This is a genomic window from Kocuria rosea subsp. polaris (genome assembly GCF_001483755.1).
GTDB classification, from domain to species: Bacteria; Actinomycetota; Actinomycetes; order Actinomycetales; family Micrococcaceae; genus Kocuria; species Kocuria cellulosilytica.
This window is the reverse complement of sequence record NZ_LQBK01000033.1, coordinates 228,647-286,317: the sequence shown is the minus strand read 5'-3', so window position 1 is coordinate 286,317 and position 57,671 is coordinate 228,647. Positions and strand designations below refer to the sequence as shown.

Sequence of the window (57,671 nt, the reverse complement as noted above, 5' to 3'; positions counted from 1 at the left end):
CGCCGGGAGCGCCCGCCGTAGTCGTAGGCCCAGATGATCTCGTTCAGGAAGGACTCGCGCCCGAAGATCGCGTCCAGCATGACCTTGGCGTAGTGCACCTCCCGGTAGTCCAGGTGCAGGTACAGCGTCCCGTCGTCCGCGAGCACCCGCCAGGCCTCCCGCAGGCGGGGCTCCAGGAACCCCCAGTAGTCGGCGAACGCGTCGTCGTAGCTGCGCAGGGCCCCCAGCACGGTCGTGTAGGAGCGGCCGGCGAAGCCGGTGCGGTCTCCCGCGCCGGCGGAGGCCGGGGTCACGGTGGACTCCCGCCGGCGCTGGGTGCGGCCCGTGTTGAAGGGCGGGTCCACGTAGATCATGCGGAAGGCCCCGCCGGGCAGCCGCCGCAGGAGATCCAGGTTCTCCGCGGCGACCACCGCATCGGGGCCCTCTGCGTCGAAGGCGAAGGAGCTCACTCGGCGGCGGTGCCGCTCTGCTCCTGCCGGGCCCCGCCGCCACCGCGGCGGCGCCGGCGGCGGCGGGTGGTGCCGTCCGGGGTGCGCTCCACCGAGGTCTCCCGGGGCACCTCGCGGGTCCTTTCCCGGGTCGTCTCCCGGGTCGTCTCCCGCGGGGCGGCGGGCGAGGCGGCGTCGTCCCGGCGGCCACGGCCCTCGCCGCGGCCGGCACCGCGGTTCTCGCCGCGGCCCTCACCGCGCCGGGCGCCGCCGCGCTCGCGCGAGCGGCCGTCCCGGCCGTCGCCGCGCGGGCCGCTCTTGCGCCCGCCGGGCTCGCCGAGGTCCTCGAGCACCTCGGCGCCGAGCCCCTCGTGGGTGCGCTTGGACCGGGGGAGCCGGCCCTTGGTGCCCTTCGGGATGCTCAGCTCCTCGTACAGGTGCTCGGACGAGGAGTAGGTCTCGCGGGGCTCGGGGATGCCGAGCTCCAGGGCCTTGTCGATCAGCCGCCAGCGCGGGACGTCGTCCCAGTCCACGAACGTCACGGCCGTGCCCTTGTTGCCGGCGCGGCCGGTGCGCCCGGTCCGGTGCAGGTACGTCTTCTCGTCCTCGGGGCACTGGAAGTTGATGACGTGGGTGACGTCCTCGACGTCGATGCCGCGCGCGGCGACGTCCGTGGCCACGAGCACGTCGACCTTGTTGTTGCGGAACGCGCGCAGCGCCTGCTCGCGCGCGCCCTGGCCCAGGTCCCCGTGCAGCGGGGCGGCGGCGAAGCCGCGGCCGATCAGCTCGTCCGCGAGCTTGGCCGCGGCCCGCTTGGTCTTGGTGAACACGATGGTGCGGCCCCGGCCCTCGGCCTGCAGGATCCGCGCCACGACCTCGTCCTTGTCGAGGTGGTGCGCCCGGTAGACCACCTGGCGGATGTCCTTCTTGGTGGCGCCCTCGTCGGGCGCGGCGGCCCGGATGTGCATGGGCTTGGTCATGTAGCGACGGGCCATGGCCACCACGGGCCCGGGCATCGTCGCGGAGAAGAGCATGGTCTGGCGGACCTCGGGCACGGCCGAGAGCAGCTTCTCGACGTCGGGCAGGAAGCCGAGGTCGAGCATCTCGTCGGCCTCGTCCAGCACCACGGCCCGCACGGCGGAGAGGTCGAGGTGGCGCTGCCGGTTGAGGTCGATGAGCCGCCCGGGGGTGCCGACCACGACCTCGACGCCCGCCTGGAGCTCCTCGATCTGGGGCTCGTAGGCGCGGCCGCCGTAGATGGTCGCCACCCGGGCGTTGCGGGTCCGCGCGGCGGTCGCCAGGTCGTGGCCGACCTGGACGGCGAGCTCGCGCGTGGGCACCACGATGAGCGCCTGCGGGGCGCCGGGCTTCTTCAGCTGGTCCCACCCCGCGTCGCCGCGGCCCACGACGCGCTGGACCACGGGGATGCCGAAGCCGAGGGTCTTGCCCGTGCCGGTCTTGGCCTGGCCGATGATGTCCTGGCCGGACAGCGCCACCGGCAGGGTCATGGCTTGGATGGGGAAGGGGTGGACGATGCCCTCGGCGGCGAGGGAGTCCACGATGTCCTGGCGCACGCCGAACTCGGCGAAGTCCTGGGGCAGCGGCTCGGGGTGCTCGGTGGTCTCGACGACCACCTCGGGGGTGCCCTCGAGGGCGGCGTCGTCGTCGGGCGCGGCGGCCGGTGCGGTGTCGGTGATGTGGTCGGTCACGGTCGGGTTCCTTCGTTCGGGCACGCCCGGCCGGGGGAGGGGACCGGGGTCCGGGCCTCCGGGCCGCCGTGCTGGCGGCCGCCGGGGGCGTGCGTTGGGTGGAAGCCGATCGTGAGCGTGCGCCGCCTCGACCGGGCAAGCCACGGGTTCGTGGCGCCCGGATCCGGTCCTGCGCGGGGCCGCCGTCGGGGGCCTGTCCGCGGGGAGCGGGGGCGATGAGGTGTCTGTCGTTCGTGGGATCGCGGGTACGACCGGTCATCCAGTGCGCTTAACAGTGTAGCCCGACGACCGCGCACCCTCCGTGCGGTCGTCGGGCCGGGCCGCCGTGGCCGGCGGACGGGGTCTCAGTCGTCCTTCGTGAAGGGCATGAAGCCCACGGGCCGCTTCTGCTCGGCACCGACGGCGGCGTAGCCGATGGCGCCGCCGGGGACGACCGTCACGTTGCCCTTCGTGTCGGTCAGGGTCAGCGGGGACCCGGCGGAGACGGCGGCGGTGATCAGCTCCACGGCCTCCGGCGCCTCGAGGGCGGACTCGACGACGATCTCCCGGGCGACGTGCTGAACACCGATCTTGATTTCCATGGTTCCTCCTGGGCGGGGCTGCGGGATGCGTCCCGGTCAGTCTAGGAGGGCGCTACTGCCAGTCCTCGTCGATGATCGAGATTCCGCCCCAAGCTAAACGGAAGATCTGGCGCTGGGCCTCCGCCCGCCCGCCGGTGCCGGGGTTGCGGATCCAGTGCACCGCAGCGGTCTGCGCCATGCCGGTGAGGGAGCGCGAGACGAGCACCGCGTGCGGGTGGCTCAGCCCCGCGTTGGGCCCGAGGACCCCGGCGATCGAGTCGGCCACGGCCAGGTGGAAGTTCTCGAAGCGCTCCGCGACCTCGGGGTCCGCCAGCAGGTCCGACTCGAAGATCAGCCGGTGGGCCTCCGGGTTGGCCTCCACGAAGCCGAAGTAGACGTCCAGCATGGACTCCACCCGCTCGCGGTTCACGTCGCTGGCCTGCAGCGCCGAGACGAGGCCGAGGGAGAGCTCCTGGAGGTAGTGGTCCACGAGGGCGAGGTAGAGCTCGCGCTTGCCGGGGAAGTGCTGGTAGAGCACGGGCTTGCTCACCCGGGCGGCGTCGGCGATGTCGTCCATGGACGAGCCGTGGTAGCCGTTCGAGGAGAACACGGTCAGCGCCGTCTCGAGCAGCTGCCGCCGGCGGGCCTCGCGCGGAAGGCGCGCGGGGCGGCCTCTCCTGGTCTCAGTCATGAACCGTTCCTCCTCAACCAGCCGGCGGCGCCGGCCGAACGACTGCCGGCCTACCCCGCGGCGCGGGGACGGCGGGTGGCCTCCGGCGGCGCCGCGGCGGCCGGGGCCTCGGCCCGCTCCGCGGCGGGCGCGGGGACCTCGATCCCGTAGAGCGCCTCGAGGCCGGTGATGTACTCGTCCTGCCGGCCCTGCGCGGCGAGCTCGCGCGCGCGGACGGTGGGGGTGTGCAGGAGGGAGCGCACCATGCGGCGCATCGCGAGCTCGATCTGCTCCTGCGCGGCCGTGCACCCGTGGTGGGCGGTGACCTTCTCCAGCTCGGCGTCCAGGACGGCCATGGTGTGCTTGCGCAGGGCGACGATCGCGGCGTCCATGTCGCGGGCGTCCTGGCTCGCGGCGAACTCCTGGGCGGCGCGCTCGACGATCCCGCTCGCGGCCTCGACGGACTCCCGGGTCTCCTCCGGGGCGGCCACGCGCACCGACTCCAGGGTGATGAGCTCGACGCCGGGCAGGTCCGCCACGGCGGGGTCGAAGTCCCGGGTGAGGGCGAGGTCGACCACGGTGCGGGACCCGGCCGGGAACGCGGCGGCGCCCATGGGGGCGGAGCCGCCGCTGCAGCCGATGACGACGTCGGCGCGCTCCAGGGCGGCGTCCAGCTCCTCGGTCCCCACCGGCGTGCCGCCGCGGTTCTCCGTGAACTGCCCGGCCCGTCCGGACGCCGAGTACACCTCGATGTCGGCGCAGCCACGGTCGCGGAGGGCGGCCATGGTCGCCCCCGCGTAGGCGCCCGTGCCGAAGACGAGGGCCCGCCGCGACGTCCAGGTGCCGGCCGTGACGTCGTCGGCGAGGTCCAGGGCCACGGAGACGATGGAGCGGCCGCGCTCGCCGAGGGCGGTCTGCGTACCCACCTTGCGGGCGGTGCGGGCGGCCGCCTCGAACAGCCGCAGGAGCTTGCCGGAGACCGTCCCGGCCTGCTGGGCGTCGTTGAGGGCGCGGCGGACCTGCCCGGTGATCTCGCGCTCGCCCACCACGGCGGACTCCAGGCCGGAGACCACCGTGAAGAGGTGGCGCGCGGCGCCGGAGTCGGTGAAGGCCCGCAGGGAGCCGGCCACGAACTCGGGGTCGAGCCCGGCGCGGGAGCCGATCTGCTCGGCGAGATCGGCCAGCACCCGGTCCAGCGCCGCCCCGGAGGAGGTGCCCGGCACGTCCTCGAGCTCGCCGTAGATCTCGAGCCGGTTGCACGTCGAGAGGGTCACGGAGCCCCGGAGGGCCCCGCCGCTGACCATCTCCTCGGACAGCCCGAGCGCACCGGTGCTGAGACGCGCAACGGTGTTCAGATCGACGTTCTGGTGGGAGGCGACGAGTGCGAAGAGGACCACAGTGCATTCATACTAGACGGTCACCGCGGATTCGCGCCTCGGTGACGTCCGAGAGAACGCTCACGTCCGCCCCGCCCGCCCGTCCCGGCCCCCCGGTGACGCTGCGTCGGTAAACGACGTCGGTGTTCCTTGGCACAATGGGAGCACTATGCCTACCACCCCTGAGACGGCGAGCACGCCGGACACGTCGACCGCAGCCGATCCCGGGCACCCCACGGGCGGCATCCACCCCTCGACGGCGTTCCGGCGCCTCACCGGATCCCTCGGGGCGCTGCCGCAGGGCCATCCGCTGCGCTCCGCCGGCACGCTGGACGCCCCGTTGCTGCAGGCCCTCACGGGGCGCGCGCCCGACCGCCGCCCGGTGTGGTTCATGCGGCAGGCGGGCCGGTCGCTGCCGGAGTACCGGTCCCTGCGCCAGGGCACCGCGATGCTCGACGCCTGCCTGGACCCCGCGATGGCCGCGGAGATCACGCTCCAGCCGGTGCGCCGGCACGACGTCGACGCCGCCATCTTCTTCTCCGACATCGTCGTGCCCATGCGCGTGGCCGGCGTGGACGTCGAGATCGTCCCGGGCCGCGGGCCCGTGCTGGAGCGCCCCGTGCGCACGGCCGCCGACGTCGCGGCCCTGCCCGAGCTCGCCGAGGGGGCCCTCGACCCGATCCGCGAGGCCGTCGCCCGCACCGTCGCGGAGCTCGGCACGACCCCGCTCATCGGCTTCGCCGGGGCGCCGTTCACCGTGGCCGCCTACATGGTCGAGGGCGGGCCCTCCCGCGACCACCTGCTGCCGCGCACCATGATGCACGCCGACCCTGCGGCCTGGCGGGCGCTCGCGGAGTGGGCGGCCCGGACCTCCGGGGCGTTCCTGCGCGCCCAGGTCGAGGCCGGCGCCTCGGCCGTGCAGCTCTTCGACTCGTGGGCGGGGTCCCTGTCCCTGGCCGACTACACCGCGCACGTCCTGGAGCACTCGGCGGCCGCGCTGCGCGCCGTCGAGGACCTCGCCGTGCCCCGCGTCCACTTCGGCACGGGCACGGGCGAGCTCCTCGTCGCGATGCGGGACGCCGGCGCGGACGCGGTGGGCGTGGACTACCGGATCCCCCTGGCGGAGGCCAACCGGCGGCTCGGCGGGACCACGGTGCTGCAGGGCAACATCGACCCGGCCCTGCTCGCCGCGCCCTGGCCCGTGCTGGCCGAGCACGTGCGCGAGGTGCTGCGCGGCGGGGCCTCCGCGCCGGGGCACGTCGTCAACCTGGGCCACGGCGTCCCGCCGGGGACCGACCCGCAGGTGCTGACCGACCTCGTCTCCTTCGTCCACGACCAGCCGCTGGAGCAGTCCCCGGGCGGTGGCCGGCCGTGAGCGCGGAGCCGGACGGCACGCCCGCCCGACGGACCCCGCCCCGCTCCGCCCTCGTGGTCGGCGGCGGCGTCTCCGGGCTCGTGGCCGCACGCGACCTCGCCGCCCGCGGGCTGCGCGTCACGCTGGTGGAGGCCGAGGACCACCTCGGCGGGGCCGTGGGCGCCCACCAGGTCGCGGGCCTCGTGCTGGACTCCGGCGCCGAGTCCTTCGCGACCCGCTCCCGGGCGGTGCCCGACCTGCTGGAGGAGCTGGGGCTCGGCGAGCGCGTGGTGCACCCCAACCGCTCCGGCTCGTGGCTGTTCCTGCCGGAGGGCGCCGTGCCCGCGCCCGACTCCGGGATCCTGGGCATCCCGGCCGACCCCACGGCCCCCCGGCTGCGGGCGGCGCTCGGCCGGGCCGGCATGCTGCGCGCCGGCCTCGACCGCAGGCTGCCCGCGTTCGTCGGCATGACCGAGCGCTCCCTCGGCGGTCTCGTCCGGGCCCGGATGGGGGAGCGGGTGGTCGACCGGCTCGTCGCGCCCTTCGCCACGGGCGTGCACTCCGCCCATCCCGACGACCTCGACGTCGACGCCGTGGCCCCCGGCCTGCGCCGGGCCCTGCGCGAGCACGGCTCCCTCGGCGCCGCGGCCGGGGCCCTGCGCCGCGCCGCGCCCGCGGGGGCCAACGTGGCCGGGCTGCGCGGCGGCATGAACGCCCTCTCCGAGACGCTCGTGCACGACCTCGAGCGGGCGGGCGTGAAGCTCGTCACCGGCTACGACGTCATCGCCCTGGACCGCGACCCCCGGCGCGAGGGCTGGATGGTCATCCAGCGCCAGCCGCGCCACGGGCACAAGACCGCCGTGGCACGCGGCGAGCTGCTCGTGCTGGCCACCGACGGCACGACCGCCGTCCGGCTCCTCGCCGGCCACGAGGAGGACCTCCAGCGCTTCGCCCCCGAGCCGGGACCCCAGGTGGCCCTGGCCACGCTCGTGGTCGACGAGCCGCGCCTCGACGGCGCCCCCCGGGGCACCGGCCTGCTCGTGAGCGAGGACGCCCGCGGCGTGCGCGCCAAGGCCCTCACCCACGCGAGCGCCAAGTGGGACTGGGTCCGGGAGGCCGCCGGTACCGGCCGGCACGTGCTGCGGCTCTCCTACGGCCGCGCCCAGACCGACGCCACCGCCGTGCCCCCGGAGGTGGCCCTGCCCGACGACCAGCTCATCCGGCTGGCCCTCTCCGACGCCTCGACCCTCCTGGGAATGCCCCTGCGGCCGGGCCAGCTCGCCGGCGCGGACATCGTGCGCTGGCGCTCCGCGCTGCCCCGCGCCGGCGTCGGGCACGCCCGGCGCGTCGCCGAGTTCCGGCGGGCGCTCGAGGTGCTGCCCGACGCCGTCGCGGTCGGCGGATGGCTCGCGGGCACGGGCCTCGCCTCCGTCGTCGCCGACACCCGATCCCAGGTCCGCGCCCTGCTCGCCGAGGCGGGCGTCCCGGACACCGCCGCGCCGGCCGCCTCCGAGCCGGCCCGGACCCCACCGACCAGCACCCGACGAAAGGACTGAGCCTTGTCCCACGACACCAGCTCCCACGAGAACGGCGACCGTCCGGCCGCCCGGCCCGAGCCGACGCAGGACGGGGGCGCGGAGCAGCTGCACTGGGCCGTCTGGTCCGTGTTCGCCCGTCCCGCCGGCGGCGCCGGGGCCCGGACGGCCGGCGACGACGCCTCGGCGGCCGCCGAGTTCGACGGCGTGGTCGAGCAGCTGGCGGACGAGGGCGTGACGCTGCGCGGCGCCTACGACGTCTCGGGGATGCGCGAGGACGCCGACGTCCTGACGTGGCTGCACGGCGACGACCCCCAGGTGCTCCAGTCCGCGGTCCGCCGGCTCCGCCGCACGGAGCTGCTGGCCGGCACCGCGCAGGCCTGGAACGCGATGGGCGTCCACCGGGACGCCGAGTTCACCCGGAACCACTCGCCGTCCTTCGCCCGCGGCCTCGCCCCCGAGGACTGGGTCTGCGTCTACCCGTTCGTGCGCTCCTACGAGTGGTACTACATGAACGCCCAGCGCCGCGCCGAGATGCTGCGCAACCACGGCATGGCGGCGCGCGACTACCCGCAGGTGCTCGCGAACACCATCGCGTGCTTCGGGCTCAACGACTACGAGTGGCTGCTCGCGCTCGAGGCCCCCGAGCTGGTGGACCTCGTCGACGTCATGCGGGCCTTCCGCAACACGGAGGCACGGCTGCACGTGCGCGAGGAGACGCCGTTCTACACGGGGCGCCGGGTCCGCTCCGAGGAGCTCGCGGAGGTGCTCCGTTGAGCGCCGAGAACGCCCTGTCACGGGCCCGGGCGCACGCGCCCGAGCAGTACGACGCCGTGGTCCTGTCGTCCTTCGGCGGCCCGGAGGGGCAGGACGACGTCCTGCCGTTCCTGCGCAACGTCACGCGGGGCCGCGGCATCCCCGACGAACGGCTCGAGGAGGTCGCCACCCACTACCGGGCCAACGGCGGCGTGAGCCCCATCAACGCCCAGAACCGCGCGCTGCGCGCCGCCCTCGAGGCCGAGCTGCTCGGCCGGGGCCTGAGCGTGCCCGTGCTGTGGGCCAACCGCAACTGGGCGCCCTACGTGGCGGACGTCGTGCGGGAGTGCCACGCCCGCGGGATGCGCCGGCTCCTGGTGCTCGCCACCAGCGCCTACTCCAGCTACTCCGGCTGCCGCCAGTACCGCGAGGACTACGGGGTGGCGCTCGAGGAGCTCGGCCTCACGGAGGAGATGCAGGTGGACAAGGTCCACCAGTACTACGACTCGGAGGGCTTCGTGCAGCCCTTCGTCGAGGGCCTCCGGGAGGGCCTCGCGCAGGTCCGCGGGCAGCTGGGCGCCGAGGGCGGCAGGATCGCGGTCCTGTTCTGCACGCACTCCATCCCGACCACCGACGCCGAGGCGTCCGGGCCGGCGCGGATGGACTTCGAGGAGAACTCCGCCTACGTGGCCCAGCACCTGGCCGTCGCCCGGACCGTGCTCGAGCGCGTGGGACCGGAGGAGCTGGGGGACCACACCTGGGACCTCGTCTACCAGTCCCGCTCCGGGCCCCCGCAGGTGCCGTGGCTCGAGCCGGACGTCAACGACGCGCTCGAGGAGGTCGCCGGGCGCGGGGTCGCCGGCGTGGTGCTCGTGCCGCTGGGCTTCGTCTCCGACCACATGGAGGTCAAGTGGGACCTCGACACCGAGGCCCTGGAGACCTGCGAGCGGCTCGGCCTGCCGGCGGTGCGCACCCCCACCGCGGGCACCCACCCGGCGTTCGTGGCCGGGCTCGCGGACCTCGTGGAGCAGCGCGTCGCCGGACGCGCCTCCCCGCCGCGGGTCTCCGCCTGCGCCTCGGGCACGTGGTTCGACGACTGCGCCCCGGACTGCTGCGTCAAGGTGCTGCGCGGCGCCGCCGGACCTCGCCCGACCATCGCCCAGCGCCCCCACGGAGAGCCCCTCCCGGTCGACCTCGACGAGGCCGGGGAGGTGAGGTGGGCATGACGGCCGCGGCACAGGAGCTTCCGTCGTTCCGGGTCGGGACCCGCGGCTCCCGGCTCGCGCTCACGCAGACCGGCACGGCGGCCCGCGCCGTCGCGGCGGCCGGCGGGCTGGAGCCGGAGCTCGTCACCATCCGCACCGAGGGCGACGTCCTCACCGGACCCCTGTCCCAGATGGGCGGCACCGGGGTCTTCGCCACGGCCCTGCGGGCCGCGCTGCTCGCCGGCTCCGTGGACCTGGCCGTGCACTCCCTCAAGGACCTGCCCACCGCGCCCGTGCCCGGCCTCGAGGTCGCCGCGGTGCCGGAGCGGGAGGACCCCCGGGACGCCCTGTGCGCCCGCGACGGGCTGACCCTTACCGGCCTGCCCGCCGGGGCCGCGGTCGGCACCGGCTCCCCGCGCCGCGCGGCGCAGCTGCGCGCGGCGCGCCCGGACCTCGAGATCGTCGACATCCGCGGCAACGTGGGCACCCGGCTGGGGCGGGTGGCCCCCGGCGACCTCGACGCCGTGGTGCTCGCCGCCTCCGGGCTGCGGCGGCTCGGGCTGGAGGACGCGATCACCGAGCTGATCGACCCGTCCGTCATGCTCCCCGCTCCCGGGCAGGGGGCCCTCGCCCTGGAGTGCCGCACCGAGGACGCCTCGGGGGACGCTCCGCTCGCCGCCGCCCTCGCCGCGGTGGACCACCTGGAGACCCGCCTCGCCGTGACCGCGGAACGGGCGCTGCTGACCCGGCTCGAGGCCGGCTGCGCGGCCCCCGTGGGCACCCTCGCGCGGATCGAGGACGGCGTGCTCGTGCTCGACGTCGTCGTGGCCGACCCGGACGGCAGCCGGGTCATGCGCCGCAGCGGCCGCACCGCGGAGCGCGGCGTGGACGCCGCCCGGGCGCTCGGCTTCCGGCTGGGCGACGAGCTGCTCGCCGACGGCGCCGGCCGGCTGGCCCGGTTGACGCTCTGAGCCCCGTGCCGCGCCCCGGCCCCGCCGACCGCTCCGCCGACCCCGCCGCCCTGCGCGGGGCCAGGGTCGTCGTGACCCGCTCCGCGGACCGGGCCCGGGAGCTCGTGGACCTGCTGCACGGGCACGGGGCCCGGGTCCGGCTCGCCCCGCTGCTCGAGGCCACCCTGCCCCGGGACACCCGCCCCGTGACCGCCCTCCTCGACCGGGCGGCGGACCCGGGGCCCGCCGCCCGGACCTGGCTGGCGGTGACCTCCGTGACCACGGTCCGGGCGCTGCGCGCGGTCGCCGGCGACCCGGCCGGTGCGGGGCTCGGCGACCGGATCGCGGCGGCACGGCGGGCCGGTCTGCGCGTGGCCGCGGTGGGGGACGCCACGGCCGCGGCCCTCACCACGGCCGGGCTGCCGCCGGACCTCGTGCCCGGCACCGCCCACTCGGCCGCCGGGCTGCTCGCCGACTGGCCGCCGGAGCCCGACCCCGGCACGGTCCTGCTGCCGCTCTCCGCCCGGGCGCGGCCCGCGCTCGAGACCGGCCTGACCGGGCGGGGGTACCGGGTCCTGACGGCCACGGCGTACGAGACCGTGCCCTGGCCGGCCGCCGCGCCCCTCGTGCGGCCGGCCCCGGACGAGGACGTCGAGGAGCTGCACCGGTCGGACCTGCTGGCGGCCCTGGCCGCGGGCGAGGCCGACGCCGTGGTGCTCACGGCGCCGTCCCACCTGGCCGAGCTCGTCGGCGACGACCCCGGCGTCCTGGCGGGCCCCGTCCTCGTGGCCATCGGCGAGCCCACGCGCCGCGCCGCCGCCGACCTCGGCCTGCCCTCCGTGGCCGCCGCCCTGCCCACCCCCGAGGGGATCCGCGACGCCCTCGCCCGGGCCCTCGCGGACCGGGCACCTGCCGCCCGCCCCGCCCCGCGGACCGCCCGCACCGCTCCACCGGCCCCGCACCCGGCCGCGCCGGCACCCGCCGCGCCGGACTCCGCGGCGCCGCCGACACCGACACCGATCCCGACGACCGAGGAGACGAACTCCGTGACCCACCGAACCCCGCGCTACGACCTGGTCTCCCGCCCCCGCCGCCTGCGCACCACCCCCGCCGTCCGGCGGCTCGCCGCGCAGACCAGGGTCCACCCGTCCGACCTGATCCTGCCCGTGTTCGTCCGGGAGGGCCTCTCCGAGCCCGCCCCGCTCGGCTCCATGCCGGGGGTCGTCCAGCACTCCCTGGACTCGCTCCGGCGCGCCGCCGCGGAGGCGGCGGCCAAGGGTCTCGGCGGGTTCATGGTCTTCGGCGTGCCCGCCGAGCGGGACCCCGAGGGCAGCGCCGGGTGCGACCCCGAGGGGATCCTGAACCGGGCGCTGCGGGCCGTCCGCGCCGAGGTCGGCGACGACCTCGTGGTCATGGCCGACCTGTGCCTGGACGAGTTCACCGACCACGGCCACTGCGGCGTCCTCGCCGAGGACGGGACCGTGGACAACGACGCGACCCTGGAGATCTACGGCCGGATGGCCGTGGCCCAGGCCGAAGCGGGTGCCCACGTGCTCGGCCCCTCCGGCATGATGGACGGCCAGGTCGGCGTGATCCGCTCGGCCCTCGACGAGGCCGGGCACCCCGACGTCGCCGTCCTGGCCTACTCCGCGAAGTACTCCTCCGCGTTCTACGGCCCGTTCCGCGAGGCCGTCGACTCCCAGCTCCAGGGCGACCGCCGCACCTACCAGATGGATCCCGCGAACCGCCGGGAGGCGCTGCACGAGCTGCAGCTGGACCTGGACGAGGGCGCCGACATGGTCATGGTCAAACCGGCCATGAGCTACCTCGACATCCTCCGCGACGTGGCCGAGGTCTCCCCGGTGCCCGTGGCCGCGTACCAGATCTCCGGCGAGTACGCCATGATCGAGGCCGCCGCCGCCAACGGCTGGATCGACCGGAGGGCGGCGATCCAGGAGTCCGTGCTGTCCATCCGCCGTGCGGGCGCCGACTCCGTGCTCACCTACTTCGCCGTCGAGCTCGCGGACTGGTTCCGCGACGAGAACGGCCTCTCCTGACCCCCACCGTCCCCCGAGCCGGCAGCCCCGGCGAAAGGAAGCAGACAGAACCCATGAGCGTTTCCCAGGAACTCTTCGACCGCGCGCGCAAGGTCATGCCCGGCGGGGTCAACTCCCCGGTGCGGGCCTTCGCGTCCGTGGGCGGGACCCCGCCCTTCATCACCGCGGCCAAGGGCCCGTACCTCACCGACGCCGACGGCCGCGAGTACGTCGACCTCGTCAGCTCGTGGGGGCCCGCCCTCGTCGGGCACTCCCACCCGGCCGTCATCGAGGCCGTGCACGAGGCCGTGGAGCGCGGCCTGTCCTTCGGGGCGACCACGCGCGGCGAGACCGAGCTGGCCGAGCTCGTGGTCGAGCGGGTCGGCGCGATCGACGAGCTGCGCATGGTCTCGACCGGCACCGAGGCGGCCATGACCGCGATCCGCCTGGCGCGCGGCGTGACCGGCCGGGACCTCGTCGTGAAGTTCGCCGGGTGCTACCACGGGCACGTGGACTCCCTGCTGTCCGAGGCGGGATCCGGCGTCGCGACCCTCGCCCTGCCGGGCTCCGCCGGGGTCACCGCGGCCACCGCGGCCGAGACCCTGGTGCTGCCCTACAACGACCTCGCCGCCGTGGAGGAGGCCTTCGCCGCGCACCCGGGCCGGATCGCCGCCGTCATCACCGAGGGCGCGCCCGCCAACATGGGCGTGGTCACCCCCGGCGAGGGCTTCAACGCGGGGCTGCGCCGGATCACCCGCGAGCACGGGGCCCTGATGATCTTCGACGAGGTCCTGACCGGCTTCCGCGTGCACGAGGCCGGCTACTGGGGCCTCACCGCCGCCGGCGAGGACGGCTGGGAGCCCGACCTGTTCATGTTCGGCAAGGTCATCGGCGGCGGCCTGCCGGTCGCCGGGGTGGGCGGACGGGCCGCGGTCATGAACCACCTGGCGCCCCTGGGCCCCGTCTACCAGGCCGGCACCCTGTCCGGGAACCCGGTGGCGATGGCGGCGGGGGCGGCGACCCTGCGCACCGCGGACCGGATCGCCTACCAGACCGTCGACCGGCGCTCGGCGCAACTCCAGGACGCGGTGCGCGCCGCGCTGACGGAGGCCGGGGTGGACCACTCGATCCAGTCGGCCGGCAGCCTGTTCTCGGTCGCCTTCGGCACTTCCGCCACCGGCGTGCACGACTACGCGCAGGCCAAAGCGCAGGAGACGTTCCGCTACCCGGCGTTCTTCCACGCGATGCTCGACCAGGGGGTCTACCTGCCGCCGTCGGTGTTCGAGGCGTGGTTCCTCTCCGCCGCGCACGACGACGCCGCGATGGACCGGATCGTCTCCGCCCTGCCCGCCGCGGCCCGCGCGGCCGCCGAGGCCCGGCCCGCCGCCTGACCCGGGGCCGCGCCGCCGTCCCGGGCGCGCTCAGGCGTCCTCGGGAGCGCTCAGGCGTCCTCGGGGCGGCGGAACGGCCAGGCGCCGTCCACCACGGCGTCCGGCCGGGTCCTGCGGAAGTACTCCTGCAGGCTCGCGGCCTGCTCGGCGGCCCACCCGACCTGGTCGGCGTGCAGCGCGGCCGCGGGGCGCACCAGCTCGGGGAAGCGGCGGGCCATCAGCACCGCGAGCCGCTCCGTGGCGAGCGAGTCCGCCGCGGAGGTGTGCGCCGCGGTGAGCTCGACGCCGTACTCCTCGCACAGCGCCCCGAGGGTGCGCTTGCCGCGCCGGTACCGGTGCACCTGCTTGTTGAGCACGTAGGGGTCCAGCACCGGGAAGGGCCGCGGCACCTCGATCCCGTGGCGCCGGCCCTCGTGGGCGAGGACCGTGAAGTCGTACGAGGCGTTGAACACCAGCACGGGCGTGCCCGCGGCGAAGAGGGCGTCCAGGACGCCGGCGATCTCCGCGACCACCTCCGCGGCGGGCCGCCCCTCGGCGCGGGCCCGCTCGGTGCTCACCCCGTGCACGGCCGCGGCCTCCTCGGGAATCTCCACCCCCGGGTCCGCCAGCCACTCCCACTCGTCCGTCACGGCGCCCTCGGCGTCGGTGCGCACCACGGACGCCGTGACGATGCGGGCCGTGTGCGGGTCGCGGCCGGTCGTCTCGAGGTCGAACGAGGCGCGGGGGCCCTCCGTCCACGCGGCGGGCTCCTCCCCGGCGCCCGGGGGCGCCCCGAGGTCGAAGAGCACGTCCTGCTCCGCGGCGTCGTCCGCCGCGGGAGGATCGGCCCGCGGCGCGCGCAGCGGGGCGGCGTCGAACAGGGGGAGCTGGTCGGTGGGGCCGGCGGGGCCTGAGGGCGAGGACATGGCTCCCACCGTACCGGCCCCCTCCGACCCGGGACGCGCCACCGCTGCCGGGCGCCGCGCCGCCGGGGACCGGGGCGGGCCCTCCGGCACGCCCGGGAGCGGCGGGCTTAGACCGTCGGAGTCCCGTGATGGGATGGGATTCATGCGGCACACCGAGGACAGCACCCCCGCCACGAGCTCCGCCGTGCCCGGAGCCGTGCGCTGGAACCTGGTGCCCCCGAACGGCTCCGCGCCGGAGCGCACCGCGTGGCGGCCCGGCCCCGAGCAGGAGGAGATCGCCGCGCTGCCGGCCGGGTGCGGCCCCCGGCTCGTGCTGGGCGGTCCCGGGACCGGGCGGACCCGGGTGCTCGTGGAACTGGCGGCGCGCCGGATCGGCCACGGTCTCGACCCGGACCGGCTGCTCGTGCTCACGCCGTCCCGGCTCGCCGCCGCCCGGCTGCGGGACGACCTCACGGCCGCGGTCGCCGCGACCATGAGCTCCCCGCCCGTGCGGGCCTGGCAGTCCTACGCCTTCGACCTCCTCCGGCGGGCGCAGAACGAGGGGCTGCTCCCGGGCGTCGCCCACGGCCCCAAGCTGCTGTCCGGCCCGGAGCAGGACGTGCTCATCGGCGAGCTCATGGCCGGGCACGCCGCCGGCCTCGGGGCCGCCGTCGTGTGGCCCCCCGACCTCCGGGAGGCCCTGGGCACCCGCGGCTTCCGCCAGGAGGTGCGCGAGCTCTTCGACCGGATGTCCGAGTACGACCTCGCCCCCGACGACCTCCGCGCCCTCGCCCGGCGCCTGGAGCGCCCGGACTGGGCGGCGGCCGCCACGGTGCGCGCCGAGTACCTGGCCGTGCGCCGGCTGCGGATGCCGGAGTCCTACGACCCCGCCGTCCTCGTGACCGAGGCCGCACGGGTCCTCGAGGAGCAGCCGGAGTTCCTGCGGGCCGAGCAGGAGCGGCTCGAGCTCGTGCTCGTGGACGACCTGCACGAGGCGACGCCCTCGATCCACCGGCTGCTCGCCGTGCTGTGCCGGGGGCGGGACACCGTCATGACCGTCTGCACGGACACCGTGGTCCAGGGCTTCCGCGGGGCCCGGCCCGACCTCCTGCGCACCCTCGACGACCGCCTCGCCGATCCCGCACGGCCCCTCCGGCGGCACACCCTGGGCACGAGCCGGCGGATGCCCGGGGCCGTCGCGGAGGTCTGGCAGCGCGTGGCCGAGCGGATCCCCGCCGTCGCCGGGGCCCGGCACCCCCGCACCCTCCTGCCCCTCGAGGGCACCGCGGACGCCGACAACACCCCGGACGCCGAGAACGCCGACAACACACTGGACGCCGAGGACGCCCCTGCCCTCACGGACGCCGCGGGCGCCGCGGCGGAGCACGCCCCGGCCGGCGGCCCGGGGACCGGCGCGGGAGCCGGTGCGCCGCAGGGCGAGGTCACCACGGTGGTGCTCCCGTCGCCGCTGCACGAGGCCCGCTGGATCGCGCACCAGGTCCTCGAGCGCCACCTCGTGCACGGGGTCCCGCTGGCCGACATGGCCGTGGTCGTGCGCAACGGCCGCTACCTGGAGGGCCTCGAGCGCCAGCTCTCCGCCCTCGGCGCGCCCGTCAGCACCTCCGCGGCGGAGACGCCGGTCCGGGACGAGCCGGCGGTGCGCCCCCTGCTGGGCGCCCTGCGCATCGTGACCGAGGCGGCCGGGGCGGCGGGGGACCGCGGGGCGGACGGGCACTTCGGCGCCCTCACCGTCCAGGCGGCCGTCGACCTCCTGACCTCGCGGATCGGCGGCGCCTCCCCGATGGACGTCCGCCGGCTGCGCCAGCGGCTCCGGGCGGAGGAGCTCGCCGGGGGCGGGGTCCGCACCAGCGACGACCTGCTCGTGGAGGCCCTCGTGGCCCCCGGGGCGCTCGACGCCTCCGGGGTGCGCTCCGTGCCGGCCCGCAGGATCGCCCGGATGCTCTCGGCCGGGACCGGCGCCCTCCGGGAGGAGGGCGCCACGGCGGAGACCGTCCTGTGGGCGCTGTGGGAGGCGGCCGGGGTCGCCGAGTCCTGGCGGCGCCGCGCGCTGGAGGGCGGCCCGGCGGGGGAGCGGGCCGACCGCGACCTCGACGCCGTGGTGGGCCTGTTCGAGTCGGCCGAGCGGTACGTCGACCACCTGCCGGGCGCGAGCCCCGCACAGTTCCTGGACTACATCGACAACCAGGACCTGCCCATGGACACCCTGGCCGCCCGCGCCCCGACCGACGAGACGGTGGAGATCATGACCCCGGCCACGGCCGCGGGCCGGCAGTGGCCGGTGGTGTTCGTGGCCGGCGTGCAGGAGGGCGTGTGGCCCAACACCCGTCTCCGCGGGCAGCTGCTGGGCGCGGACCTGCTCACGGACGCGCTCGACCTCGGCGTCGAGCAGGCCGCACGCGTCACCCCGGTGACCCGGATGCGGGAGGTCCGCCACGACGAGCTGCGCTCCTTCTCCGCCGCGGTCTCCCGCAGCTGCGGAACGCTCGTGGTCACGGCGGCCTCGGGCGAGGACGAGCAGCCCTCGGAGTTCCTGGACCTCGTCGACCCGCCGGGATCCCGGGACGGGGACGGCACCCGGGCCGTGGTGGACGCCCCGCGGCCCATGACGCTGCGCGCCCTCGTGGCCGAGCTGCGGCAGTGGGTCCAGCTGCACAAGGAGGACCCGGTGCGCTCCGAGGCCGCGGCCCGGCTGCTCCACCGCATCGCCTCCTCCCCGCGCCCGGTGCCGGGCGCCGACCCCGACACCTGGTGGGGCGCGGGGGAGCTCTCCAGCACGGCGCCCGTCTTCGACGACGGCGTCCCCGTGCCCGTCTCCCCGTCCCGGATCGAGACCATCCACCGGTCCCCGCTCGACTGGTTCGTGGCGGCCTCGCGGGCCGAGGCCGCCACCGACCTCAGCCGCAGCCTCGGCTCGCTCGTGCACGCCATCGCCGAGGAGCTGCCGGAGGCGGCGGGCTCCGAGCTCGTCGCCGAGCTCGAGCGCCGGTGGCCCACGCTGGGCCTGCCGGACACCTGGGAGTCCGCGGTCCAGCTCGAGCGGGCCCGGCAGATGCTGCGCAAGTTCGCCCAGTACGTCCTGGACGCCCGCAGCAAGCACGGCCGTCGGCTGGCCTCCGTGGAGGGCGCCTTCAGCGTGCTCGTCCAGGGACGGGCGCGTGACGCCCTGCTCCGGGGCCGCGTGGACCGCCTGGAGCTGGACGAGCAGGGCCGCTACGTCGTCGTCGACCTCAAGACCGGACGGAACCAGCCGGCCGGGGCGAAGATCGCCGAGCACCCGCAGCTGGCGGCCTATCAGGTGGCGCTGACGGCGGGGGCGGGCACGGCCATGGTCGCCGGGGCGGACGAGGCCGTCCTCGAGCTGCCCGGCGGCACCGTGACGGAGCTCTCCGGCGGCGCCCTGCTCGTCCAGCTCGGCACCCGGGCCAAGTCCCCCTCCGTGCAGCAGCAGGACCCCCTCGACCCGGAGGCCACGTGGGCGCGGGAACTGATCACCCGGGCCGCGGAGCTCGTGGCCGGGGAGCGGTTCACCGCCCGCCACGACCAGGCCGAGGGCGCCTTCAACGGGCACGGGTGCAAGCTGCCGCAGATCTGCCCGCTGTGCGCCGAGGGGCGGCAGGTGAGCGAACCGTGAGGACGGACCCCGGACCCCTCCCACCCGGACAGCAGGAGACGACAGCGACCATGACCGACGCCCCCGGCGACCGCACCGCGCCCGGCACGGCCGAGCACCCCTACGGCGGCGTCGAGCCCCGGTACAGCCCCGAGGAGCTCGCCGAGCTGCTCGGCGGCAACCGGCCCACGGCGCAGCAGTCAGCGGTGATCTCCGCCCCGCTCACGCCCCGGCTGGTCGTCGCGGGCGCGGGCTCGGGCAAGACCGCCACCATGGTCGACCGCGTGGTCTGGCTCGTGGCCAACGGCGTGGTCGCCCCGGACCAGGTCCTCGGCGTGACGTTCACCCGCAAGGCCGCCGGCGAACTGGGGGAGCGCATGCGCTCCCGGCTCGCCCGGCTGCGCGCCCAGGGGCTCGTCGCCCCCGTGGACGCCGAGGAGGACGACCTGCCGGCCGCGCCCCAGGACCCCACCGTCAGCACCTACCACTCCTACGCCAACACGCTCGTGCGCAACTACGGGCTGCGGATCGGGATCGAGCCGGACACCACGCTGCTGGGCCAGGCCCGGACCTGGCAGATCGCCGCGCAGACCGTGGAGGCCTGGACCGGGGAGCTGCTGGAGACCATGCCCGCGAAGTCGACGATGGTCGGCGCCGTCCTCGACCTCGCCTCGGCGTGCGCGGAGCACCTCGTGGACCCGGGGGACGTGGAGCGCTTCGCGTCCCAGCTGCTCGGCGCGCTGGCCACCACGCCCCCGGGGCGCCGGAAGAAGACCCTGGGCGCCCAGCTGAAGAAGGTCGAGGACAACCAGCGCACCGCGTGGGTCCTCGCCGAGCTCGTGGCCGACTTCTCCCGGCGCAAGCACGAGGCCCAGGCCATGGACTTCGGCGACCTGCTCTCCGCGGCGGCCCGGCTCGCGGAGCAGGACCCGGCCGCCCGCCGGACCGAGCGGGAGCGCCACCGGGTGGTGCTGCTCGACGAGTTCCAGGACACCTCGCACGCCCAGCTGCGGCTCTTCGCCGCCCTCTTCGGCCAGGGGCACTCCGTGATGGCCGTGGGCGACCCCCAGCAGTCGATCTACGGCTTCCGCGGGGCGTCCTCCGGGCAGCTGTTCGGCTTCTACGACTCCTTCCCGGTGGCCCCCGGTCAGGACGGGGAGCCCAGCTTCCTCACCACGGCGTGGCGCAACGACGCGAGCATCCTCGACGTCGCCAACACCATCGCCGCGCCCCTGCGGACCCTGCCCGCGTGGGCGCGCAGCCGGTCCTCCCTCGCCGTTCCCGAGCTGACCCCGCGGCCCGGTGCGGGCACCGGGCGGGTGCGGATCAGCCGGTGGGCGACCGACGTCGAGGAGGCCGTCGCGCTCGCGGAGCGGGTCCGGACCCGCCGGGAGCAGCACCGCGGCGAGCCGGAGGACCAGATGCCCACCATGGCGGTGCTCTGCCGCAAGCGCTCCCAGATCGAGCCCGTGCGCCGGGAGCTCGCCGTCCGGGGCATCCCCTACGAGGTCGTGGGCCTGGGCGGGCTGCTCAGCACGCCGGAGGTCTCCGACGTCGTCGCGACCCTCCGGGTGCTGGACGACCCCGGCCGCTCGGACGCCCTCGTGCGGCTGCTCGCGGGCGCCCGCTGGCGGATCGGCACCCGGGACCTCATGGCCCTCGCCGACTGGGCGTCGCACCTGGAACGACGCCGCACGGAGGCCGCGCGAGCCGGCCGGGCCGAGGACCTCGAGAGCCCGGTGACCGCGGAGGAGGCCCAGGAGGACGCCCTCGTCGAACCGGATCTCTCCGACCACGCGTCGCTGATCGAGGCCCTCGAGACCCTCCCACGGCCGGGCTGGTCCTCCGCGCACGGCCGCAGCCTGTCCGGGACCGCGCGGGAACGCCTGATCAGGCTGCGGGCGGAGCTGGAGCACCTGCGCTCCTTCCTCTCCGACGACCTGCCCAGCCTGCTCCACGAGGTCGAGACGGTCCTCGGCCTCGACGTCGAGGTGGCCGCGCACCCGCACCGCGCCGTCCACCAGGCGCGGCGCAACCTGGACGCCTTCCAGGAGGCGGCACAGTCCTTCACCGCGTTCTCCGCGACGAGCGACGTCTCGGCCTTCCTCGCGTGGCTCGACGTCACGCTCGCGGAGGAGAACGGGCTCGAGCCCGGCCCGGAGAGCACACGGCACGACGCCGTGCAGCTCGTCACGGTGCACGCCTCCAAGGGCCTCGAGTGGGACCACGTCTACGTCCCGGGCCTCAACGCGGGGAACTTCCCGACCGACAAGCCCTCCCGCTGGACCCTCGACACCGGCACCCTGGCCTGGCCGCTGCGCGGTGACGCCCGGTTCCTGCCGCAGTGGGCCGTGGACACGACCGACCTGAAGGCCCTCGAGGAGTCCCACGCGGAGTACCTGGAGCTCGCCGCCCAGCACGCCGAGGACGAGGAGCGCCGGCTCGCCTACGTGGCCGTGACCCGGGCCCGGGAGGTGCTGGAACTGTCCTGCACCGCCTTCCGGGGCACGGCCGCGAAGAGCCAGGGGCCCTCCGCGTTCGTCGCGGAGCTGGCGCCGCTGACCGAGGGCCCCGAGCCGTCCGTCCGCCTCGGCCCCTGGGCCGAGGTGCCCGAGGGGGCGCGCAACCCGGCGGCGGCCACCGTGCTGAGCGCTCCGTGGCCGTACGACCCGCTGGAGGGTCCCGAGGTCACCGAGACCGTGACGGACGAGAGCGGGCACAGCTCCGTGCGCGTGAGCCCGCCCCCGCACCTCGGCCGCCGGGCCGTGCTCGAACGGGCCGCCCGCGCGGTGCGGGAGCGCGGGTTCGAGGACACCGCGGACCTCGACGTCGAGGACCTGCTCGGCGTCGCGGCGCGGGACGGGCTCGCGCCCGACCCGCGCCGGTGGTCGGAGGAGGCGAAGATCCTGCTGGCCCGGCACGAGGACGCCAGGACGGAGCGGACCGTCCCCATGCCGTCCCACGTCTCGGCGTCGACCCTCGTGGCGCTCTCGCGCGACCCGCTCGAGGTCGTGTCGGGCCTGCGCCGGCCCATGCCGCGCCGGCCCGGGACCGCGGCGCGGCGGGGCACCACGTTCCACGCCTGGATCGAGCAGTACTACGGCAGCTCGGCGATCTTCGACGCCGGGGAGCTGCCCGGGACCGCCGACGACTACGTCGACGCGGCCTACGACCTCCCCGAGCTCGCCGCGACGTTCCGGTCGAGCCCGTGGGCGGACCGGCAGCCGTACGCGGTGGAGTTCCCCCTCGAGACCCCGGTCGCCGGGATCACGGTGCGGGGCCGGGTGGACGCCGTCTTCCGCGACGGCGACGGCACGTGGGAGCTGGTCGACTGGAAGACGGGGCGGGCACCGGCCGGGCGGGAGCTGCGGGAGCGGTCGGCGCAGCTGGCGGTGTACCGGCTCGCGTGGTCCCGGTTGCGGGGCGTCCCGCTCGAGGAGGTCACCGCCGCCTTCTACTACGTGGCCGAGGACCGGGTGGTCCGCCCGCACGACCTCGCCGGGGCCGAGGAGCTCGAGGCGGTGGTCCGGGAGGCCTACGACGTGGTGCTGCGCCCCTGAGCGGGGCCCTCCGGGCCCTCCCGCGGCGTGCGGCCGGGGAGAGGCCCGGGCGCCCCGGCCGGGGCGGGGCCCTCGGGATCACGCATCCGGTGGGAGCCCTCGATGCCGTGCACCGCACGGGGGCTGTCGGGGCCGCTCGCCGGACGGGAACCCTGGGGGTCGCCTGCCGGTCGAGGGCTCCCGGGGCCGCTCGCCGGACGGGAACCCTGGGGGTCGCCTGCCGGTCGAGGGCTCCCGGGGCCGCTCGCCGGACGGGAACCCTCGGGGCCGCCGGCCGGCTGGGAACTCTCGGTGCCGCCGGCCGGCCGGGGGCGCTGGTCCCCGTGCGGCACGGAGAGCTCCGCCGGGTGCTCCGGGGACCCGGCACCCCGTGCCTGGTCCGGGAGCCGGGCGACGTCCTGCTCGAGGGTGGCGAGCATCTGCTCCGCGTCGGCCACCAGGTCGTCCGCGCCGCGGTCCACGGCGCGCACCAGCCACTGGGCGAGAGCGAGCTCCGCGTCCAGCCGGGCGCGGTCCAGCAGGTGGGGGTCCGGTTCCCGGTCGGGCGCCTGGAAGGACGTGCGGCGGCAGGCCGCGGCGTAGGCCTCGAGCACGCCCTCGGCGAGACGGGCGTCGCGTGCCGCGAGGAGCCACGCGAAGTCCTCGGCGGGATCGCCCACGTGCAGATCGGTCCACCCGGTCACCCCGCGCACCCGCCCGCGGGAGATCACGAGGTCGTCCTCCTGCAGGTCGCCGTGGACCACGCGGGGCTCGAACCGCCACACGTCGCGGTCCTCCAGGACCCCTTCCCACCGGTGCAGCAGAGCGGCCGGCACGCGCTGCGTCCCGGCAGCCCGGCGCAGCTCCGCGACCCGGCGCGTCCGGCACTGCTCGGCGGTGTAGCCGGGCAGGTCCGCGTCCAGGACCAGGGCGGGCGGCAGGGCGTGGATCGCGGCCAGCAGCCGCCCGAGCTGCACGGTGAGCGTGGGGGGCGGATCGGCGCTGGGCACGTGCCGGTGGTGCTCCGGGTCCGGCTCCGCGGCCATGCGGGCCAGCGCGTCGATGTCCAGCGGGGCGCCCTCGATGTGGGAGTGCACGAAGGCGTGCAGGTCGCCGTGGGCCACGGAGCCCGCGGCGGTGGGGACCAGGAACGGGAGGCGGGACCGGACGGCCGGGGTGAAGGAGCGGAGCACCAGGTGCTCGGTCTCCAGGCGCACGCTCGCCTCGGGACTCAGCGGGGAGCGCACCCGCCAGCGCCGGCCGGCCGCGTCGACCACCACGGCGGACCGGAAGTCGGCGTCGTCGTCGGGGGAGGGTCCCACGGCCACGGGCGCGAGTCCGGGGACGCCTGCGGCGGCGACGGCGGCCAGGTGCTCGAGGGACGTGCTCACGGCGTCCACCCTACAAGAGGCCCGGCGGGGAGAGCGGCCGCCGTGCCCGTCCCCACCCGCCCGGGCCGGGGACCCGGGGTCCGGGCGGGTCGCTACAGTGGAGACGTGCCCGCCTCCAGCCTCCCCGAGCCCGTCCCCGGCTCCCGCCCCGTGCCCGCCCCCGAGCGTCTCTCGCCGGCCCGCCTGCCGTTCGCGGCGACGGCCTTCGACCGCGACGCCGTCGACCGCGAGCTCCAGGACGTGCGCGTGCTCGCCGCCCAGGACCCCGCCACGCTCGTGCTCGTGCTCGCCGGCGGGCTCGCCCCCGTCGCCGGCGGCGCCCTCGTCCTGGTGCCCGCGGCCGAGCTCCCCGCCGTTCCCCACGACCCGCGCCGCCCGGAGGTCTACCTGGGACGGCTGCCCGGTGCCGACGGCGCCCGCGGCCCCCGGGTGCTGCTGCGGGCCGTCGCGGCCCCCGAGCCCGGGGGCGAGGACGCGGCGGCGGAGCCCTTCGCGGTGCCCGAACCGCTCGTGGCGGCCGTCGCCGAGTTCGCCGCCGCCCGGGGCGCGGGGGAGCTGCGCTGGGCCGGCCTGCGCGAACTGGGCCCGGTGCTCCCGGCGGCGGACACCTCGCTGCTCGTCACCGCCCAGTCCGTGGGCCTGTGGCACCGGGACCACCCCCGGTGCCCCCAGTGCGGGGAGCCCACCGAGGTGATCCGCTCCGGGTGGGCCCGGCAGTGCCGCAACGACGACTCCCTGCACTTCCCGCGCACCGACCCCGCGATCATCGTGGCGGTGAGCGACGGCCACCCCGATCCCGAGCGGGAACGGCTGCTGCTGGGCCGCTCCGCGCTCTGGAAGGGCAACCGGTTCTCGACGCTCGCCGGGTTCGTGGAGCCGGGGGAGTCCCTCGAGCAGGCCGTGGTCCGCGAGGTCGCCGAGGAGGCGGGCCTGACCGTGGGCGACGTGCAGTACCTGGGCTCCCAGCCCTGGCCGTTCCCGCGCTCCCTGATGCTCGGCTGCCGGGCGGTGGTGCGCTCCGGGGCGGCCGTCCCGGACGGCCAGGAGATCCTGGAGCTGCGCTGGTTCACCCGGGCGCAGCTGCGGGACGCGGCACGCACCGGGTCGGTGACCCTCCCCGGGCGGGTCTCCATCGCGCACGCGCTCATCGCGCACTGGCTCGGCGAGGACCTGCCGGAGACCGCGTGGTGAGCGCGGGCGAGGCCGCCACGGAGGTGGAGTCGACCCTGGAGGAGCGCATCCTCGCCGGCCTGGACCCGGAGCAACGGGAGGTCGCGACCACGCTGCGCGGTCCCGTGTGCGTGCTCGCGGGCGCCGGCACGGGCAAGACCCGGGCCATCACCCACCGGATCGCCTACGGCATCGCCACGGGGGTCTACACCCCGCAGAAGGTCCTGGCCCTGACCTTCACGGCCCGCGCCGCCAACGAGATGCGCAACCGGCTGCGCGGCCTGGGGGCCGCCGGGGTGCAGACGCGGACGTTCCACGCGGCCGCCCTGCGCCAGCTGCAGTACTTCTGGCCCCAGGCCGTGGGCGGGCCCCTGCCCGGGCTCGTCGAGCACAAGGCGCGGCTGATCACGGAGGCCGCGCAGAACATGCGCCTGTCCACGGACCGTGCGGCCGTGCGGGACCTCGCCGGCGAGATCGAGTGGGCCAAGGTCTCGATGCTGACCCCCGACACCTACCCGGCCCGGGCCGCCGGGCGGGACATGCCCCTGAACTACGACGTGCGCACGGTCCAGCGCCTGTACCAGTCCTACGAGGAGCTCAAGACCGACCGGCACCTCATCGACTTCGAGGACGTCCTGCTGCTCACGGTGGCCGTGCTCGAGGAGGACGAGCGCGTCGCCGCGACCGTGCGCGAGCAGTACCGCCACTTCGTCGTCGACGAGTACCAGGACGTCTCCCCGCTCCAGCAGCGCCTGCTCGACGCCTGGCTCGGGGGCCGGGACGACCTCTGCGTGGTGGGCGACGCCTCCCAGACGATCTACTCCTTCACCGGTGCGACCTCCCGGCACCTGCTCGAGTTCCCGGCCCGGCACCCGCAGGCCCGGGTCATCGAGCTCGTGCGCGACTACCGCTCCACCCCGCAGGTCGTGGAGACGGCCAACCGCCTGCTCGCCGCCCGCCGGCCGGAGCGGGGCGCGACCCCCGGCGCGTGGGCCACCCCGCTGCGCCTCGTGGCCCAGCGCCCGGACGGGCCGCCCCCGTCCTGGAACGAGTACGCGGACGACGAGGCCGAGGCGGCCGGGACCGCGGCGCGCATCCAGGACCTGATCGACGACGGGGTGCCCGCCGCCGAGATCGCCGTGCTGTTCCGCACCAACGGGCAGTCGCAGGCGTTCGAGACCGCCCTCGCGGAGGCGGGCATCGGTTTCCAGCTGCGCGGCACGGAGCGGTTCTTCAACCGCCCGGAGGTCAAGCAGGCGGTGGTCCAGCTGCGCACGGCGGCGCGGGCGGCCGAGGCCACGGACGAGCCGACGCGCCTGGTGCGCGACATCCTCTCCTCCCTGGGCTACTCGGACCGGGCGCCCCGCTCCACGGGGGCGGTGCGCGAACGGTGGGAGTCCCTGGCGGCGCTCGTCTCCCTCGCGGACCGGATGGCGGCGGAGGCCGCGGCCCGCGAGGAGCAGTTCGTCCTGCCCGCGTTCACCGCGGAGCTCGAGCGGCGCATGGCCCAGCAGGACGCCCCCGTGATGAACGGGGTGACCCTGGCGTCCCTGCACTCGGCCAAGGGCCTGGAGTGGGACGCCGTCTTCCTGGCGGGCCTCAGCGAGGGCCTGATGCCCATCGGCTTCGCCGAGACCGCGGACGAGATCGACGAGGAGCGCCGGCTGCTCTACGTGGGCATCACGCGGGCCCGGGAGCACCTGGTGCTCTCCTGGACCCTCTCCCGCACCCCGGGCGGCCGGCCCACGCGCCGGGCCTCACGCTTCCTCGACGCCCTGCGCGGCACGGACACGGCCCGCGCGCCCCAGCGCCGGGAGCGCCCGCGCGGCGACCGCGCTCACTCCTGAGCGAGCCCGCACAGGCACCGGCTCCGGTCCAGCCGCGGCCGGGACACGGCCTCCGGCCACGGCGGGGCGAAGAGGACCGCGTGCCGGTCGCCGCCCCTCGCCCCGGCCGGGAGCAGCGCCCCGCGCCCGTCGCCGTCGCACAGCGACTCCAGGGCGACCCGGAGCACCTCGACGGCCAGGCGGACCGCCACGGCCTCCGCGTGGGCCGGTGCCGCCCACGCCGCGAGGACGGCGTCCGGACCGGGGGGCGCCGGGCCGGGCTCCCGGCCGTCGAGCGTGGCCCGCACGCAGTCCGGGCACGGCCGGTGCGCCCAGGGCACGGTGGGCCAGCGCAGCAGGACGCCGCCGGCACGGTGCAGCGACACGAGCGGGTGCCGGGGATCGATCCCCGGCCACGCCTCCGGCTCCCCCGCCGCGGGCACGGAACGGCCGGCCGGAGGAGCGGCCGGGTGCTCGAGGCTGTGCACCACGACGGTGCCCGGGAGCAGGGCGCCGGGGAACAGCTCCGGCGCGCTCACCGGCACGCAACGGGGATCGAGCTCGCGCAGCCTCCGGCGCAGGGCCGCCTCCCGGGAACGGCCGACGTCCGCGGGCCGGTACGCGCCGGTCCCGAGATCGGCGGCCGTCACGGCCGCGGAGTCGTTGACGTTGAGCCCGAGCACGCCGCAGCGCAGCAGGCGCACGGCCAGCGCCGCCGCGAGACCGTCCAGGCCCAGGAGCAGGACGTGCACCTCGTCCGGGCGGGGGCGCTCGAGGCACGACGCGCGCGGGCCCGCGTCCTGCTGGTGAGCCCGGGACGGGCCGGGGAACGGGGTGGTGGGCACGGGACGCCTTCCGGGACGCGCGGACGGGACGCCCCCACTGTGACCCGCGCCGGGCCTGCGGCGCGCCCGCCGGCGGGCCGTCCACAGTCCACGCCGGCGGACCGTGCACAGGTCACGGGCGGCGTTTCGCGGCCCGCGCCCGTGGCGTGTTCAATGGCCCCATGCCCGTACCGTCGCAGCCCGAGGTCGTCGTGCGCCGCTCCGCGCGCCGGCGCAAGACCGTGTCCGCCCACTGGAGCGAGGACACGGTGGTGCTCTCGGTCCCCCAGGCGGCCACCCGGCGGGAGATCGAGCACTGGACCCGGGAACTGGTGCCCCGGGTCGTGGAGCGCCGGCGCCGCGAGGCGGCCAAGGGCGCCGACCGGCGCTCCGACGACCGTCTCCTGCAGCGCGCACAGGAGCTGTCGCGGCGCCACCTCGACGGCCGCGCCCGGCCCTCCGACGTGCGCTGGTCAGGACGGCAGCAGGCCCGGTGGGGCTCCGCGACGCCCGCCACCGGCGTCATCCGGATCTCGGCGCAGCTCCAGGAGGCCCCGGAGTGGGTGCTCGACTTCGTGCTGGTGCACGAGCTCGCGCACCTGCTCGAGGCCGACCACAGCCCCCGGTTCCGGGAGCTGGAGGCCCGGTACCCCCTCGCCGAGAAGGCCCGGGCCTTCCTGGACGGCGCGGCGTGGGCGCACCGGCGCGCGGAGGGCGCCGCGGAGGATCAGCGGGAGCCGTCCCCGTCCTGAGGCCCGGCGCCCTCCGGCCCCCCGGGGCCGCCGTCCGCGCCGGGGGCGCCGTCGGCTCCGGGCCCCTCGTAGCCGCCCGAGAGCAGCCGCTGGAGCGCGGCGTCGACCTCGTCCTCGGACGCGGTGAGCAGCCCGCGGCGCTCGGTGAAGCCCGCGGGGTCGTCCAGGTCCTCGTCGGTGGGCAGCAGCTCCGCCGCGTCCCACAGCCCGTCCCGGTCCTGCACGCCGCGGCGCTCGCCGACGTACTGCCAGAACTCGGCGGCCTCGCGCAGCCGGCGCGGGCGCAGCTCCAGCCCCACGAGGGAGCCGAACGCGTGCTCGGCGGGCCCGCCGGAGGCCCGGCGCCGCCGGACGGTCTCGGACAGCGCCTCGGCGGACGGCAGGTTCGCGGTCGCGGCGACGGTCACCACGTGCACCCAGCCCTCCACGAGGGCGAGCACGGTCTCGAGCCGCTTGAGCGTGACCTCCTGGTCGGGGGTCTGCTGCGGGGCGAAGATCCCGGAGGACAGGGCCTCCTGCATGCTCGACGGGTCCATCGGGTCGATCTCCCGCGCGGCCTCCTCGATGCGGGCCATGTCGATGTGGATCCCCGCGGAGAAGCGCTTGACGAGGTCCAGGACGTGCTGGCGCAGCCACGGGTTCGCCGCGAACAGGCGGACGTGGGCGGCCTCGCGCACGGCGACGTAGAGCATGATCTCCTGCGCCGGGATGTCCAGGCCCTCGCCGAAGTCCTTGATGCTGGCCGGCAGCAGCCCGGACCGCCCCTCCGCGAGCGGCAGCCCGATGTCGGTGGAGCACAGCACTTCGCGGGACAGTCCGCCGATGGCCTGGCCCAGCTGGATCCCGAACAGCATGCCGCCCGCGCCGGCGAGCATGCCCGAGGCCCCGCCCATCATGGCGGACAGCTCGGGGGGCAGCTGCTGGGTGAGGGCGTCGGTGAGCGCCTTCGTCACGGACTCCGCGACCGGACCCGTCATGTCCTTCCAGGTCTCCTGGGTGGCCTCGATCCACTCCGCGCGGGACCACGCCCGGGGCAGGATCGAGGGCTGGCCGAACTCGGTGTGGTCGGCCAGCCACAGCTCGGCGAGGCGCATCGCGTCCTCCACCGCGCCGCGCTGGGCGGGGGTCACGGAGGGGTCGCCGCCCTCGGCGGCGATCCGCCGGGCGTGGTCGTGGGCGAGCTTCCAGTTGACCGGGCCCTCGGACGCCCCCGCGCCCATCATGGACTGGATCTGCTGGAACATCATGGACATCGCCTGGGGGTCCACCGGCACGCCGGCGCGCTGGAGGTCCTCGGGGCTCATCCCGCTTTGCCCCATGAGGCGCTCGAGCATCTCCTGGAAAGGGTCCTTGGGGCCGTCGCCGGAGTCGTCCCCGGGAGTGTTCCCGGGGCGGTCGTGGGGAGGCTGGGGAGTCATGGGTCCACCGTTCTTCGGTCGGGTCGGGGATCGGGCGGCACGGGCGCGCCCGACGTCACTGCTCCCAGCGTAGCGAGCACCGGACGGGGCCGACCATGAGCCAACTCCCAGTTCGCTGGAAGCTCAGGGCGGGGTCCCGCGCGATAAGCTGGACCGTCCGGACCGGGCGGCCCCGCGGCCCCCGGTCCTCCCGACGACGACCGCCGAGGACCGCCCGTGACCGCATCCCCCCGCCCGCTCCGAGCCCAGCGCCGCCGAGGCCTCGAGTCCTGGGCGCTGCTGGGGTCCGCCGGCCTGCTGCTGGCCGGGACGGTGCTGCCCGCGCCGTTCGTGATCGAGGCGCCGGGCCCCACGTTCAACACGGTGGGGGAGCACGACGGCCGGCAGCTGCTGGGCGTCTCCGGCGCCCGGACCTATCCGAGCGAGTCCGTCCTGGACCTGACCACGGTCTACGTCACCGGCGGACCCGACAAGAGCGTCAACGTGCTCACCGTCCTCGGGTCCTGGCTGGACCCGTCCGCGTCCGTCGTGCCGGCCGACACCCTCTACCCCCGGGACGTCACCGACGAGGAGGCCGCCCAGTACAGCATGGCGGCCATGAGCACCTCGCAGGAGGACTCGGTCGCGGCGGCGCTGACGCACCTGGGCGAGGACTTCGACACGCGGCTCTCGGTGCAGGGGACCGTGCCGGACGGCCCGGCGGAGGGGGTGCTCGAGCACGGCGACGTCCTGCGCGGCGTGGACGGTGCCCCCGTCACCTCCCTGCCGTCCCTGAAGTCGGCCCTCGATGCGGCGGGGGAGCGGGGCGTCACCCTGCAGGTCGAGCGCTCCGGGGCCCCGCGCGAGGTCGAGGTGGACACCGTGCGCGACGAGGCGTCCGGGAACTGGCAGCTCGGCGTGTACCTCCTGCCCGCCTACGACTTCCCGATCGACGTGGCCTTCGAGCTGGACGAGGTCGGCGGGCCCAGCGCCGGGCTGATGCTCGCCCTGGGGATCGTCGACGAGCTGACCCCGGGCTCGATCGCCGGGGACCGGCACGTGGCCGGCACCGGCACCATCACCCCGGAGGGGGAGGTGGGGCCCATCGGTGGCATCCGGCAGAAGCTCGAGGGAGCCGCGGCGGCCGGGGCGGAGGTCTTCCTCGCCCCCGAGGGCAACTGCGCCGAGGCGCAGGGCCACGTCCCGGAGGGCCTGACGGTCGTGTCCGTGCGCACCCTCGACGACGCCGTGGCCGCGGCCGAGGCCGCCGGGGACGGCGGGGACCTCTCGGCGCTGCCGTCGTGCGCGGCCCGATGACGGCCGCCGCGTGCACGATTGCACCCCCGAGAAGCCCGAAGGCAGAATGGACGGGGTGCCCCGGCGACCCGCCGGCGGCGTTCCTCCCCGACGCACCCCGCACCCCACGACTTCACGCACCACACCTGACGAACGACGCCGATTGCAGAGGTAACCAGTGACCGCCGGACCAACAGCCCCCCGACCACCGAGGCAGCAGCCAGCAGGACAGCGGCGGAAACGGGGTGCGCTGTGGCCGACGGTCGTGGTCGTCCTGGTCCTCGTGGCCGCCTTCGTGGGACTGACGCAGCTCTACACGGACGTCCTGTGGTACGACCAGCTGGGCTACCTCAGCGTGTTCGTCACGGAGAACGTCACGAAGATCGTGATCTTCGTGGTCGCGGCCGTGCTCGTGGCGGCGCTGATGTTCGCCAGCCTCTTCCTCGCCTACCGGCACCGGCCGATCACGGCCGAGTCCATCGTGGACGACAACCTGCGCCGCTACCAGGAGGCCCTGGAGCCGGTCCGCAAGATCGTCATGGTGGTCGTCCCCGTGCTCTTCGGGCTCTTCGCGGCGAGCACGGCGATGACCCAGTGGGACACGGTGCTGCTGTTCCTCAACCAGGAGCCGTTCGGCCAGGAGGACCCGCAGTTCGGCCTCGACCTCGGCTTCTACGTCTTCACCCTCCCGTTCCTGCGCTTCCTCATCGGCTTCCTCGTCTCGGCGATCCTGCTCGCCGGTGTGGCGGGGATCCTGATGCACTACGTCTACGGCGGCATCCGGATCACCGAGCGGGGGCTCAGCACCACCCGTGCCTCGCGCGTGCACCTGGGGGTGCTGGCCGCGCTGTTCCTGCTGCTCCAGGCCGCGAACTTCTGGCTGGACCGGTACTCCACGCTGCAGTCCTCGTCCGGGTCGTGGACGGGCGCCCTGTACACCGACGTCAACGCCGTGATCCCCACCAAGGCGATCCTCGCGGCGGCCGCCCTGATCGTGGCGATCCTGTTCGTGGTGGCCTCGTTCATCGGCCGCTGGCGGCTGCCGGTCATCGGCACCGCCATGCTGCTCGTGGTCGCGGTGGTGGCCGGCGGGATCTACCCCTGGATCGTCCAGCGCTTCCAGGTCACGCCCACGGAGCAGGCCCTGGAGAACCAGTACATCCAGCGCAACATCGACCTCACCCGCTCGGCCTACGGGCTGGACTCGGCCGAGGTCATGCCGTACGACGCCACCACGGAGACCGAGCAGGGCGCCCTGCGCCAGGACACCGAGACGACCTCGAACATCCGCCTGCTGGACCCGAACGTGGTCTCCGCCGCGTTCTCCCAGCTGCAGCAGTTCCGCCCCTACTACCAGTTCCCGGACACCCTCAACGTGGACCGCTACGAGATCGACGGCGAGGTCCAGGACACCGTGATCGCCACGCGTGAGCTGAACCCCGACCAGAACCAGGGGTGGTTCAACCAGCACGTGGTCTACACCCACGGCTACGGCGTGGTCGCCGCCTACGGCAACCGCGTCGAGGTCGACGGCAAGCCGCAGTTCATGCAGGCCGGCATCCCGTCCCGGGGCGTGATCTCGGACGACTACGAGCCGCGCATCTACTTCGGGGAGAACTCCCCGATGTACTCCATCGTCGGCGGCGCGGAGGGCGACGAGCCCCTCGAGCTCGACCGCCCGCAGACGGCCGGCGACCAGGAGGGGGACGCCAAGACGACGTTCGCCGGCAACGGCGGGCCCAGCATCGGCAACTTCTTCAACCGCCTGGCCTACTCGATCAAGTTCCAGTCCTCGGACATGCTGCTCTCGGACGCCGTGCGCCCGGAGTCGCAGATCCTCTACGACCGGGACCCGCGCGAGCGCATCGAGAAGGTCGCCCCGTACCTGACGGTCGACGGCGCCCCGTACCCGGCCATCATCGACGGCCAGGTGCAGTGGATCGTGGACGCCTACACCACCTCGGACGCCTACCCGTACTCGACGCCGTCGGTGCTCCAGGAGGCCACCCAGGACACGCAGACCGCCCAGGGGGCGGCGGCGACCCTGCCCCCGGAGCGGGTCAACTACATCCGCAACTCGGTCAAGGCCACGGTCAACGCCTACGACGGCACCGTGAACCTGTACGCGTGGGACGACCAGGACCCGGTGCTGAAGGCGTGGCAGAACGTCTTCCCGAACACGCTCCAGCCGTACTCCGAGATGTCCGCGGAGCTCATGGCGCACGTGCGCTACCCGCAGGACATGTTCAAGGTCCAGCGGGAGCTGCTCAACCGCTACCACGTCACCGACGCGAACAGCTTCTACGCCAACGACGACGTCTGGTCCGTGCCCAACGACCCGACCCAGGACACCGACGTGGCCCTGCCCCCGTACTACCTCTCGATGCGGATGCCCGGTGAGGACGAGGCCAACTTCTCGCTCACCACCTCCTTCATCCCGCAGCAGTCGGAGACGGGCAACACGCGCAACGTGATGTACGGGTACCTGTCCGCCAACTCCGACGCCGGGACCGGCGAGGACGGGGTCAAGAGCGACGAGTACGGCACGCTGCGCCTGCTCGAGCTGCCGCGGTCCTCCGTGGTGCCCGGACCGGGACAGGCGCAGAACCTCTTCAACTCGGACACGGACGTCTCGACCGAGCTGAACCTGCTCCGCCAGGGCGCCTCCGAGGTCATCAACGGCAACCTGCTCACCCTGCCGGCGGGCGGCGGCATGCTCTACGTCCAGCCCGTCTACGTCCAGTCCTCGGGCGACGCCGCGTACCCGACGCTGCGGCGCGTGCTCGTCGGCTTCGGCGAGGAGGTGGGCTTCGCGCCCACCCTCGAGGAGGCCCTCGACGAGGTCTTCCAGGGCGACTCCGGCGCCCAGACGTCCTCCGGCGCGGGCGTGGACGACGCCGAGGCCGGGAGCCCCGACGGGGCCGGCGAGGACGGGTCGGGAGCCCCGGCCGGCGGCGGCAGCCTCGAGGACGCCCTCAGCGACGCCAACCAGGCGATCCAGGAGTCCGAGGAGGCCCTGCAGGAGGGCGACTGGACCTCCTACGGGGAGGCCCAGCAGCGGCTCCAGGACGCCATCGAGCGGGCGCTCGAGGCGGACGGCGTCGTCGCGCCCGAGGCCGAGGGGGCCCTGGCCCCCGAGGAACCGGCCGGGGAACCGGCGGAGCAGCCCGCCGGGTAGCCGATTTGCGGGTCCGCCCCGCGGCACGTATAGTCATACATGTCGCCGCGGGGTGGAGCAGTTCGGTAGCTCGCTGGGCTCATAACCCAGAGGTCGCAAGTTCAAATCTTGCCCCCGCAACCAGAGAAGGCCCCCGGACCACCACGGTCCGGGGGCCTTCGCCGTGCCCGGGCTCCCGGGCCGGAAGGAGCCCCCACGGCCACGGCCGTGGGGGCTCCTTCCGCGCTCCCGGTGCGGGACCCCCGTCAGACCTCTTCGGAGGAGACGATCCGCTCGGCGTTGCGGGACTTCAGGGCCGCGAGGCGGGCCTCGATCTCCGACTGCTGGCCGAGGGACTCGAGGGACTCGAACTGCGCGTCCAGGGAGGACGCGGCGAGCTCCTGCTGGCCCAGCACGCGCGCCTCCTCGCGCCGGATCTTGTCCTCGAACCGCGACACCTCGCTCGTCGGGTCGAGCACGTCGAAGGCCTTCAGCGCGTCCTGGACCTGCGACTGCGCCTGCACCGTCTTCTGCCGGGCGTTGAGCTCGTCCCGCTTGTTGGACAGCTCCTGCAGCTTGCCCCGCATCCTGTTGAGCCCGTCCTTGAGCTTCTCCACGACCTCGGTCTGGGACTGGATCTGCGGCTCGGCGCCGCGGGCCTCCGTCTCGTACTGGATCTGGCGCTGGAGGGCGACCTTGGCGAGGTTGTCGAACTTCTGGGCCTCGGCGCCCTTGCCGGCCCCGCGGTACTCCTCGGCCCGGTTCGAGGCGGCCAGGGCCTTGTTGCCCCACTCCTGGGCCTCGCGCACGTCCTCCGCGTGGTCCTGCTCGAGCAGGCGCAGGCTGCCGATGGTCTGCGCGACGGCGGCCTCGGCCTCGCGGATGTTCTCGGTGTAGTCGCGCACCATCTGGTCCAGCATGAGCTGCGGGTCCTCGGCGGCGTCGATCATGGCGTTGATGTTGGCCTTCGCGAGCTGGGCGATGCGGCCGAAGATGGACTGCTTGATCATGGTTCCTTCTCTCCTGTGGTGCTTCCCGGGAGGACCTCCCGGGACGGTGGGCGGGACAGGGATCGTGGGGCGGACGGGTGGACGGGTCGGGGAGCTGCGGACCGTGCCGGGGCGGCCGGCGGTCGGCGGCCGGGATCCGGGATCAGAAGCTGCCCCCGATGCCGCCGCCGAAGCCGCCCCCGCCGCCGCCGAAGCCGCCGCCGAAGCTGCCGCCGAAGCCGCCGCCCCCGCCGCCGAAACCGCCTCCGCCGCCGTTGAGGATCGAGCCGAGGAGGATGCCCCCCAGCATCGCGCCGCCCAGGCCGCTGTTGGAGCGGCCGCGGTGGCCGCCCATCCCCACGGGCGTGCCGAAACCGCCGTAGGAGAAGGAGTCGACGTCCCGCTGGGCGATGTACTGGGCCTCGCCGGCGAGCCGGACGGCCTCGTTGGCGTAGGTCAGCGCCTCGGAGGGGTCCGACCTCCGGGCCTGCTGGGCGGCCTCGAGACAGCGCTCGGCCTCCGCGAGGCGGGTGCGCGCCTCGGGGCCGACCCCGCCGCGGCGGGCCCAGATGTACTCGCTCGCCGAGCTCAGCTGGGCCTGCGCGGACACGAGGGTGTGCGCGAGGGTCTCCCGCGCGGAGCGGTCACGGTCGTTCTGGGAGCGCACCGACGCGAGCCCCTTGTCGAGCTCGTCCTTGGCCACCGCCAGGCGCCGGCTCAGGCCGAGCGGATCGATCCGGCCCGCGCCCATCTGCTCCTCGACGGTCCGCAGGACGGCACCGACGCCGGCCACCGCGCCCGCGAGCTCCGGGTTGGAGCCGCGCCGGACGAGGGCGTCCGCCTCGGCGACGTCGCGCTGGGCGATGGTGACGGCGTCCTTCAGGGACTCCTCGGCGTGGGCGAGCTCGGTGGCCGCGTGCTCCACGGCGTCGAGCAGCCCGCCGGCCTGCCCCGCCCCCTCCTCGGCGGCGCGGATGTCCAGCACGGCGTCGCTCGTGCGGCCCGCGGCGAGGTCGGTGCGGGCCTCCTCGAGGGCGGTGTCCACGAAGTCGAGCCGGTCCCGGGCCTGGTCGATGTTGTCCCGGACGGGGGCCACGGCGGTCTCGTTGTAGTGGGCGGTCAGCTCCCGCAGCCGGGCGTCGGCCGTGGCCACGCGGGGGCGCACCGCCTCCGCGTGGCGCCGGACGTCCTCGAGGGCCTGCGGGGCGCGGGACTCCAGCCGGCGCAGCGCGCTGAAGGCCTCCTGGTGCTCCTGGAGGGGGCGCTGGGCGTCCTGGGAGCGGGCGATGATCTCGCCGAGCCAGGCCCGCTGCTGCTCCTCGGTGTCCGGGATGTGGTCCTCGAGCTGCTGCTGGAGCGCGAACGAGGCCTGCATGTGCTTCTTGGCGTCCTGGACGGCGCGGCGGAACGGCTCGACCTGCTCGTCCCCGTACTGCAGCTGGGCGAAGGCCAGCTCCTGCTCGGAGTGCTGGATGGCGTTGTCGGTGGCCACGAGGAGCTCCCCGGCCCGCTTGCGCAGCTCCGGCACCGGGACCTCCGGCGGGCGGGCGGGGCCGGCCGGGCCCCGGCCGCCGGGCCCGCCGTGCGGGGCGGACTCCTGCTGCCGGCGCTTCTTGTTGCGGGCCGCCATGCCGTAGACGGCGAGCCCGCCCAGGCCGAGCGCCCCGAGGCCGAGCAGGCCGAAGCCCGCGCCGCCGCCGTCGGAGCTGTCCGCGGCCCCGGCGGGGGCGCCGGAGAGCTCCGCCTCGATGCCCTCGACCGCGCCCTCGACCGCGCCGTCCCAGTCGTCGGCCGCGAGCGCCGGCGTGATGTACTGCCGGTTGATGCGCTCCTGCTGCTCGGTGCTCAGGGGTCCGGTCGAGTACGCGGAGAACCGCTGCTGCCGGTCCTCCGTGGCCACGACCAGCACCGCGTCCGAGCTGCCGAGGTCGTTGACCTCGGCGAACTCATGCAGCCACGCGTCGGGGTCCGAGGGGTCGGTGAAGGAGTCGACGAACACCGCGGTCAGGGTGATGCCCTCCTGGGTGGCGAGCTCGCGCACGTCGGCGGCCAGCGCCGAGGGGTCCTCCAGGACCCCGGCCTCGTCGACGATCCGCTCGCCCGGGGGCACGTCCACGGGCGGCTGGGCGGCGGCCGCCCCGGCGGGCGCGAGCAGGGCGAGCGTCAGACCGCAGCCGGCGACGGTCCGGCGGGCAATGGGGCGCCAGTGCATGATCTCCCTCACGTGGTCGGTGCTCCCGATTCTAGGACGGGGGCGCCCCGGCGGGAGGAACGGCGCCGGGCCTACGCGCAGGGCGAAACCGCAAGGCGGCTGATGACCTCCCGGCGGGCACGGGGCGCACCCACGGCCGGCGTCCGGGCGGCGTGCGGGAAGCGGTCAGTGCTCTCAGCGTCGTCTCAGTGCGGACATGGATACTGGGGAGCAGAGCCGCCCGCGCCGCCCCGTCCGCTCCGGGGCCGGCCGGGCCCGTCCGTTCCCAGGAGGAGACCGCCCATGTCCGAGCCCCGCGACCCCCGTTCCGGTGCCGACCCGCAGCTCACCCAGCCCCTGCCCCCGGTCACCGGCCGCCCGGCCCACGACCCGTGGGCGTCCGGGGCCGAGCAGGACGCGCCCCCGGTGTACGGGGCGCGCGACGGGCGGGACGCCGGTCCCTTCCCGGGCGCGTGGCAGGGCGCCGGGGACCACGCCGGCCGGCAGCCGTGGGGGCACGCCGGCGGCAACGGCAACGGCAACGGCGACGGCAACGGTGCGGGACCCGGCCGGGGGCGGCGGCGCTTCTCGGGGGGCTCCCTGGTCACGGGCATGGTCCTGGCCGCGCTGGTCGGGGCGGGGGCGGCCGTGGGGACGGACGTCCTCCTGGACGACGGCGGCACGGTGCCGGCCGCGGGCGGGTCGACGACCAGCTCGATCATCGTCAACGACCAGGACGAGGTGAACGCGGTGACCGCGGCCGCGGTGAAGGCCTCTCCGTCCGTGGTCACGATCTCCGCGTCCGGCGGCGGCCAGAACGGCTCCGGCTCCGGGGTGATCATCGACGACGTGGGGCACATCCTGACCAACACGCACGTGGTGACCCTCGACGGCACCACGAGCAGCCCCGCCATCGAGGTGCAGCTCGACGACGGCCGGGTGCTGCCGGCCGAGGTGGTCGGCACCGACCCGCTGTCCGACCTCGCGGTCCTCAAGGTCGACGCCCCGGGGCTGACCCCGGCCACCCTGGGCTCCCTGGACGACGTGAACGTGGGCGACACGGCCATCGCCATCGGGGCGCCGCTGGGCCTCGCGGGCACGGTCACCGACGGGATCGTCTCCACCCTCGACCGCACCATCACGGTGGCCTCCTCCGCCGCGCCGAGCACGCCGCCGGAGGGCGAGAGCGACGAGCGGGGCGACGGCAACGACTTCTTCTTCGACCTCCCCGACCAGAACGGCGGCCCCGGCGGCCGCTCGCAGGGCTCCTCGCCGTCGGTGTACCTCAACGTGATCCAGACCGACGCCGCCATCAACCCCGGCAACTCGGGTGGGCCGCTGATCGGCACGAACGGCGAGGTCATCGGGATCAACGTGGCCATCGCCTCGGCCGGCTCCGGCACGGAGGCCGGCAACATCGGCGTGGGCTTCTCGATCCCGGTGGACACCGCGAAGCGGGTGGCCGAGGAGATCATCAACAACGGCCGGGCCACGCACGGCTACCTCGGCACCAGCGTGAGCGCCGCTCCGGGCGCGGAAGGGCGGAGCCGGGCCTTCTCCGACGGCGCCGCGGTGCAGCAGGTCGTGCCCGGCTCGCCGGCCGACGACGCCGGGCTGGAGGTGGACGACGTCATCACGCAGTTCAACGGCCACCGCATCCAGGACGCGAACTCCCTGACGGCGGCCGTGCGCGAGCTGCCCGCCGGGGGCACCGGGCCGATGACGTTCGTGCGGGACGGCGAGGAGCGCACGGTCGAGGTGACGGTCGGGGACGCCGCCGATCAGCAGTGAGGAGCCGGGGCGCGGGCCCGGCCCGGCCCGCTCAGCCGGCGGCGCCCGTGAAGCCCAGCTGGCGCCAGGCCTCGTAGACGGCGATGGACGCCGAGTTCGCCAGGTTCAGCGACCTGCGGGCCGGCAGCATGGGAATGCGGACCCGCGCGGTGACGTGCGGGTCCGTCTTCACCGCCGGGGGCAGGCCCACCGACTCGGGCCCGAACAGCAGCACGTCCCCGGGGCGGTAGGAGACGTCGGTATGCGCCAGCTCCCCGTCCGTGGTGAAGGCGAAGACCCGCTCCGGGGCCAGGGCCGCCCACGCGGTCTCCAGGTCCGGGTGGACGGTCAGCACGGCCAGGTCGTGGTAGTCGAGGCCGGCCCGGCGCAGGTGCGCGGAGCCGAAGTCGAAGCCCAGGGGCTCCACCAGGTGCAGCTCGGCCCCGGTGACCGCGGCGAGGCGGATCGCGTTGCCGGTGTTGCCCGGGATCTCGGGGGTGTGGAAGAGGATGCGGAGCATGCCCGCCAGTCTACGGACGCCGGCCCGGCGACCGTCCCGGCGTCCTAGACTGGACGGCGTGCCGCACCGTCCCGTCTACCTCGACCACGCCGCCACCGCGCCCCTCCGGCCCTCCGCGCTCGCCGCGGTCACCGAGCAGCTGGCCCGCGGCGGCAATCCCTCCTCGCTGCACCGGGCCGGGCGGTCGGCGCGCACGGTCGTCGAGCAGGCCCGCGACGACGTCGCCGCGGCCCTCGGCGCGGACCCCGTCGAGGTGATCTTCACCTCCGGGGGCACCGAGGCCGACAACCTGGCCGTGCAGGGCCTGTACCGGCACCGGCGCGGGCAGGACCCCCGCCGCCGGCGCATCCTCGTCTCCTCGGTGGAGCACGCCGCGGTCGCCGAGACCGTGGAGTGGCTGGCCGCCCACGAGGGCGCCGAGGCCGTGGTCCTCCCCGTCGACGCCGCCGGCCGGGTGGACCCGGCCGCGGTGCGGGAGGAACTGGCCAGGGACCCCGGCACCACCGCGCTGCTGACCGTGATGTGGGCGAACAACGAGGTGGGCGCCGTCCAGCCCGTCGCCGAGCTCGCCGCGCTCGCCGAGGAGTTCGGGGTCCCCTTCCACTGCGACGCCGTGCAGGCCTTCGGCTCCCTGCCCGTCGACGCGCACCTGCCCGGGCTCACCACACTGGCCGTCTCGGCCCACAAGCTGGGCGGTCCCGTGGGCGCCGGGGCCCTCGTGGCCGGGCGCACCGTGGCGCTGGCCCCCGTCCAGCACGGCGGCGGCCAGGAGCGCACGGTGCGCTCGGGCACCCTCGACGCCGCCGCGCTCGCCGGGTTCGGCGTGGCGGCGCGGGAGGCCGCCGCGGAGCGGCAGGCCGAGGCGGAGCGGCTCGCCGTCCTGCGCGACCGGCTGGTCGCGGGCGTGCGCCGGATCGTGCCGGACGCCGTCCTGCGCGGGCCCGAGGACCCGGAGCACGCCGGGACCAGGCTGCCCGGCAGCGCCCACTTCACCTTCCCCGGCTGCGAGGGGGACTCCCTGCTGTTCCTGTTGGACGCCGCCGGGATCGCCTCCTCCACCGGCTCGGCGTGCCACGCCGGGGTGCCCCGCGCCTCCTCCGTGCTGCTGGCCATGGGCCTGGACGAGGCCACCGCGCGCGGCGCGCAGCGCTTCAGCCTGGGCCGCACCAGCACCGCCGCCGACGTCGACGCCCTGCTCGCCGCCCTGCCCGAGGTGCACCGGCGGGCGCTGCGCGCCGGGCTCTCCGGAGCGGCGCCGACCTGAGCCCGGCCCGCCGGGGACCGGGCAGGCCCGTCCGCCACCGCGGGGAATACCGGCCCGCCGCGCCCTGTTGACGACACGGACCCCGAACCCCGACCCCTGGAGACGATCTCACCGTGCGAGTACTGGCAGCCATGAGCGGCGGCGTCGACTCGGCCGTGGCGGCGGCCCGCGCCGTCGACGCCGGCCACGACGTGACGGGCGTCCACCTCGCGCTCTCCCGCACGCCCGGGACCCTGCGCACCGGCTCCCGGGGCTGCTGCACGATCGAGGACTCCCGGGACGCGTGGCGCGCCGCCGACGTCCTCGGCATCCCGTACTACGTGTGGGACTTCTCCGAGCGGTTCCAGGCCGACGTCGTCGACGACTTCGTGGCGGAGTACGCGGCCGGGCGCACGCCCAACCCGTGCCTGCGCTGCAACGAGAAGATCAAGTTCGCCGCGCTCCTGGAGAAGGCCCTCGCCCTCGGCTTCGACGCGGTGTGCACCGGCCACTACGCGAAGGTGGTCGAGGACCCCGACGGCCGCCGGGAGCTGCACCGCGCCGCGGACTGGGCGAAGGACCAGTCCTACGTCCTCGGCGTGCTCACCGCCGAGCAGCTCCAGCACGTGCTGCTCCCGCTGGCCGAGACCCCGTCCAAGGCCGAGGTGCGGGCCGAGGCGGCCCGCCGCGGCCTGTCGGTGGCGCAGAAGCCCGACTCCCACGACATCTGCTTCATCCCCGACGGCGACACCCGCGGCTGGCTCGCGGAGCGGATCGAGATGACCGAGGGCGAGATCAAGGACGTGGCGGGCCACGTGGTCGGCACCCACCCCGGCGCCAACGCGTTCACCGTGGGCCAGCGCAAGGGCCTCCGGATCGGCACGCCGGCCCCCGACGGCAAACCGCGCTTCGTCCTGGAGATCCGGCCGAGGACCAACGAGGTCGTGGTGGGCCCCCAGGAGATGCTGGCGGTCGACGAGCTGCGCGGGATCCGCCCCTCCTGGGCCGGGGAGCCCGTGCCCGAGGCCGCGCCGCTGCTGCGCCCCGGGGCCGCGGCCGGAACGGCGTCGGCCCCGTTCCCCGTCCTCGCCCAGGTCCGGGCGCACGGGGACCCCGTCCCGGCGCGGGCCCGCCTCGAGCTCGTCGAGGGGCCCGGCGGCGACCCGGTGCCGGAGCTCGTGGTCCGCCTCGAGGAGCCGATGCGCGGCGTGGCCCCCGGCCAGTCGGTCGTGCTCTACCAGGGCACCCGGGTCCTCGGCCAGGCCACGGTGGACCGCGCCCACTCGCTGGCCCGCCCCGACGTCGTCGGCCGGGCCGATCCCGCCCGATAGACTGGCCGGCATGAGCGCACCGCACCCCCACGCCTCGGCCGACGTCCGGGCCCACCAGGACTTCGACGCCCACGCGTCCTCGCTGCAGGGCCGGGCCGACCCCCGCGTGCTCGCCGAGCTGCGGTCCATCCGCGGCACCATCGACAACATCGACGCGGCGCTGGTGCACCTGCTCGCCGAGCGGTTCAAGGCCACCCAGCGCGTCGGCGTCCTCAAGGCCACCCACGGCCTGCCCGCCGGCGACCCGGACCGCGAGTCGGCCCAGATCGAGCGTCTCCGGGCGCTCGCGGCCTCCGCGCAGCTCGACCCCGAGTTCGCGGAGAAGTTCCTGAACTTCATCATCAGCGAGGTCATCCGCCACCACGTGGCCCTCTCCGAGGACCACCGGCGGGAGGACGACGACCCCTCGTGACGCAGCACGCCACAGCCGCCTCCCGGCGCACCGACCCCGACGTCCCCGGTGTCGTGGGCACGGCCCTCGGCGCGATGCCGGGCACGGACGTCGTCGAGTCCGTCACGCTGCTGCGCGGTGAGCTCGGGGCGCCCCACATCTCCTTCCTGCCCCTCCTGCCGGCCCGCGGCGCGGCCGCCGATCCCGTCGCCCGCACGGCCGCGGTGCTCGACGGGCTCCACGCGGACGGGCAGCCCCACGGGCTGCGCGTGTCCGGGGTCCCCGGCAAGGACTCCCGGGCCGCGCGGGCGCTGCTGGCCGGGGACGTCAACGTGCTCGCCGACGTGATCGGCGCCGAGAGCGGTCCCGACGACGCACCGGTCAAGACGCAGCTGATCGGCCCGCTCAGCCTGGCCGCCCGGCTCCACCTGCACGCGGGGGAGCGGGCGCTCAAGGACCACGGCGCCCGCCGCGACCTCGCGGACTCCCTGGCCTCGGGCGTGCTCGAGCACGTCCGGGCCGTGCGCGCCGCGGCCCCCGGCCGGGACGTCCTCGTCCAGCTGGACGAGCCCGAGCTCGCCCGGGTGCTCGCGGGCAGCCTGCCCACGATGAGCGGCTACCGGACCCTGCGGGCGGTCCCCGCGGCGGAGGCGCGGACGTCGCTGACGGGCGTGGTCGAGGCCTGCCGGGAGGCCGGCGCCGCCGCCGTCGCCCTGCGGCTGCCTCCCGGGACCGATCCCCGGCTGGCCCGGGAGGCCGGGGCGGACGCCGTGCACGTGCCGGCCCCCGCCGGCTCGGCGCACGAGTGGGAGCCGCTCGCCGCGCTCGTCGAGGAGGGCCTGCAGCTGTGGCTCGGGCTCGTCCCCGTGCCCCCGGGCCGGGCCGGGGCCCGGGCCCTGGCGGCGGACGTGTGGTCCGTGTGGCGGGACCTCGGCCTGCCGGCCGCCGCCCTCGACCGGGTCCGGATTACCCCGCGCGAGGAGCTCGACGCGCTGGGCCCCGCCGAGCTGCGCGACGTCCTCGCCGGGGTCACCGGGACCGCCGAGGCGCTGGCCAGGACCGCCGCCGAGGCCTGAGCCCGCCCACCGGCCGGGCCGACACACTCCGCGCCGAGGTGCGGGGCGGGCCGCGATCGGCCACAATGCAGGTGGACCCCGGTCCACCACCACGCCCCGGACGCCCCGGGCCACGGCGGTCCCCGCCCCCTGCGGGGCCGCCCCACACCACCGGAGAGGCGATGAACGCGCGAATACTGGTCGTCGACGACGACGCCGCCCTGTCGGAGATGATCGGGATCGTCCTGACCGCGGAGGGCTTCGAGCCCGTCTTCTGCTACGACGGTGCCACCGCCGTGGACACCTTCCGGGCCGTGCGCCCGGACCTGCTGCTCCTCGACCTCATGCTCCCGGGCAAGGACGGCATCCAGGTCTGCCGCGAGATCCGCACGATCTCCGACGTCCCGGTCGTCATGCTCACCGCCAAGTCGGACACCGTCGACGTGGTCCGCGGACTGGAGGCCGGGGCCGACGACTACGTGCCCAAGCCGTTCAAGCCCGCCGAGCTCGTGGCCCGGGTCAAGGCCCGCCTGCGCCCGGTCGAGCGCGCCAACTCGCAGGAGCTGCGGATCGGCGACCTGACCATCGACGTGAGCGGGCACAGCGTGCACCGGGGGGACCACGAGATCAGCCTCACGCCCCTCGAGTTCGACCTGCTCACCGCCCTGGCGCGCGCACCGCACCAGGTGTTCTCGCGGGAGATGCTGCTCCGTGACGTCTGGGGCTACCAGCACGCCGCCGACACGCGGCTCGTCAACGTCCACGTGCAGCGGCTGCGCTCCAAGATCGAGCGGGACCCGGAGAGCCCCGAGATCGTGGTCACCGTGCGCGGCGTCGGCTACAAGGCGGGCACGTCCGCCCGATGACCCCGCCGGACGCCGCCTCCTCCCGGCGCAGCGGGCCGGCCCGCGCCGCGGCCCGCCGGCTGCGGCTGGGCCGGCTCCTCCTGGCCCGCCGCTGGCGGCAGTCCCTGCAGTTCCGGGCCATCGCGGTGTCCCTGTCCCTGACCGCCCTGGCCTTCTTCGTCACCGGCAGCTTCCTCTCGCACCAGATCGCGGACCGGCTCTTCACCGAGCGCCTGGACCAGGTCCTCGCCTCGGCCACCGCGGACTTCGAGCAGGTGCAGGACAGCTTCGACGCCTCGGACGCCTCCGACCGCGACGAGCTGCAGGCGCTGGTCGCCTCGACCCTCGGCTCGCTCTCGGTCGACGGCGCGGAGACCGAGCGCTGGATCCTGCTCCCGATGGACTTCACGAGCGGGCAGACCCTCATCCCGGCCCAGAGCCAGAGCCCGTGGATGACCTCGAGCACCGTGCCCGCGGAGCTGCAGGAACGGCTCGCGGAGCAGGACGGCGTGTTCTGGCAGCCCGCCTCCGTCCGGATGACGGAGAACGGGGAGGAGGCCCCCGTCATCGTCGTGGGCACGGTGGTGGACCTCTACCAGAACAGCCGCTACGGGCTCTACCTCGTCTACGACTTCTCCGAGCCGCAGCGCACCCTCGACGCGATGCACGCGGTGCTGCTGCTGTCGGTGGTCGTCCTGCTCCTGCTCGTGGGCGCGATCGTCTGGTACGTCACCCGCGAGGTCGTCCGTCCCGTGTCCACCACCGCCCGCGTGGCCGAGCAGCTCGCCGACGGGGACCTCGGCGTGCGGATGCCCGTCAGCGGCTCGCACGAGGTCGCCCGCCTCGCCCGGTCCTTCAACCGCATGGCGGACAGCCTGCAGGAGCAGATCACCCAGCTCGAGCAGCTGTCCTCGATGCAGCAGACCTTCGTCTCGGACGTCTCCCACGAGCTGCGCACCCCGCTGACCACGGTGCGGATGGCGGCCGAGGTGCTCTTCAACGCCCGTGAGGACTTCGACCCCGTCAACCGGCGCTCCGCCGAGCTGCTCTACCACCAGGTGGACCGCTTCGACGCCCTGCTGGCCGACCTGCTGGAGATCTCGCGCTTCGACGCCGGCGCCGCCCGGCTCGAGGTGGCCAACGTCGAGCTGTTCTCGGTCGTGCACGACGTCGTGGAGGCCGCGGCCCCGCTCGCCGTCTCCTCCGGCTCCACGGTGCGGGTGCGCTCGGAGCTGTCCCGCTGCACCGTCCAGGGGGACCAGCGGCGGATCGAGCGGATCCTGCGCAACCTCGTGGTCAACGCCCTCGAGCACGGGGAGGGCCGGCCCGTCGAGGTCGTGGTCGGGGCCTCCGAGGTGGCCGCGGCCGTGGCGGTGCGCGACCACGGCATCGGGATGACCGAGGAGGAGGCGGCCAAGGCGTTCAACCGCTTCTGGCGCGCGGACCCGGCCCGCGCCCGCACCACGGGCGGGACGGGGCTCGGCCTCGCGATCGCCACCGAGGACACGCGGCTGCACGGCGGCCGGCTCGACGTGTGGGGCGCGCCGGGGGAGGGCGCGTGCTTCCGGCTCACCCTGCCCCGGACCCGCGCCCGGCGGCTCGGTCCCGACGACGACAGCCCGCTGGGCCTGCCGCCCGACGCCGACGCGTACCCGGAGACGGCGGCGGTGACCCGGACGGGGTCCCTGGCGCTGGCCTCCGCGACCCCGCCGGAGCAGCTGCCCCCCGCCGCCGCGGCGCAGCCGGCCGACGTCGAGGAGGACCGGACATGAGCAGGACCGGGAGACCGGCCCGCACGGCCGCCCTCGCCCTGGCCGCGGCCGTGGCCCTCGCCGGCTGCGGGGCCATTCCCCGGACGGGACCCGTGCACCGGCACGCCGAGCCGACCCGGACCGCGGCCCAGCCCACCTACGACGTCGAGCCGGCCGGCCCCCGCGACGGGGCGACCCCGGAGCAGATCGTGCGGGGCTTCCTCGCGGCCGGGACGGGCGTGGCCGACGACTACTCCGTGGCCCGGGAGTACCTCACCCCGGACCTCGCCGGCACCTGGCACCCGGACGCGCGCACCATCGTGCACCGCGGCGACGCCTCGATCGTGCCCCGGCTCGAGGACGACGAGTACCGCGTGAACCTCGAGGTGGAGAGCGTGGTGGACGGCTCCGGCGTGATCGAGCGCAAGCCGGCGGGGGCCACGGAGGTGCTCGACTTCGACGTGGCCCAGGTGGACGGCCAGTGGCGGATCTCCGACGCCCCGGACGCCACGGCGCTCACCCGGCCCGACTTCGAGGACGTCTTCGAACCCCACCACCTGTACTTCGCGGACGAGGACCTGTCCAACGTGGTGGTCGACCCCCGGTGGTTCCCGGACCGGGTGCCCGTGTCCACGTCCATCGTGCGCAACCTGCTCGGCGGGCCCGCGCCGTACCTGCGGGGCGCCGTGACCTCGGCGTTCCCGGCGGGGACCACGCTCGCGGGCTCGGCGGTGCCCGTGCGGGAGGGCACCGCCACGGTGGAGCTCAGCGTGCCAGACTTCGACCCCGCGAACATCGAGATCAACCGCCGGATGCACGACCAGCTCTCGCTGAGCCTCAGGTCGCTCACCGCGGTGAACGACGTGGAGCTGCTCGTCGAGGGGGCGCCCGTGGAGCTGGGCGCGGGGTGGACGGACACCGCGCCGGTGCAGGACGTCACCGTCCCGTCCCGGCAGGTGGGGCTGCGCGACGGCGAGCTCGTGTTCTACCAGGGCGGCCAGACCGAGGTCGTGGACGGGATCCCCCCGCTGGACGACCACTTCCCGTCCAGCCCCGCGATGGACGCCGCGGCCGAGCACTTCGCGTTCGTGGACACGGGCACGGGCGCCCTGGTGACCGTGGCCCGGGACGAGGAGCCCGTGGAGCGCTTCAGCGGCACCGGCCTGACCCGCCCGAGCTTCGACGAGCACGGGTGGGTGTGGACCGGGGACTCCGCCGGGACCGTCCGGGCCGTGCGCACCGGCGCGGACGCCGGGGACCCGCGGCGCGTCGAGGCCTCGTGGCTGTCGGCGCGGACCGTCACCTCGCTGCGGATCTCGCGCGGGGGCACGCGCGCGCTCGTCGTCACCGAGGACGACGGCGTCTCCCAGATCTGGCTCTCCGGCGTGGTGCGCGAGCCCGACGGGACGCCGCGCCGGCTCAACGAGCCGTACCGGGTGGCCGCCGACGTCGACGCGGACGCGGCCCTGTGGCTGAGCGACCGGGAGTTCGTGGCGGCCCCGCTGGGCGGCACGGGGTCGGTCCGGCCCCGCGTCTACGACGTGTCCGGGCGCTTCCGCGAGCTGCCCGCCCTCGTGGGCGTCACCGGGCTGAGCGGGGGCAACGGCACGTCCTCCGTCCACGCCGTGGCCGGCGGCACCCTGCACATGCTCACCGGCAACGCGTGGGCGCCGCAGAGCGAGGACGTGCTGGACACGGCGTTCGCCGGCTGAGGCCCCCGCCCGGGACGGCTCCCCGTCCACAGCGCCGGCTGTCCGGACGGGAGCCGCCCCCGGTGCCGGGCGGCGGGCCCCGGCCAGGATGGGGGCATGCCCGCGAACCCGCTCTCCGCCCGCGCCCTCGACCGGGCGGCCGCACGGGCCCTCGACCGCCTGGCCGAGGCCGCCGAGGTGCTGCTGCCCGTGGAGTGCGCCGTGTGCCGCGCCCCGGGCGCCGCCCTGTGCCGCGCCTGCCGCCTGCTGCTGCGCCGGTCCTGCGCCCGGCCCTTCGAGGCCTCCTCGGCCGCGCCGCTGCTGGATCCGCCGCTGCCGGTCGTGGCCGCCGGGCGCTACGCCCACGGGCTCGCGACGTGCCTGCTCGCCCTCAAGAACACCGGCCGCACCGACCTGGTCCCCGTGCTCGCCGCCTGCCTGGCCACGGCCCTGGACCGCGCCGCCCGGGACTGGCCGCCCGGGCCCGTGCTGCTGGTCCCGGTGCCGAGCAGCCCGGCGGCCCTGCGGCGCCGCTGGTTCGACCCCGTGCGGCTGCTGCTGGAGGACTGCGCCCGCCGCGGCGTGCTCCCCGCCGGTGCGGTCGTGGACCGCGGGCTGCGGCACCGCGGGAGCGGGACCCTGCTGCCCGGACCGGCGCAGAAGCGGCTGGGCGCGGCGGGCCGGCGGGACCGCCCCGCCGGGTCCATGCGGGCCGCCGCGGCGCCCGGCGCCCGGTGCGTCGTCGTCGACGACGTGCTGACCACGGGCGCGACCCTCGGGGAGGCGGCCCGCGCGCTGCGCGCCGGCGGGGCCGAGGTGGTCGGTGCGGTGGTGCTCGCGGCCGTGCGCTCCCCGGCGGTTCCGCTCACCGCTGATCCGGACCCGGCCGGGGCCTGGTGATTATCCCGTGTGATTCAACTAACGTTGAGCCACGGGACGCACCGATCCTCCCGGGTGGGCGGCCCCATCCGCCCACGTCACCCCCGAGATTTGGAGGGCATCATGGAACTGAACGTCATGGGGCGCAACGTCGCCGTACCGGAGCGGTTCAAGGAGTACGCCGCCGAGAAGGTCGTCAAGTTCGAGGAGCTGGGCGAGAAGGTCCAGCGCATTGATGTCAAGGTCACCAAGGACCACGCGCTGCCCGGCCACCAGGGCATGGGCGTGGAGATCACCGTCTCCGGCCGCGGCCCCGTCCTGCGGGCCGAGGCCCGCGGCGACGACAAGTTCGCCGCCTTCGACGAGGCGTACAGCAAGCTCCTGGAGCGCCTGCGCCGGGCGCGCGACCGCCGGAAGGTGCACCGCGGCGCCCACCGCCCCACGGCCGTTCACGAGGCCACCGGCACCCTGCCCGTGGTGCCGAGCTCCGGACCCATCTACTCCACCGCCGAGGAGCTCGCGACCGCCGAGCAGGAGGCGTTCGACCAGAGCGTGAGCCTCTCCGACGCGGTCACCCCCGTCGAGATCCGGCGCAAGCGGTTCCCGGCCTCCGAGCTGAGCGTCGACGAGGCCGTCGACCACATGGAGCTCGTCGGCCACGACTTCTACCTGTTCCTCGACAAGGAGACCGGGGAGCCCTCCGCGGTCTACCGCCGCAAGGGCTGGAGCTACGGCGTGATCAGCCTCAGCGACAACGGCGAGGCGTCCGAGGAGAGCGTCCGGGCGTACCAGACCGAGCCCGCCCGCTGAGCACGCACCGCTGAGCGCGGGACCCGCCGGCCGGGTGCCGGCCGGGTCCCGCCCCGGGAGAGCCCGGTGGTTGCGGCCACCGGGCTCTCCCGTGCCCGAGGACCGGGGCCCGCTCGCGTAGACTGGAGCAGGTGCCGGATACCCCCCCATCAGTCCCAGCACGGCAGTCGAACACGAGGAGCGTGTGCACGTGGCGTCATTCCTGGAGAAAGTCCTCAGGACCGGAGACAAGAAGGTCCTGACGAGGCTGCGGTCCTACACGACCGCCATCAACAGCCTCGAGGACGGTTTCCGGGAGCTCAGCGACGCGGAGCTGCGGGCCGAGACGGACGCCTTCCGCGCCCGCGTCGCCGACGGCGAGTCCCTGGACCGGCTGCTGCCCGAGGCCTTCGCCGTGGTCCGGGAGGCCGCCTCGCGCACCCTGGGCCAGCGCCACTACGACGTCCAGCTCATGGGCGGCGCCGCCCTGCACCTCGGGAACATCGCCGAGATGAAGACCGGTGAGGGCAAGACCCTCGTCGCCACGGCCCCCGCCTACCTCAACGCCCTCTCCGGCAAGGGCGTCCACGTCGTCACCGTGAACGACTACCTGGCGGAGTACCAGGCCAACCTGATGGGGCGCGTCTACCGGTTCCTGGGCATGGAGACCGGCGTGGTGCTGGCCAACCAGGACCCGGCGACCCGGCGGCAGCAGTACGTCGCCGACATCACGTACGGCACGAACAACGAGTTCGGCTTCGACTACCTCCGCGACAACATGGCGTGGAGCCCCGACGAGCTCGTCCAGCGGGGCCACAGCTTCGCGATCGTCGACGAGGTGGACTCCATCCTGATCGACGAGGCCCGCACCCCGCTCATCATCTCCGGGCCCGCCTCGGGGGAGGCCAACCGGTGGTACACCGAGTTCGGCCGCCTCGTGCAGCGGCTCCAGGCGGGCACCGACTACGAGGTGGACGAGAAGAAGCGCACCGTCGGCGTGCTGGAGTCCGGGATCGAGAAGGTCGAGGACTGGCTCGGCATCGACAACCTCTACGAGGCCCAGAACACCCCGCTGATCGGGTTCCTGAACAACGCCATCAAGGCCAAGGAGCTCTTCCGCGCCAACAAGGACTACGTGGTGCTCAAGGGCGAGGTGATGATCGTCGACGAGCACACCGGGCGCATCCTCGCCGGCCGCCGCTACAACGAGGGCATGCACCAGGCCATCGAGGCGAAGGAGGGCGTCGAGATCAAGGCCGAGAACCAGACGCTCGCCACGGTCACCCTGCAGAACTACTTCCGCCTCTACGACAAGCTCTCGGGCATGACGGGAACCGCCGAGACCGAGGCCGCGGAGTTCATGAACACCTACGGGCTGGGCGTCGTGTCCATCGAGACGCACCGGCCCCTTGCCCGCATCGACCGCCCCGACCTCGTCTACAAGAACGAGGTCGCGAAGTTCGCCGCGGTGGTCAAGGACATCGAGGAGCGGCACGCGAAGGGCCAGCCGGTCCTCGTGGGCACCGTCTCGGTCGAGAAGAGCGAGTACCTCTCGAAGCTGCTCGCCCAGCGCGGCGTCCGGCACGAGGTGCTCAACGCGAAGAACCACGCGCGGGAGGCCGCGATCGTCGCGCAGGCCGGCCGCAAGGGCGCGGTGACCGTGGCCACCAACATGGCCGGCCGCGGCACCGACATCATGCTCGGCGGCAACGCCGAGTTCAACGCCGTGGACCGGATGCGGGAGAAGGGCCTGGACCCGCAGCGCGACGCGGAGGAGTACGAGCGGGTGTGGCCGGAGGTGGTGGCCGCGTGCGAGGAGGAGACGCGGGCGGAGCACCAGGAGGTCGTCGCCGTCGGCGGTCTCTACGTCCTGGGCACCGAGCGCCACGAGTCGCGGCGCATCGACAACCAGCTGCGCGGGCGCTCCGGGCGCCAGGGGGACCCGGGCGAGTCCCGCTTCTACCTCTCCCTCGCGGACGACCTCATGCGGCTGTTCAACGCCGGGGCCGCCCAGCGGCTCATGGCGGGGGCGCCGGACGACACCGCCCTGGAGCACAAGATCGTCTCCCGCGCCATCGCCTCGGCGCAGAGCCAGGTCGAGGGGCGCAACGCCGAGCAGCGCAAGAACGTCCTCAAGTACGACGACGTCCTGAACCGTCAGCGCGAGGCGGTCTACCGCGACCGGCGCCGTGTGCTCGAGGGCGACGACCTCCAGGAGCAGATCGCCCAGTTCGTCGACGAGGTCGTCAGCTCCACGGTCGAGGACCGCACGGCCGTCGGTCACCCCGAGGACTGGGACCTCGACGGGCTGTGGGAGGCCCTGCGCACGATCTACCCCGTGACCCTCACGGTCGACGAGGTCGTCGAGGAGGCCGGGGGCCGCACCCGGCTCACGGCGGAGTTCCTGCGCGAGCAGGTCCTCTCCGACGCCCGTCTCGTCTACGACCAGCGGGAGGAGGAGGTCGGCGCGGAGGCGATGCGCAACCTGGAGCGGCGCGTGCTGCTGTCGGTCATCGGGCGCAAGTGGCCCGAGCACCTCTACGAGATGGACTACCTCAAGGAGGGCATCGGCCTGCGTGCCATGGCGCAGCGCGACCCCCTCGTGGAGTACCAGCGGGAGGGCTACGCGATGTTCCAGGAGATGATGGGCGCGATCCGCGAGGAGACGGTCGCGACGCTGTACCGGATGGAGATCCGGCGCCAGCGCGTGGGCGCCGACGGCGGCCCCGTGGACCTGCAGATCCCGCGTCAGCCCAGCTTCCTGCAGTACACCGCGCCCGCCGAGACGGGGGGGACGCAGACCCGCACGGAGCCGGTCGCGGCCGGCGGCGGGGAGGACGAGGCGGACGCCGCGGACACGTCCCGCAACCGGGCGGGGCGGCGTGCCCGGGCCCGGGCCGCCAGCGCGGAGGCCTCCGAGGGCTGAGCGGGGCGGGACGGCGGAGGCTCAGCCGACCTCGAGCTCGGTGACGCTCCAGCCCCGCCCCAGGCGCTCCACGCGCATGGCCACGGCCCGGCTGCGCCGCGGCTCGACCAGCACGAGGGCCACCTCGTAGACCCCGCGGTCCACCCGGCAGACCCGGCACCTGCGCACGTGCGGATTGCGGTGCAGCTCCTGCAGCGCGGCCTTGTCCTCGAACTGCTCCTGCAGCAGCCGGAGCATGTCGGCGCGCTGCTGGAAGCGCTGCACGATCTCCGGGGTGGTCCAGCGGCTCAGCTGCGCCGCCGGTCGGCTCCCGCCCAGCACCTCCACGGCCGCCTGGCCGATGGACCGGGCCAGTGCCGTGACCCGGCCCAATTCGTCCGCGGTGTCGTGGCCCAGCACGCGGGTGGCGCCCCACGTGTAGCCGCCCGGGGCCGTGGGCGGAGCCGGCCGTGCCCGGCGGGCCGGCGGGCCGGCTGCCGTGCGTCCGGGCGCGGGCACGACCGGCCGGGCCATCGGATCGGAACCGGCGGCGGGTGCGTTCATGGCGGGCCTCCTGGGAGCGGTGCTGTCGTCCTGCGGTGCTGTGGTCCTGCGGTGCTGTGGTGCTGTGTTCCTGGGGTGCTGTGGTCCTGCAACGTGTCAGGGTTCGGGCGGTCCCGCTCCGGGCCGGGACGGGGCGCGGGCGGGTCAGGGTCCTCCGGGGCCGGGCACCAGGAGCCGCTGGCCGGGCAGGAGCCGGTGCGGCCCGTCCACGAGCACGTGCCGGTTCAGCGCGTACCAGCGGGGCCACGCGCGGGCGATCTGCTCGTCGGTGGCCTCCGGCCCCAGCTGGGCGGCCGTGAGGGACCACAGCGTGTCCCCGCGCAGGACCGTGACGGCGCCGTCCACCGTGCGCTCCGCCGCCACGGGCCGGCGACCGCAGGGCTCCGGTGCCGCCGGGGGAGCGGGAACGGTCTCCGCCTCGGCGCCGGCGTCGGGGCCGGACGCGGGTCCGGGTGCCGGGGCGGGGGCCGGCGTGCCCGGGGCCTCCTGGGCGGCTGCCCCGGCGTCCCAGAACGGGGAGGGCGTGTCGTCGGCGAGCGCGCCCGGGGCCGCGAGCAGCTGCAGGCCCAGGGCGGCGGCCGCCGCACGGCGCAGCAGGGCGGGGGAGCACCGCCGGCAGACCCCGGCGAGGCGTTCCCAGCGGCGGCGGCCGGCCAGCACCGCGAGCACCGCGAGCGCGGCGGCGAGGGTCCAGGCCACCACCACGGCGCAGCCGAGCGCGGCCGCCGCCAGCCCGATCAGCGCCTCGGTGTCCGGGCCTCCGGAAGGACGGCCGGCGCCGCGGGTCAGGGCCGCGCCGCAGGCCGCGGTGGCCAGGCCCAGGACGGGGATCGCGAGCACCGACCACAGCGGAGCGGCGGTGGTGCGTGCGGGTCGTGGCGTGCCGGCCATGGCGTCCCCCGATGACAGCTACTTGGTGGCATTTGATGCTGTTTGATGCCGTTTGATGTCTTGAGGCATTGGTAGCACCAGGGGGCGGCCGGTGTAAAGGTCTGCGTCCGGCGCGGTGGACACGGCGTTCCTTGACCGGTCCGGGGCGGGCACCTAGGTTGAGGCCCTGCGCGGCCGGACGGACCGGACGCCGGAAGGGGGCGCTGCCGTGCGCTGGGAGCAGCTGTTCGCGGACATGGAGTCGCAGCTGGCCTCCGCGCACCAGCTGGGACTGGAGGAGGAGGCCGCCGAGCAGGCCCGCGCGGAGTACTCCCGGGTGCGCCTGGCGGACCGGCTGCGGCTGCGGCAGGGCGAGCCCGTCCGGGCCCTGCTCGCGGGGGCCGTGCCCGTCGAGGGCCGGGTGGGCACGGTGGGCGCCGGATGGGTCGCGCTCGAGGACCGGGGGACCCAGCACCTCGTGCCGCTGGGCGCCGCCCTGTGGTGGGAGTCCCTCGGCCGGGGGTGGACGCCCGGTGCGGACACGGTGGCGCTGCGGCTCGGCCTGGGGCACGCGCTGCGCGCCCTGGCGCGGGCCCGGACCGGGGTGCGGGTGCGGCTCTCCGGCGGAGGGCCGCTCGGCGAGCTCGAGGGAACGGTCGACCGGGTGGGCTCGGACTTCTTCGACCTGGCCCTGCACCCCGACGACGACTACCGGAGGCGGAGCAGCGTGACCGCGCTGCGCGCCGTCCCGTTCCCCGCCCTGGTCTGCGTCTCCTCGCTCAGCGCGCGGTGAGGCCGCCGCGGGAGTCCTCCCGGCGGATCAGTCGGCTGCGCCCGAGCGCACCGCCTCGGCCGTGCGCTCGTACCCCCGCGCGATGTACTCCTCCAGCTTGGCGGTCTCGACACGCCACTGGCCGCGTCCGCCCACCTGGATGGCGGGCAGCTCTCCGCTGCGCACGAGAGCCCTCGCCTGCGCGGCCGAGATGTTGAGGATCTCGGCGACGTCCGCCAAGGTCAGGAAGCGCTGCTGCGCCATCTCCCGCCTCCTTGCTCGTGGTTGCTCTCCCGTTCCAGTCTGCCACCGAACGGGCGGGACGGCCGCCCGTCCACATGCGGGGGACCACGACGGGGGCCGGCCGCGGGACCGGCCGGCCCCGATCCTGTCCCCAGTTGTGCACCGGACCGTTCCCGCGGCCCCACGCGCGCGGGCACAATGTGGGCGACGAGCGCGGTCCCCACGGCCGTGCCGAGCATCGAGAGAGGCGGTCGCCGATGAGCGGCACGGTCAGGGGCACGGACGCCCCGTCGGCCCGGTTCCGGAGACCGACCTGGCGGGACCCCCGGCTGCTCACCGGGCTGCTGCTCGTGCTGCTCTCCGTCGCCGGGGTGACCGCCGTGGTCTCCGCCACGAACCGGACGGACCCCTACCTCGCGGCGGCCGCGGACATCGAGGTCGGCCAGGAGGTGACCGGGGAGGACGTCGTGGCCGTGGACGTCCGGCTGCAGGACGCGGCGGACCTGTACGTCCCGGCGGACGACGCCCCGGGCCCGGGCACCGTCGCCACGCAGCGGATCCCGGCGGGCCAGCTGCTGCCCGGCACCGCCCTGGGCACCGCGGACCGGCTGGACCGCAAGCCGGTCGCCGTGCCGGTGGAGCACCCGCTGCCCCAGGACGCCGGGGCGGGCACGCGCGTGGACGTCTGGGTCGCCGCGCAGAAGCCCTCGGGCCGCGGCCACGAACCGGCCCGCCTGCTGCTGCCCGCCGCCGAGATCGCCGGGGTGCAGGCGGAGGAGACCGCCCTCGGCGCGGGCCGCGGCACCGTGGTGCACGTGCTGGTGGAGGAGGACCCGATGGAGGAGCTCGTGGACGCGCTCGGCAACGACGCCCGGGTCACGCTCGTGTGGAACCCCGCGGGCGGCCGGTGATGGTCCTGCCGGTCATGGCCCTCGGGGTCTCGACGTGGCCTCTCGTCGACGGGATCGAACGGCTGCACGGGCCGGTCACGGTGGTGCGCCGCTGCCTCGACCTCACGGAGCTGCTGGCCGCGGCACGCGCCGGGCTCGGCCGGGCCGCGCTCGTCGCGGAGGGCGCCGAGGACCTCACGGCGAGCCTGCTGGAGCAGATCCGGCTCGGCGGCGCGGCGCTGCTCGTGCTGGAGGGCCACGACCACCGCCGCCTCGCCGGCCTGGGCGCCGTGGTCGTCCCGGAGCACACGGACCCGGAGGACGCCGCACGCCTCGTCGAGGAGGCCGTCGCGGCCGCGGCGGGCGCGCCGAGCGCCGTCGGCTACGCCGACGTGGTCGCGCCGGACCGCGCGGCGGACGCGGACCCGCGGACCGGGGCGGACTCCGGCGACGAGGTGCCGTCCGGCCCCCGGGGCGGGGGTCGGATCGTGGCGGTGTGGGGGCCCACCGGAGCGCCGGGACGGACCACGGTGGCCGTCAACCTCGCCGCCGAGCTGGCTCTCCTCGGGCAGGACACGGCGCTCGTGGACGCGGACACCTACGGCCCGTCCGTGGCCGCGGCGCTCGGGATGCTGGACGAGGCCGCGGGCCTGGCCCAGGCGTGCCGCCTGGCCGACCAGGGGCGGCTCGACGGCGCGGCCCTGCGCCGGACGGCCGCCGACGTGGCCGTCGCCGGGCGCACCGTCCGGGTGCTCACGGGCCTGACCCGCCAGGACCGCTGGCCGGAGCTGCGCTCGAGCGCCGTCGCGGCGGTGCTCGAGCGCTCGGCCCAGGAGTTCGGGACCACGGTGGTGGACTGCGGCTTTGCGCTCGAGGCCGACGAGGAGCTCACGGTCGACACCATGGCTCCTCGCCGGCACGCCGCGGCCCTCACGGTCCTGGAGCGCGCGGACGTGGTGGTCGCGGTGGGCGCCGCGGACACCATCGGCGTGCCGCGGCTGGTCAAGGGCCTGCCGGACGTCGCCGCGGCCGCGCCCGGGGCCCGCCTCGTCGTCGTCGTCAACAAGCTGCGCCGCTCGGCGGCGGGACGCTCCCCCGAGCTGGGGATCCGCGAGGCCTGGGCGCGCTTCGGCTCCGGGCCGGCGCTCGAGCAGTTCGTGCCGTGGGACCCGGAGACCCTCGACGAGGCGCTGCTGGCGGGGGCCGTCCTGGCGGAGACCTCTGCGGGGTCGTCCGCGCGCGCCGCGTTCCGCACGCTGGCCGGCCGGGTGCTCGCCGGCGCCGGGGCGCCGGAGGCGGACGGGAGTCCGCCCGTGCACGGTACTAGGCTGGGCGGCAGGATCGGGGCCTGGCTGCGGCGCTGATCGCGGGGGCGCCGTCCGGGCCTCCCCAGCTGCGACCACGGGAGGCGATGTGGCGTTCACGGAACCGCTCAGGGACACCCAGGACTTCGGCCCCGGGGACTACGAGTGGCTACACCTGCTCGTGGGCGACTGGCAGCTCATCTCCGACCTCGCCTTCGGCGACCTCGTCCTCAGCTTCCCGGCCGACTACATCCCGGCCGCGGGCAGCGGCAACGGCCGCGGGATGCCCGCTCCCGGCAGCCCGTTCCGGGTGCTCGCCCACGTGCGGCCCTCGACGGGCCCCACGGTCTTCCACCAGGACCTGGTCGGCGAGCTGCTGCCCGACGAGCTGAGCGGGCCCCTGCGGGCCGCCTGGGTGGGCCGGCGGATCGAGCGGGTGCGCCCTGCCGGGGACGGGACGGGCGTGCCCGAGCCGATCCGGGTCGTGCCGCTGGTGCGCAAGGGGCGCACGCTCGCCCTGCTGAGCCTGCACGCAGGCCGGGCCGGGGGGCCGGTGGCCTCACGGCAGGAGGTCGTCTACCGCGAGACCGCGGACGCGCTGCTGCGGATGGCCAACGAGGGCCTCTGGCCGGACTTCTCCGCCCCGACGGGATCCCGACGGGGCGCGCCCCGGGTGGGCGACGGGGCGATCCGACTCGACGCCGAGGACCGCGTGACCTACGTCTCGCCCAATGCGGAGTCGGCGCTGCGCCGGCTGGGGGTCGACGGCGAGCTGCTCGGGGAGCGGCTCATGGACCTCGTGCCCCCCGTGCTGGTCCCGGGGGCGGATGCGGACGAGACC

At 75.6% G+C, this 57,671-nt stretch carries 44 protein-coding genes, 1 tRNA gene and 1 pseudogene (2 of these 46 running past the window's edge); 31 read left to right on the top strand and 15 right to left on the bottom strand.

Annotation, left to right across the window (positions count from 1 at the left end; all coding sequences use genetic code 11):
* The 5 genes from AVL61_RS13440 to AVL61_RS13420 form a co-directional block, all read right to left on the bottom strand.
* Window positions 1-449 carry the 5' portion of a DNA-methyltransferase gene (locus tag AVL61_RS13440; protein ID WP_058874810.1) on the bottom strand. It extends 409 nt beyond the left edge of the window, so only the first 449 of its 858 coding nucleotides appear in the window; the start codon lies at window positions 447-449; its stop codon lies beyond the left edge, outside the window.
* Window positions 446-2,137, bottom strand: coding sequence for a DEAD/DEAH box helicase (locus tag AVL61_RS13435; RefSeq protein ID WP_082697156.1), 1,692 nt, complete (start codon window positions 2,135-2,137; stop codon window positions 446-448). Before AVL61_RS13435 ends, AVL61_RS13440 begins: the two co-directional genes overlap by 4 nt.
* Before the next feature lie 344 nt (window positions 2,138-2,481).
* Window positions 2,482-2,718 (bottom strand): DUF3107 domain-containing protein, encoded by a 237-nt coding sequence (locus AVL61_RS13430; RefSeq protein ID WP_058874809.1) that lies wholly within the window; start codon window positions 2,716-2,718, stop codon window positions 2,482-2,484.
* A 52-nt stretch (window positions 2,719-2,770) separates the two neighbouring features.
* Window positions 2,771-3,388: a TetR/AcrR family transcriptional regulator gene (locus AVL61_RS13425; RefSeq protein WP_058874808.1), complete on the bottom strand. Its 618-nt coding sequence runs from the start codon at window positions 3,386-3,388 to the stop codon at window positions 2,771-2,773.
* 50 nt (window positions 3,389-3,438) lie between these two features.
* Window positions 3,439-4,764, bottom strand: coding sequence for a glutamyl-tRNA reductase (locus AVL61_RS13420; RefSeq protein ID WP_058874807.1), 1,326 nt, complete (start codon window positions 4,762-4,764; stop codon window positions 3,439-3,441).
* A 148-nt stretch (window positions 4,765-4,912) separates the two neighbouring features.
* Between AVL61_RS13420 and hemE the strand changes: the two genes are divergently transcribed.
* The 8 genes and pseudogenes from hemE to hemL all read left to right on the top strand — a co-directional run bounded on the left by hemE (window position 4,913) and on the right by hemL (window position 13,970).
* Window positions 4,913-6,118, top strand: a complete 1,206-nt coding sequence (gene hemE, locus AVL61_RS13415) for a uroporphyrinogen decarboxylase (RefSeq protein ID WP_082697155.1) — start codon at window positions 4,913-4,915, stop codon at window positions 6,116-6,118.
* A complete protein-coding gene (gene hemG, locus AVL61_RS13410) occupies window positions 6,115-7,653 on the top strand; it encodes a protoporphyrinogen oxidase (protein ID WP_231738414.1) in 1,539 nt (512 codons plus the stop codon). Before hemE ends, hemG begins: the two co-directional genes overlap by 4 nt.
* Before the next feature lie 3 nt (window positions 7,654-7,656).
* Complete coding sequence (gene hemQ, locus AVL61_RS13405; protein WP_058874806.1) at window positions 7,657-8,409, top strand: hydrogen peroxide-dependent heme synthase; 753 nt, start codon at window positions 7,657-7,659, stop codon at window positions 8,407-8,409.
* Window positions 8,406-9,614, top strand: coding sequence for a ferrochelatase (locus AVL61_RS13400; protein ID WP_058874805.1), 1,209 nt, complete (start codon window positions 8,406-8,408; stop codon window positions 9,612-9,614). Before hemQ ends, AVL61_RS13400 begins: the two co-directional genes overlap by 4 nt.
* Window positions 9,611-10,564: a hydroxymethylbilane synthase gene (hemC, locus tag AVL61_RS13395; protein WP_058874844.1), complete on the top strand. Its 954-nt coding sequence runs from the start codon at window positions 9,611-9,613 to the stop codon at window positions 10,562-10,564. The genes AVL61_RS13400 and hemC overlap by 4 nt, the downstream gene beginning before the upstream one ends.
* 5 nt (window positions 10,565-10,569) lie before the next feature.
* Window positions 10,570-11,403, top strand: a pseudogene (locus AVL61_RS18500) (uroporphyrinogen-III synthase); the annotation flags it as partial.
* A gap of 186 nt (window positions 11,404-11,589) precedes the next feature.
* Window positions 11,590-12,600 (top strand): porphobilinogen synthase, encoded by a 1,011-nt coding sequence (hemB, locus tag AVL61_RS18495; RefSeq protein WP_058874843.1) that lies wholly within the window; start codon window positions 11,590-11,592, stop codon window positions 12,598-12,600.
* A 53-nt stretch (window positions 12,601-12,653) separates the two neighbouring features.
* Entirely contained in the window at window positions 12,654-13,970 is a 1,317-nt protein-coding gene (gene hemL, locus AVL61_RS13385) for a glutamate-1-semialdehyde 2,1-aminomutase (RefSeq protein ID WP_058874804.1), read from the top strand.
* Between the two features lie 50 nt (window positions 13,971-14,020).
* Here hemL and AVL61_RS13380 read toward each other — a convergent pair whose 3' ends face one another.
* Complete coding sequence (locus AVL61_RS13380) at window positions 14,021-14,875, bottom strand: 3'-5' exonuclease (protein WP_082697153.1); 855 nt, start codon at window positions 14,873-14,875, stop codon at window positions 14,021-14,023.
* A gap of 142 nt (window positions 14,876-15,017) precedes the next feature.
* Here AVL61_RS13380 and AVL61_RS13375 point away from each other — a divergent pair, with 142 nt between their 5' ends.
* Window positions 15,018-18,506, top strand: a complete 3,489-nt coding sequence (locus AVL61_RS13375) for an ATP-dependent helicase (protein ID WP_058874841.1) — start codon at window positions 15,018-15,020, stop codon at window positions 18,504-18,506.
* 50 nt (window positions 18,507-18,556) lie between these two features.
* Complete coding sequence (locus AVL61_RS13370) at window positions 18,557-22,045, top strand: ATP-dependent helicase (protein WP_058874803.1); 3,489 nt, start codon at window positions 18,557-18,559, stop codon at window positions 22,043-22,045.
* On the opposite strand, the gene AVL61_RS18630 is transcribed toward AVL61_RS13370, so the two are convergent.
* Complete coding sequence (locus tag AVL61_RS18630; protein ID WP_058874802.1) at window positions 22,021-23,415, bottom strand: phosphotransferase; 1,395 nt, start codon at window positions 23,413-23,415, stop codon at window positions 22,021-22,023. The genes AVL61_RS13370 and AVL61_RS18630 overlap by 25 nt on opposite strands.
* A gap of 105 nt (window positions 23,416-23,520) precedes the next feature.
* Between AVL61_RS18630 and nudC the strand changes: the two genes are divergently transcribed.
* Together nudC and AVL61_RS13355 are read left to right on the top strand one after the other, a co-directional pair.
* Window positions 23,521-24,606, top strand: a complete 1,086-nt coding sequence (gene nudC / locus AVL61_RS13360; protein WP_231738413.1) for an NAD(+) diphosphatase — start codon at window positions 23,521-23,523, stop codon at window positions 24,604-24,606.
* Window positions 24,603-26,432, top strand: a complete 1,830-nt coding sequence (locus AVL61_RS13355) for an ATP-dependent helicase (RefSeq protein WP_408669424.1) — start codon at window positions 24,603-24,605, stop codon at window positions 26,430-26,432. The genes nudC and AVL61_RS13355 overlap by 4 nt, the downstream gene beginning before the upstream one ends.
* Here the strand turns inward: AVL61_RS13355 and AVL61_RS13350 are convergent.
* A complete protein-coding gene (locus tag AVL61_RS13350; RefSeq protein ID WP_058874800.1) occupies window positions 26,423-27,256 on the bottom strand; it encodes a ThiF family adenylyltransferase in 834 nt (277 codons plus the stop codon). The genes AVL61_RS13355 and AVL61_RS13350 overlap by 10 nt on opposite strands.
* 161 nt (window positions 27,257-27,417) lie before the next feature.
* On the opposite strand from AVL61_RS13350, the gene AVL61_RS18625 reads away from it, so the two are divergent.
* Window positions 27,418-27,987, top strand: a complete 570-nt coding sequence (locus AVL61_RS18625; protein ID WP_058874839.1) for a M48 metallopeptidase family protein — start codon at window positions 27,418-27,420, stop codon at window positions 27,985-27,987.
* Here AVL61_RS18625 and AVL61_RS13340 read toward each other — a convergent pair.
* Window positions 27,963-29,405: a zinc-dependent metalloprotease gene (locus AVL61_RS13340; RefSeq protein WP_058874799.1), complete on the bottom strand. Its 1,443-nt coding sequence runs from the start codon at window positions 29,403-29,405 to the stop codon at window positions 27,963-27,965. The genes AVL61_RS18625 and AVL61_RS13340 overlap by 25 nt on opposite strands.
* 216 nt (window positions 29,406-29,621) lie before the next feature.
* On the opposite strand from AVL61_RS13340, the gene AVL61_RS13335 reads away from it, so the two are divergent.
* The 3 genes from AVL61_RS13335 to AVL61_RS13325 all read left to right on the top strand — a co-directional run bounded on the left by AVL61_RS13335 (window position 29,622) and on the right by AVL61_RS13325 (window position 33,981).
* Window positions 29,622-30,701: a YlbL family protein gene (locus AVL61_RS13335; protein ID WP_058874798.1), complete on the top strand. Its 1,080-nt coding sequence runs from the start codon at window positions 29,622-29,624 to the stop codon at window positions 30,699-30,701.
* Between the two features lie 157 nt (window positions 30,702-30,858).
* Entirely contained in the window at window positions 30,859-33,858 is a 3,000-nt protein-coding gene (locus AVL61_RS13330) for a UPF0182 family membrane protein (RefSeq protein WP_082697151.1), read from the top strand.
* 46 nt (window positions 33,859-33,904) lie between these two features.
* Window positions 33,905-33,981 (top strand) — tRNA-Met (locus AVL61_RS13325).
* Between the two features lie 122 nt (window positions 33,982-34,103).
* On the opposite strand, the gene AVL61_RS13320 is transcribed toward AVL61_RS13325, so the two are convergent.
* Together AVL61_RS13320 and AVL61_RS13315 are read right to left on the bottom strand one after the other, a co-directional pair.
* Window positions 34,104-34,847, bottom strand: coding sequence for a PspA/IM30 family protein (locus AVL61_RS13320; RefSeq protein WP_058874796.1), 744 nt, complete (start codon window positions 34,845-34,847; stop codon window positions 34,104-34,106).
* 142 nt (window positions 34,848-34,989) lie between these two features.
* The gene (locus tag AVL61_RS13315; RefSeq protein WP_231738412.1) at window positions 34,990-37,050 is read right to left on the bottom strand and encodes a TPM domain-containing protein; all 2,061 of its coding nucleotides are present in this window, start codon (window positions 37,048-37,050) and stop codon (window positions 34,990-34,992) included.
* Window positions 37,051-37,320: 270 nt separating this feature from the next.
* On the opposite strand from AVL61_RS13315, the gene AVL61_RS13310 reads away from it, so the two are divergent.
* Complete coding sequence (locus AVL61_RS13310) at window positions 37,321-38,808, top strand: S1C family serine protease (RefSeq protein WP_058874795.1); 1,488 nt, start codon at window positions 37,321-37,323, stop codon at window positions 38,806-38,808.
* 31 nt (window positions 38,809-38,839) lie between these two features.
* On the opposite strand, the gene AVL61_RS13305 is transcribed toward AVL61_RS13310, so the two are convergent.
* Complete coding sequence (locus tag AVL61_RS13305; RefSeq protein ID WP_058874794.1) at window positions 38,840-39,307, bottom strand: tRNA (cytidine(34)-2'-O)-methyltransferase; 468 nt, start codon at window positions 39,305-39,307, stop codon at window positions 38,840-38,842.
* 58 nt (window positions 39,308-39,365) lie between these two features.
* Between AVL61_RS13305 and AVL61_RS13300 the strand changes: the two genes are divergently transcribed.
* The 10 genes from AVL61_RS13300 to secA all read left to right on the top strand — a co-directional run bounded on the left by AVL61_RS13300 (window position 39,366) and on the right by secA (window position 52,208).
* Window positions 39,366-40,571, top strand: a complete 1,206-nt coding sequence (locus AVL61_RS13300) for a cysteine desulfurase family protein (protein ID WP_058874793.1) — start codon at window positions 39,366-39,368, stop codon at window positions 40,569-40,571.
* A 113-nt stretch (window positions 40,572-40,684) separates the two neighbouring features.
* Entirely contained in the window at window positions 40,685-41,881 is a 1,197-nt protein-coding gene (mnmA, locus tag AVL61_RS13295) for a tRNA 2-thiouridine(34) synthase MnmA (RefSeq protein WP_082697150.1), read from the top strand.
* 10 nt (window positions 41,882-41,891) lie between these two features.
* Window positions 41,892-42,293 (top strand): chorismate mutase, encoded by a 402-nt coding sequence (locus AVL61_RS13290; protein WP_058874791.1) that lies wholly within the window; start codon window positions 41,892-41,894, stop codon window positions 42,291-42,293.
* The gene (locus AVL61_RS13285) at window positions 42,290-43,348 is read left to right on the top strand and encodes a uroporphyrinogen decarboxylase/cobalamine-independent methonine synthase family protein (RefSeq protein ID WP_058874790.1); all 1,059 of its coding nucleotides are present in this window, start codon (window positions 42,290-42,292) and stop codon (window positions 43,346-43,348) included. Before AVL61_RS13290 ends, AVL61_RS13285 begins: the two co-directional genes overlap by 4 nt.
* 161 nt (window positions 43,349-43,509) lie before the next feature.
* Complete coding sequence (gene mtrA, locus AVL61_RS13280; RefSeq protein WP_058874789.1) at window positions 43,510-44,193, top strand: MtrAB system response regulator MtrA; 684 nt, start codon at window positions 43,510-43,512, stop codon at window positions 44,191-44,193.
* Window positions 44,190-45,944 carry an MtrAB system histidine kinase MtrB gene (gene mtrB, locus AVL61_RS13275; RefSeq protein WP_058874788.1) on the top strand — a complete coding sequence of 585 codons (1,755 nt, stop codon included), beginning with the start codon at window positions 44,190-44,192 and terminating at the stop codon, window positions 45,942-45,944. Before mtrA ends, mtrB begins: the two co-directional genes overlap by 4 nt.
* Window positions 45,941-47,635 carry an LpqB family beta-propeller domain-containing protein gene (locus AVL61_RS13270; protein WP_058874787.1) on the top strand — a complete coding sequence of 565 codons (1,695 nt, stop codon included), beginning with the start codon at window positions 45,941-45,943 and terminating at the stop codon, window positions 47,633-47,635. Before mtrB ends, AVL61_RS13270 begins: the two co-directional genes overlap by 4 nt.
* Before the next feature lie 96 nt (window positions 47,636-47,731).
* Window positions 47,732-48,514 carry a ComF family protein gene (locus tag AVL61_RS13265; RefSeq protein ID WP_058874786.1) on the top strand — a complete coding sequence of 261 codons (783 nt, stop codon included), beginning with the start codon at window positions 47,732-47,734 and terminating at the stop codon, window positions 48,512-48,514.
* Window positions 48,515-48,616: 102 nt separating this feature from the next.
* A complete protein-coding gene (hpf, locus tag AVL61_RS13260) occupies window positions 48,617-49,303 on the top strand; it encodes a ribosome hibernation-promoting factor, HPF/YfiA family (protein ID WP_058874785.1) in 687 nt (228 codons plus the stop codon).
* Window positions 49,304-49,493: 190 nt separating this feature from the next.
* Entirely contained in the window at window positions 49,494-52,208 is a 2,715-nt protein-coding gene (gene secA, locus AVL61_RS13255) for a preprotein translocase subunit SecA (protein ID WP_058874837.1), read from the top strand.
* A 21-nt stretch (window positions 52,209-52,229) separates the two neighbouring features.
* Here secA and AVL61_RS13250 read toward each other — a convergent pair whose 3' ends face one another.
* Both AVL61_RS13250 and AVL61_RS13245 read right to left on the bottom strand, forming a co-directional pair.
* Window positions 52,230-52,751: an Rv3235 family protein gene (locus tag AVL61_RS13250; protein WP_157571433.1), complete on the bottom strand. Its 522-nt coding sequence runs from the start codon at window positions 52,749-52,751 to the stop codon at window positions 52,230-52,232.
* Between the two features lie 144 nt (window positions 52,752-52,895).
* The gene (locus AVL61_RS13245; protein WP_058874784.1) at window positions 52,896-53,642 is read right to left on the bottom strand and encodes a LysM peptidoglycan-binding domain-containing protein; all 747 of its coding nucleotides are present in this window, start codon (window positions 53,640-53,642) and stop codon (window positions 52,896-52,898) included.
* Between the two features lie 208 nt (window positions 53,643-53,850).
* Here AVL61_RS13245 and AVL61_RS13240 point away from each other — a divergent pair, with 208 nt between their 5' ends.
* Window positions 53,851-54,414 carry a hypothetical protein gene (locus tag AVL61_RS13240; protein ID WP_058874783.1) on the top strand — a complete coding sequence of 188 codons (564 nt, stop codon included), beginning with the start codon at window positions 53,851-53,853 and terminating at the stop codon, window positions 54,412-54,414.
* Window positions 54,415-54,441: 27 nt separating this feature from the next.
* Here the strand turns inward: AVL61_RS13240 and AVL61_RS13235 are convergent, their stop codons facing one another.
* Entirely contained in the window at window positions 54,442-54,657 is a 216-nt protein-coding gene (locus AVL61_RS13235; RefSeq protein WP_058874782.1) for a helix-turn-helix domain-containing protein, read from the bottom strand.
* A gap of 236 nt (window positions 54,658-54,893) precedes the next feature.
* Between AVL61_RS13235 and AVL61_RS13230 the strand changes: the two genes are divergently transcribed.
* The 3 genes in view from AVL61_RS13230 to AVL61_RS13220 are tightly spaced (at most 49 nt apart) and all read left to right on the top strand, a layout consistent with a single transcriptional unit that may run on beyond the window.
* Window positions 54,894-55,547 carry an SAF domain-containing protein gene (locus tag AVL61_RS13230; protein ID WP_058874781.1) on the top strand — a complete coding sequence of 218 codons (654 nt, stop codon included), beginning with the start codon at window positions 54,894-54,896 and terminating at the stop codon, window positions 55,545-55,547.
* Window positions 55,547-56,890: a CpaE/TadZ family protein gene (locus AVL61_RS13225; protein ID WP_082697161.1), complete on the top strand. Its 1,344-nt coding sequence runs from the start codon at window positions 55,547-55,549 to the stop codon at window positions 56,888-56,890. Before AVL61_RS13230 ends, AVL61_RS13225 begins: the two co-directional genes overlap by 1 nt.
* Before the next feature lie 49 nt (window positions 56,891-56,939).
* Window positions 56,940-57,671 carry the beginning of a sensor histidine kinase gene (locus AVL61_RS13220; RefSeq protein ID WP_058874779.1) on the top strand. The gene runs 822 nt beyond the window's last position, so 732 of the gene's 1,554 nt are visible here — the first part of the coding sequence; the start codon lies at window positions 56,940-56,942; its stop codon lies beyond the right edge, outside the window.

Excerpts from the sequence above, each read along its gene's own strand:
- AVL61_RS13430 (WP_058874809.1), bottom strand. The coding sequence starts at position 2,718 with ATGGAAATCAAGATCGGTGTTCAGCACGTCGCCCGGGAGATCGTCGTC.
- AVL61_RS13425 (WP_058874808.1), bottom strand. The coding sequence starts at position 3,388 with ATGACTGAGACCAGGAGAGGCCGCCCCGCGCGCCTTCCGCGCGAGGCC.
- hemE (WP_082697155.1), top strand. The coding sequence starts at position 4,913 with ATGCCTACCACCCCTGAGACGGCGAGCACGCCGGACACGTCGACCGCA.
- hemC (WP_058874844.1), top strand. The coding sequence starts at position 9,611 with ATGACGGCCGCGGCACAGGAGCTTCCGTCGTTCCGGGTCGGGACCCGC.
- hemL (WP_058874804.1), top strand. The coding sequence starts at position 12,654 with ATGAGCGTTTCCCAGGAACTCTTCGACCGCGCGCGCAAGGTCATGCCC.
- AVL61_RS13380 (WP_082697153.1), bottom strand. The coding sequence starts at position 14,875 with ATGTCCTCGCCCTCAGGCCCCGCCGGCCCCACCGACCAGCTCCCCCTG.
- AVL61_RS13375 (WP_058874841.1), top strand. The coding sequence starts at position 15,018 with ATGCGGCACACCGAGGACAGCACCCCCGCCACGAGCTCCGCCGTGCCC.
- AVL61_RS13370 (WP_058874803.1), top strand. The coding sequence starts at position 18,557 with ATGACCGACGCCCCCGGCGACCGCACCGCGCCCGGCACGGCCGAGCAC.
- AVL61_RS18625 (WP_058874839.1), top strand. The coding sequence starts at position 27,418 with ATGCCCGTACCGTCGCAGCCCGAGGTCGTCGTGCGCCGCTCCGCGCGC.
- AVL61_RS13340 (WP_058874799.1), bottom strand. The coding sequence starts at position 29,405 with ATGACTCCCCAGCCTCCCCACGACCGCCCCGGGAACACTCCCGGGGAC.
- AVL61_RS13320 (WP_058874796.1), bottom strand. The coding sequence starts at position 34,847 with ATGATCAAGCAGTCCATCTTCGGCCGCATCGCCCAGCTCGCGAAGGCC.
- AVL61_RS13310 (WP_058874795.1), top strand. The coding sequence starts at position 37,321 with ATGTCCGAGCCCCGCGACCCCCGTTCCGGTGCCGACCCGCAGCTCACC.
- AVL61_RS13305 (WP_058874794.1), bottom strand. The coding sequence starts at position 39,307 with ATGCTCCGCATCCTCTTCCACACCCCCGAGATCCCGGGCAACACCGGC.
- AVL61_RS13290 (WP_058874791.1), top strand. The coding sequence starts at position 41,892 with ATGAGCGCACCGCACCCCCACGCCTCGGCCGACGTCCGGGCCCACCAG.
- mtrA (WP_058874789.1), top strand. The coding sequence starts at position 43,510 with ATGAACGCGCGAATACTGGTCGTCGACGACGACGCCGCCCTGTCGGAG.
- mtrB (WP_058874788.1), top strand. The coding sequence starts at position 44,190 with ATGACCCCGCCGGACGCCGCCTCCTCCCGGCGCAGCGGGCCGGCCCGC.
- AVL61_RS13270 (WP_058874787.1), top strand. The coding sequence starts at position 45,941 with ATGAGCAGGACCGGGAGACCGGCCCGCACGGCCGCCCTCGCCCTGGCC.
- AVL61_RS13265 (WP_058874786.1), top strand. The coding sequence starts at position 47,732 with ATGCCCGCGAACCCGCTCTCCGCCCGCGCCCTCGACCGGGCGGCCGCA.
- hpf (WP_058874785.1), top strand. The coding sequence starts at position 48,617 with ATGGAACTGAACGTCATGGGGCGCAACGTCGCCGTACCGGAGCGGTTC.
- AVL61_RS13250 (WP_157571433.1), bottom strand. The coding sequence starts at position 52,751 with ATGAACGCACCCGCCGCCGGTTCCGATCCGATGGCCCGGCCGGTCGTG.
- AVL61_RS13245 (WP_058874784.1), bottom strand. The coding sequence starts at position 53,642 with ATGGCCGGCACGCCACGACCCGCACGCACCACCGCCGCTCCGCTGTGG.
- AVL61_RS13235 (WP_058874782.1), bottom strand. The coding sequence starts at position 54,657 with ATGGCGCAGCAGCGCTTCCTGACCTTGGCGGACGTCGCCGAGATCCTC.
- AVL61_RS13230 (WP_058874781.1), top strand. The coding sequence starts at position 54,894 with ATGAGCGGCACGGTCAGGGGCACGGACGCCCCGTCGGCCCGGTTCCGG.
- AVL61_RS13225 (WP_082697161.1), top strand. The coding sequence starts at position 55,547 with ATGGTCCTGCCGGTCATGGCCCTCGGGGTCTCGACGTGGCCTCTCGTC.